The organism is uncultured Winogradskyella sp., assembly GCF_947495255.1.
GTDB lineage: Bacteria > Bacteroidota > Bacteroidia > Flavobacteriales > Flavobacteriaceae > Winogradskyella.
The window spans coordinates 1-57,671 of the sequence record NZ_CANLYI010000005.1; the positions used below are offsets into that span (position 1 = coordinate 1).

General features: G+C 32.6%; 47 protein-coding genes (1 of these 47 running past the window's edge). 18 read left to right on the forward strand and 29 right to left on the reverse strand.

Annotated features, from left to right (window positions below; genetic code table 11):
* Together Q0807_RS08625 and Q0807_RS08630 are read right to left on the reverse strand one after the other, a co-directional pair.
* Nucleotides 1–5,157, reverse strand: a 5,157-nt coding sequence (locus Q0807_RS08625) for a fibronectin type III domain-containing protein (RefSeq protein ID WP_299108667.1), incomplete at its 3' end; no start/stop codon positions are given.
* 224 nt (nt 5,158–5,381) lie between these two features.
* Nucleotides 5,382–6,332, reverse strand: a complete 951-nt coding sequence (locus Q0807_RS08630; protein WP_299108668.1) for an endonuclease/exonuclease/phosphatase family protein — start codon at nt 6,330–6,332, stop codon at nt 5,382–5,384.
* A gap of 73 nt (nt 6,333–6,405) precedes the next feature.
* Between Q0807_RS08630 and hflX the strand changes: the two genes are divergently transcribed.
* Nucleotides 6,406–7,617: a GTPase HflX gene (gene hflX / locus Q0807_RS08635; RefSeq protein WP_299108669.1), complete on the forward strand. Its 1,212-nt coding sequence runs from the start codon at nt 6,406–6,408 to the stop codon at nt 7,615–7,617.
* A 75-nt stretch (nt 7,618–7,692) separates the two neighbouring features.
* Here hflX and Q0807_RS08640 read toward each other — a convergent pair whose 3' ends face one another.
* The 7 genes from Q0807_RS08640 to Q0807_RS08670 all read right to left on the reverse strand — a co-directional run bounded on the left by Q0807_RS08640 (nt 7,693) and on the right by Q0807_RS08670 (nt 14,019).
* The gene (locus Q0807_RS08640; RefSeq protein WP_299108671.1) at nt 7,693–8,622 is read right to left on the reverse strand and encodes a DUF3078 domain-containing protein; all 930 of its coding nucleotides are present in this window, start codon (nt 8,620–8,622) and stop codon (nt 7,693–7,695) included.
* A gap of 131 nt (nt 8,623–8,753) precedes the next feature.
* Nucleotides 8,754–9,266: a DUF2480 family protein gene (locus Q0807_RS08645; RefSeq protein ID WP_299108673.1), complete on the reverse strand. Its 513-nt coding sequence runs from the start codon at nt 9,264–9,266 to the stop codon at nt 8,754–8,756.
* A gap of 18 nt (nt 9,267–9,284) precedes the next feature.
* Nucleotides 9,285–11,120 (reverse strand): ABC transporter ATP-binding protein, encoded by a 1,836-nt coding sequence (locus tag Q0807_RS08650; RefSeq protein WP_299108675.1) that lies wholly within the window; start codon nt 11,118–11,120, stop codon nt 9,285–9,287.
* Nucleotides 11,121–11,133: 13 nt separating this feature from the next.
* On the reverse strand, nt 11,134–11,460 hold the full coding sequence (locus Q0807_RS08655) for an iron-sulfur cluster assembly protein (RefSeq protein ID WP_115817213.1): 327 nt from the start codon (nt 11,458–11,460) through the stop codon (nt 11,134–11,136).
* A gap of 15 nt (nt 11,461–11,475) precedes the next feature.
* Nucleotides 11,476–11,898 carry a SufE family protein gene (locus Q0807_RS08660; RefSeq protein ID WP_115817212.1) on the reverse strand — a complete coding sequence of 141 codons (423 nt, stop codon included), beginning with the start codon at nt 11,896–11,898 and terminating at the stop codon, nt 11,476–11,478.
* Nucleotides 11,899–11,931: 33 nt separating this feature from the next.
* Entirely contained in the window at nt 11,932–12,759 is an 828-nt protein-coding gene (locus Q0807_RS08665; RefSeq protein WP_299108684.1) for an META domain-containing protein, read from the reverse strand.
* 45 nt (nt 12,760–12,804) lie between these two features.
* Nucleotides 12,805–14,019 (reverse strand): aminotransferase class V-fold PLP-dependent enzyme, encoded by a 1,215-nt coding sequence (locus tag Q0807_RS08670; RefSeq protein ID WP_299108686.1) that lies wholly within the window; start codon nt 14,017–14,019, stop codon nt 12,805–12,807.
* A gap of 123 nt (nt 14,020–14,142) precedes the next feature.
* Here Q0807_RS08670 and Q0807_RS08675 point away from each other — a divergent pair, with 123 nt between their 5' ends.
* Genes Q0807_RS08675 through Q0807_RS08690 form a run of 4 tightly spaced genes read left to right on the forward strand, consistent with a single transcriptional unit; the run spans nt 14,143 to nt 16,740 of the window.
* Nucleotides 14,143–14,475, forward strand: coding sequence for a PadR family transcriptional regulator (locus Q0807_RS08675; RefSeq protein WP_115817209.1), 333 nt, complete (start codon nt 14,143–14,145; stop codon nt 14,473–14,475).
* A 2-nt stretch (nt 14,476–14,477) separates the two neighbouring features.
* Nucleotides 14,478–14,906: a hypothetical protein gene (locus Q0807_RS08680; protein ID WP_299108690.1), complete on the forward strand. Its 429-nt coding sequence runs from the start codon at nt 14,478–14,480 to the stop codon at nt 14,904–14,906.
* 11 nt (nt 14,907–14,917) lie between these two features.
* Nucleotides 14,918–15,097, forward strand: a complete 180-nt coding sequence (locus tag Q0807_RS08685) for a hypothetical protein (protein ID WP_092466156.1) — start codon at nt 14,918–14,920, stop codon at nt 15,095–15,097.
* Entirely contained in the window at nt 15,085–16,740 is a 1,656-nt protein-coding gene (locus Q0807_RS08690; protein WP_299108697.1) for a serine hydrolase, read from the forward strand. Before Q0807_RS08685 ends, Q0807_RS08690 begins: the two co-directional genes overlap by 13 nt.
* 38 nt (nt 16,741–16,778) lie before the next feature.
* Here the strand turns inward: Q0807_RS08690 and sufD are convergent, their stop codons facing one another.
* The 6 genes from sufD to Q0807_RS08720 all read right to left on the reverse strand — a co-directional run bounded on the left by sufD (nt 16,779) and on the right by Q0807_RS08720 (nt 21,606).
* The gene (sufD, locus tag Q0807_RS08695; protein WP_115817205.1) at nt 16,779–18,092 is read right to left on the reverse strand and encodes a Fe-S cluster assembly protein SufD; all 1,314 of its coding nucleotides are present in this window, start codon (nt 18,090–18,092) and stop codon (nt 16,779–16,781) included.
* A 152-nt stretch (nt 18,093–18,244) separates the two neighbouring features.
* Nucleotides 18,245–18,997 (reverse strand): Fe-S cluster assembly ATPase SufC, encoded by a 753-nt coding sequence (sufC, locus tag Q0807_RS08700; RefSeq protein WP_115817204.1) that lies wholly within the window; start codon nt 18,995–18,997, stop codon nt 18,245–18,247.
* A gap of 4 nt (nt 18,998–19,001) precedes the next feature.
* Nucleotides 19,002–19,412, reverse strand: coding sequence for a hypothetical protein (locus Q0807_RS08705; protein WP_299108702.1), 411 nt, complete (start codon nt 19,410–19,412; stop codon nt 19,002–19,004).
* Between the two features lie 22 nt (nt 19,413–19,434).
* The gene (gene sufB / locus Q0807_RS08710; RefSeq protein WP_299108704.1) at nt 19,435–20,883 is read right to left on the reverse strand and encodes a Fe-S cluster assembly protein SufB; all 1,449 of its coding nucleotides are present in this window, start codon (nt 20,881–20,883) and stop codon (nt 19,435–19,437) included.
* Nucleotides 20,884–20,898: 15 nt separating this feature from the next.
* Nucleotides 20,899–21,228 (reverse strand): iron-sulfur cluster assembly accessory protein, encoded by a 330-nt coding sequence (locus tag Q0807_RS08715; RefSeq protein WP_299108705.1) that lies wholly within the window; start codon nt 21,226–21,228, stop codon nt 20,899–20,901.
* Nucleotides 21,229–21,366: 138 nt separating this feature from the next.
* On the reverse strand, nt 21,367–21,606 hold the full coding sequence (locus Q0807_RS08720; protein WP_299108707.1) for a hypothetical protein: 240 nt from the start codon (nt 21,604–21,606) through the stop codon (nt 21,367–21,369).
* 284 nt (nt 21,607–21,890) lie between these two features.
* On the opposite strand from Q0807_RS08720, the gene thiL reads away from it, so the two are divergent.
* The gene (gene thiL / locus Q0807_RS08725; RefSeq protein WP_299108709.1) at nt 21,891–22,943 is read left to right on the forward strand and encodes a thiamine-phosphate kinase; all 1,053 of its coding nucleotides are present in this window, start codon (nt 21,891–21,893) and stop codon (nt 22,941–22,943) included.
* A gap of 294 nt (nt 22,944–23,237) precedes the next feature.
* Here the strand turns inward: thiL and Q0807_RS08730 are convergent, their stop codons facing one another.
* Together Q0807_RS08730 and Q0807_RS08735 are read right to left on the reverse strand one after the other, a co-directional pair.
* On the reverse strand, nt 23,238–23,480 hold the full coding sequence (locus Q0807_RS08730; RefSeq protein ID WP_299108710.1) for a hypothetical protein: 243 nt from the start codon (nt 23,478–23,480) through the stop codon (nt 23,238–23,240).
* A gap of 77 nt (nt 23,481–23,557) precedes the next feature.
* Entirely contained in the window at nt 23,558–24,334 is a 777-nt protein-coding gene (locus tag Q0807_RS08735) for an alpha/beta hydrolase (RefSeq protein ID WP_299108711.1), read from the reverse strand.
* A 94-nt stretch (nt 24,335–24,428) separates the two neighbouring features.
* Between Q0807_RS08735 and Q0807_RS08740 the strand changes: the two genes are divergently transcribed.
* The 3 genes from Q0807_RS08740 to Q0807_RS08750 all read left to right on the forward strand — a co-directional run bounded on the left by Q0807_RS08740 (nt 24,429) and on the right by Q0807_RS08750 (nt 28,734).
* A complete protein-coding gene (locus tag Q0807_RS08740) occupies nt 24,429–25,982 on the forward strand; it encodes a serine hydrolase (RefSeq protein ID WP_299108712.1) in 1,554 nt (517 codons plus the stop codon).
* A complete protein-coding gene (locus Q0807_RS08745; protein WP_299108714.1) occupies nt 25,982–27,289 on the forward strand; it encodes a branched-chain amino acid transport system II carrier protein in 1,308 nt (435 codons plus the stop codon). The genes Q0807_RS08740 and Q0807_RS08745 overlap by 1 nt, the downstream gene beginning before the upstream one ends.
* Before the next feature lie 116 nt (nt 27,290–27,405).
* Nucleotides 27,406–28,734, forward strand: coding sequence for an aspartate kinase (locus Q0807_RS08750; RefSeq protein WP_299108715.1), 1,329 nt, complete (start codon nt 27,406–27,408; stop codon nt 28,732–28,734).
* 84 nt (nt 28,735–28,818) lie between these two features.
* On the opposite strand, the gene Q0807_RS08755 is transcribed toward Q0807_RS08750, so the two are convergent.
* On the reverse strand, nt 28,819–30,108 hold the full coding sequence (locus Q0807_RS08755; protein ID WP_299108716.1) for an aminopeptidase P family protein: 1,290 nt from the start codon (nt 30,106–30,108) through the stop codon (nt 28,819–28,821).
* Between the two features lie 212 nt (nt 30,109–30,320).
* Here Q0807_RS08755 and Q0807_RS08760 point away from each other — a divergent pair, with 212 nt between their 5' ends.
* The 5 genes from Q0807_RS08760 to Q0807_RS08780 all read left to right on the forward strand — a co-directional run bounded on the left by Q0807_RS08760 (nt 30,321) and on the right by Q0807_RS08780 (nt 38,611).
* Complete coding sequence (locus Q0807_RS08760) at nt 30,321–33,164, forward strand: glycosyl hydrolase (protein WP_299108718.1); 2,844 nt, start codon at nt 30,321–30,323, stop codon at nt 33,162–33,164.
* 112 nt (nt 33,165–33,276) lie between these two features.
* The gene (locus Q0807_RS08765) at nt 33,277–33,948 is read left to right on the forward strand and encodes a succinate dehydrogenase cytochrome b subunit (protein WP_299108719.1); all 672 of its coding nucleotides are present in this window, start codon (nt 33,277–33,279) and stop codon (nt 33,946–33,948) included.
* Nucleotides 33,949–33,960: 12 nt separating this feature from the next.
* Nucleotides 33,961–35,973, forward strand: a complete 2,013-nt coding sequence (locus Q0807_RS08770; protein ID WP_299108720.1) for a fumarate reductase/succinate dehydrogenase flavoprotein subunit — start codon at nt 33,961–33,963, stop codon at nt 35,971–35,973.
* 10 nt (nt 35,974–35,983) lie between these two features.
* Nucleotides 35,984–36,730: a succinate dehydrogenase/fumarate reductase iron-sulfur subunit gene (locus tag Q0807_RS08775; protein WP_299108721.1), complete on the forward strand. Its 747-nt coding sequence runs from the start codon at nt 35,984–35,986 to the stop codon at nt 36,728–36,730.
* Between the two features lie 108 nt (nt 36,731–36,838).
* Nucleotides 36,839–38,611 (forward strand): DNA mismatch repair protein MutS, encoded by a 1,773-nt coding sequence (locus tag Q0807_RS08780; protein ID WP_299108722.1) that lies wholly within the window; start codon nt 36,839–36,841, stop codon nt 38,609–38,611.
* A gap of 59 nt (nt 38,612–38,670) precedes the next feature.
* On the opposite strand, the gene Q0807_RS08785 is transcribed toward Q0807_RS08780, so the two are convergent.
* The 5 genes from Q0807_RS08785 to rplU form a co-directional block, all read right to left on the reverse strand.
* Nucleotides 38,671–39,681 (reverse strand): phytase, encoded by a 1,011-nt coding sequence (locus Q0807_RS08785; RefSeq protein WP_299108724.1) that lies wholly within the window; start codon nt 39,679–39,681, stop codon nt 38,671–38,673.
* Between the two features lie 7 nt (nt 39,682–39,688).
* Nucleotides 39,689–42,523: a TonB-dependent receptor gene (locus tag Q0807_RS08790; protein ID WP_299108726.1), complete on the reverse strand. Its 2,835-nt coding sequence runs from the start codon at nt 42,521–42,523 to the stop codon at nt 39,689–39,691.
* Nucleotides 42,524–42,679: 156 nt separating this feature from the next.
* Nucleotides 42,680–44,251: a tetratricopeptide repeat protein gene (locus Q0807_RS08795; RefSeq protein WP_299108728.1), complete on the reverse strand. Its 1,572-nt coding sequence runs from the start codon at nt 44,249–44,251 to the stop codon at nt 42,680–42,682.
* Nucleotides 44,252–44,393: 142 nt separating this feature from the next.
* Nucleotides 44,394–44,654 (reverse strand): 50S ribosomal protein L27, encoded by a 261-nt coding sequence (gene rpmA / locus Q0807_RS08800; RefSeq protein WP_179337340.1) that lies wholly within the window; start codon nt 44,652–44,654, stop codon nt 44,394–44,396.
* A gap of 41 nt (nt 44,655–44,695) precedes the next feature.
* The gene (gene rplU, locus Q0807_RS08805) at nt 44,696–45,349 is read right to left on the reverse strand and encodes a 50S ribosomal protein L21 (RefSeq protein ID WP_299108738.1); all 654 of its coding nucleotides are present in this window, start codon (nt 45,347–45,349) and stop codon (nt 44,696–44,698) included.
* Between the two features lie 298 nt (nt 45,350–45,647).
* On the opposite strand from rplU, the gene Q0807_RS08810 reads away from it, so the two are divergent.
* Together Q0807_RS08810 and Q0807_RS08815 are read left to right on the forward strand one after the other, a co-directional pair.
* Nucleotides 45,648–46,967 (forward strand): pitrilysin family protein, encoded by a 1,320-nt coding sequence (locus tag Q0807_RS08810; protein WP_299108740.1) that lies wholly within the window; start codon nt 45,648–45,650, stop codon nt 46,965–46,967.
* A 108-nt stretch (nt 46,968–47,075) separates the two neighbouring features.
* Nucleotides 47,076–49,133: a pitrilysin family protein gene (locus Q0807_RS08815; protein WP_299108742.1), complete on the forward strand. Its 2,058-nt coding sequence runs from the start codon at nt 47,076–47,078 to the stop codon at nt 49,131–49,133.
* 52 nt (nt 49,134–49,185) lie between these two features.
* Here the strand turns inward: Q0807_RS08815 and Q0807_RS08820 are convergent, their stop codons facing one another.
* Complete coding sequence (locus tag Q0807_RS08820) at nt 49,186–50,064, reverse strand: EamA family transporter (protein ID WP_299108744.1); 879 nt, start codon at nt 50,062–50,064, stop codon at nt 49,186–49,188.
* 97 nt (nt 50,065–50,161) lie between these two features.
* On the opposite strand from Q0807_RS08820, the gene Q0807_RS08825 reads away from it, so the two are divergent.
* The gene (locus Q0807_RS08825; protein ID WP_299108746.1) at nt 50,162–50,701 is read left to right on the forward strand and encodes a cation transporter; all 540 of its coding nucleotides are present in this window, start codon (nt 50,162–50,164) and stop codon (nt 50,699–50,701) included.
* 74 nt (nt 50,702–50,775) lie between these two features.
* Here Q0807_RS08825 and Q0807_RS08830 read toward each other — a convergent pair whose 3' ends face one another.
* The 3 genes from Q0807_RS08830 to Q0807_RS08840 all read right to left on the reverse strand — a co-directional run bounded on the left by Q0807_RS08830 (nt 50,776) and on the right by Q0807_RS08840 (nt 55,532).
* Nucleotides 50,776–51,144 carry a hypothetical protein gene (locus Q0807_RS08830; RefSeq protein WP_299108749.1) on the reverse strand — a complete coding sequence of 123 codons (369 nt, stop codon included), beginning with the start codon at nt 51,142–51,144 and terminating at the stop codon, nt 50,776–50,778.
* A gap of 72 nt (nt 51,145–51,216) precedes the next feature.
* Nucleotides 51,217–52,662 carry a DUF5689 domain-containing protein gene (locus Q0807_RS08835; RefSeq protein ID WP_299108751.1) on the reverse strand — a complete coding sequence of 482 codons (1,446 nt, stop codon included), beginning with the start codon at nt 52,660–52,662 and terminating at the stop codon, nt 51,217–51,219.
* An 80-nt stretch (nt 52,663–52,742) separates the two neighbouring features.
* On the reverse strand, nt 52,743–55,532 hold the full coding sequence (locus Q0807_RS08840) for a carboxypeptidase regulatory-like domain-containing protein (RefSeq protein ID WP_299108753.1): 2,790 nt from the start codon (nt 55,530–55,532) through the stop codon (nt 52,743–52,745).
* Nucleotides 55,533–55,669: 137 nt separating this feature from the next.
* On the opposite strand from Q0807_RS08840, the gene Q0807_RS08845 reads away from it, so the two are divergent.
* Complete coding sequence (locus Q0807_RS08845; RefSeq protein WP_299108755.1) at nt 55,670–56,770, forward strand: endonuclease/exonuclease/phosphatase family protein; 1,101 nt, start codon at nt 55,670–55,672, stop codon at nt 56,768–56,770.
* A 74-nt stretch (nt 56,771–56,844) separates the two neighbouring features.
* On the opposite strand, the gene Q0807_RS08850 is transcribed toward Q0807_RS08845, so the two are convergent.
* Together Q0807_RS08850 and pbpC are read right to left on the reverse strand one after the other, a co-directional pair.
* Entirely contained in the window at nt 56,845–57,282 is a 438-nt protein-coding gene (locus Q0807_RS08850) for a hypothetical protein (protein WP_299108757.1), read from the reverse strand.
* A gap of 52 nt (nt 57,283–57,334) precedes the next feature.
* Nucleotides 57,335–57,671, reverse strand: partial view of a penicillin-binding protein 1C gene (gene pbpC / locus Q0807_RS08855; RefSeq protein ID WP_299108759.1) — the 3' portion only. Its footprint extends 1,970 nt past the window's final position; only the last 337 of its 2,307 coding nucleotides appear in the window; its start codon lies beyond the right edge, outside the window; it ends in the stop codon at nt 57,335–57,337.

Below are 57,671 nucleotides of genomic sequence, written 5' to 3' on the forward strand. Positions count from 1 at the left end.
GCCGTTTCTGTTGAATATCTCAAGCTTAGTAACATTAAAGCTTGTTAAATCAAAAGTATCATTCTGTCCTGGTGATACACCTGGTGATATGCCTTCTGGGAATACACATGATTCTAATTCTTCAACAAATGTGGTTATTGTGTTAGTACAACCTGTATCGTTAAATTCTATAGTTGCTGAATAATCTCCTTCATCTAAAACTGTATTCAACGTTAAACCATTTCCACTTATAGGGTTACCATCTAATGACCAACTAACAGTAACATCAGCTGCTGTAAAGTTCGTAGCAGTAATACCTATTGTAATAGGTACTGTTGCATTAGGACATACGGCATAAATATAGTCGTCATTAAAAGTAGCTAAAGGAACTACATTTACTTCTAAGTTAAATGTAGTAGTACTGTAACAACCCGTAGTCATGTCTTCAGCTCTAACATAGATAGTTTCACCTTGACTAGTATATGGACTTGAAACTGCACCAGTATCGCCATCTGCATCTGCTTGGGTAGTATGGTATGTTATTTCAACGTTAGTGTCAGTTGTTACATCTGTATTAATTGATACTAAGTCAAATGTCGTTTCACCATCTACTGTTCCGTCTTCGTCATCACAAACGATGAAATTCTCTGGTTGATTAATTGTAGGTCTTGGATTAACAACTAATTCTACTTGAGATAATTGACGACATCCTAAGTAATCATTATTAGCTGCATCAGTATCTTCAATTCTCATTATTAATACTTCTCCAGAAGAACTATATGGTGTACTTACAGGGCTTATTGCTTGGTTAGCATCCGCAGTATTAGTATAGTAACTTACTGTAAATCCATCTCCTAAACCTAATTCTGATGTTAAAGTAGCTAAATCAAATTCTTCAGTACCATTCGCTTCAGGACCATCACAAAGTGTAATGTTTTGAGGAGCTACTGTTCCTGGATCTTCATATAAGTTTACAACTACGGTTTGAGAGAATGCGTCATCGCCACATTGGTTATCAAATGCTTGAACCAAATAACTATCAGACTCTGTTACAACAAGAGTAGAAGACGTTTCTCCTGGTATTACGAAATTATCTTTGTACCAAATGTATTCATCAGCAAAAGGAGAATCTGCCGTAATCGTAATAGAATCGAAACCACAAACAGATACTGTATCTGTTTCTGTTGGATCATTATCGTCAGGTATAACAACTTCATCACTCGTGATTTGAGCTTCTATATCTGCTTCAATGGTACCGTTACCTGCTGTACCTGCATTTGTTTGTTCTATTGTAATATCACCAGCACCACCATTAAAGTTGGTTACTAATAACATATAAATCTCTCCATTTACTGCATTATCAATTGATAGATTTTCTATTGAAGCTCCTGAATAACTACAGTCTACAATATTACCTAATGGATAGAAACCTGTGTCTGGGTTATTAGAGAACGGACAAGTAGGACAATCTTCTAAAAGAATATCTGTACATGCTTCAGTTACTGAAGTAAAAGGACCCCAAATAACGAAATCTACATCTAAACCATTACCACTAGCATCTGTTTGCTCAATTTGAATTTCAATTGGTCCTGACTCTCCTACTTGAATAATGTTCCAAGTTGGGTTAGGAATAGATCCTAAACAAGCAACTTGGCCTGTACTTGGAATTCCAATAACATTTGATGTAGTTAACGCACCACCTACCGAACAGAAGTTTTCTGCATTATCACAAATAATGTTTGAAGGAGCAGGTTTAATACATAAGTCGAAAGTTGATGTTTCAGCTTGACTTCCTCCACTAAATATACGTATGTAATAAGTGTTACCTACTACTAAGGCTGGTGTAACAAAAGCGTCTTCATTTGTACAATATAACTCTGTTAAAGAACCACATGAACCTTCGTACAAGGCATGATTAATATTGGTTGTACCACCTACTACGTTAATTATTGATATGATTTCAATTTCATCTAAAGCCTCAAAAGTAAACCAAACATCATCATTTGGTGTACCTGCACAACTTCCTTCTGGGACTCCAGATGGTGTAGCAGCTAAAATAGTACCAGGTGTTACTTCAGCACAAGTACTTGTTGCATTAACTACTGCTGGCATAGCTGTTTCACAGTCATCATTTGCTGGTGGACATGCTAAAACTATATAATTTTCACTACCAATTACACAATTGTTGTCTTGTTCATTAGTTACAAATACCTTAACAGTACTTCCAAAAGGAAATGGACCAACTTGGTATACACCAGTTGCTGTTGCTTGTGCTGTTGTAGCATCTAAAGTATTTGATAATTGTAAAGAAGTAGCGTCACCTAAACTGGTAACGTTAACATCTATAAAAAATTGATCATTTGCACAATCTGGAATTACTGTATAATCTGCTTCAGCTAGTGTACATAATAATTCTTGAATATTAACCGTAAAGTCTAAAGTTACACCCCAAGAACCATTGTAACAAGGGTCAGGAGTTGCTTGACCAAAATCAGCGGAACCAATACGCATTCTGTGCTCTCCTAATGGCGCAGTAATTGGCATAACAAATGAAGCGTCTAATAAGTGTGGAGAACTAGCTCCCGAAGATGTTCCTTGATAAACAAGTTCAGTATCATCAAAAACTAAATTATCATCAAAATCAATCCAAACATTTGTACCATAAGTAAAACCATGTCCAAACTCTATTTCTAAATTAGTATTAATCCCTTGGAAAACATTTACTGAAGGCGTTGTATGATTTTCATAAGTTAAATCACCTAAACTAGTAAAGGTTGTAACTCCTAAGTTTACAAAGTTTACACCATCGCCATCATTACTCGTTGGTATTGATTCACAATAACCTGTAAAGAATTGAAAAGGACCAAAGTAAGAACTTTCGTCTCCAGGACCACATATTGCAGATACGTAAAATTCGTAACTTGTATCTGGAGTTAATCCATTTAAAACATAAGGGTTAGTTGTTACACCAGCCTCAATAGTTCCAGTTCCTAAAGCAAATCCAGCTTCACCATATTGTATATTCCATGATGTTGCAGTACCAGATTCTGTCCAACCTACTTCAGTTGATGTTAAACTTAAATTATTTGCAGTTAAATCTGATGGTTCAGCACAAGTAGGAATACCTCTTACTCTAAAATTGTCTACAAACACATCATTATCTTCTGTATCATCAACTGTTCCTTCAGAAGCTAAGATTCCAAATTGAACAATTTGACCACTATATGCCGTTAAGTCAACAACTGGATGTTCACCTGTGACCGTAAAAGCAAAAGTACTATCATAAGTTAATAAACTAATCCATGTAGCTCCATTGTCAATTGTCATTAAAAGTTGAACGGTATCATCTGAGCCTAAAGTACCAGGTGTTGTGCTACTTCCAAAAGTCATAACACCAAAATCAAATTCTACTTGAAAAGGACCACCTGTTAAATCAAATTGAGGAGAGATTAGCCAATCGCTCTTTGTTGCAACCCATAAATTGATTTTATAAGCACCATCAAAGCCGTTATTTAAAAAGCCATCATTTGCCCAACTACTATTTCCTAAATCAGTAGGTCCAGTAATTGCATCACCATTATCTGCTACATCCCAACAGTCTGCAGGAATATTTGTAAAGTTCTGTATATAATCTGGAATGAATATATCACAAAGTGTTTCAAAAGCAAAAGGACCAGCCCAACCACTAAGTTCACTACCACAGTTGGCTTGAACATAATATTCGTAACTAGTAACGGCATTTAAACCAGAAGCAGTATAAGGATTTGCAATATCTGTATCTGTTGGTGTGCCAGTTGCAGGAGTTCCTGTTGTTACAATTTCAATGTTCCACATTGTTACTGTACCGTCTTGAGACCAACTTAATTCTGCACCATTAGAAGTAATAGAATTTGCTGTTAATGTTGTTGGGTTAAAACAAGAAGGTGCTTCATCAAAAGTAACATCGTCTATTGCAATATCATCGTAAAAATCACCACTTACAGTTTCTGAAAAGATAAATCTTGCTTGCACATCTCCTGTAATTGTTAATGTACTTAAGTCAATAACTTTAAGTTCCCAACCAGAAGTATTAGTGTTATAAGTCGCCATCATATTCCAAGCGGCACCATCCCAAACCTCTACATCTAACGTACTATTAGCATTACCTTCATTATCACTTAATTCATAAAAAGAAATTGAAGGTGCTGCTAAACCACTAACGTCAACCAATGGTGAAGTTAAAATACTCGGTCCGTCAGTTCCAGAAGAATCAACCCATGCAAAGTAACCATTTGTTGCAGTAGATCCTATTATCGTTCCATCATCACCAATGTGATCAAATCCACCGTTATCCGCATATTCCCATTCTTCTGCACCAGTATTAGACCAACATAGTGGAATATCGCCTGCGTTTTCAAAACCTTCAGTATAAGGAGCTACAAACGTAACACATTCTGTCGCTACTAAAAAAGGTCCAACCCACATACTAAGGTCTCCAGTACCACAGTTAGATTGGTAGTAAATATAATAAGTTGTTGCAGGTGTTAAACCTGATAATGTTGTATTCGGTGTACCTGTAACCGCAATAGCATTTTCTTCTTCACTATTTCCTGGTGTAAAATCTGCACCACTGTTATATTCAATGTTCCAATCTGTTTCAGAGTCTCCTGCTGTCCAGTCTAAAATTGCTGAATCTGAAGTTACACTTGAAGATGTCATTGCATATGGGTCAATACATGTAGGACTTTCAAATAAAGTAACTACAATATTGTTCCAATCTGCGTCTGATCCACCGTAACTTTGATTAAATATTATGTCAATAAAACCATCTGTTGTTGGGTCATAAATACCAGGAATATCACCTTCAAATATTAAGGTTGTACTGTCATTACTATTTAGACCACCAGATGTAGGTGGGTCGATTGTAATAGATCCTGCAGTTGTATTTAATGTTAAGTCTGCTTCTGAGGACCAAGGGTTACCTGCTCCAACAACCCAGTCTACAGAAATAGAAAATGAGTCGTATGATCCAGAAGTAGATGCTGGTACAGCTGCTACATTTGCTACATCATTTAAGTTGATAGTAACTGGTGCTCCTGAGGCCACGTTAGTTGGGCCAACAATTGGAGGAAAATTATACTGGGCACTTGCTGTTAAGAAAAACCCGAGCATGATTAAAAATAGAGTAATCTTTTTCATTATTAATCGGTTTGTTAAGAATTATTTAATGCCCTTATAACCAATTGATTACGAGGGATTTCATTAGTGTTTGGTAAAAATTTGATGTATTTTGCAATGTTTTCGTTGGTTAGACGTTTCAAACTATGCGAAGTCGAATATATAAAAAATGCCTATTAACAAGATGTTAACATTGTTATAATAGATTAACTACCGTAATAATCGACAAAACGTTTGGCTGTTTTTTAAGAAGTCTTCAATTGTATAAAAACAGGGAAATGATCACTAAATCCTCCCTTATATTTTTTGCCAGAATAGGTTCTAAATGGCTGACCTTTATATTTACCTGTGTATTGTGTAAGAAACTTACTGTTAAATACTTGTGCGTCGCTAAAAACTAATTTAGAATTAGAGGTATCGAAAAAATTTGTTGAGAATAAAATTTGGTCGAATAAATGCCATTGAAAATGATGGTTTAAACTTCCGTTATCACGAGACCAAACCGTTTTAAATGGATTATATAGAGAACTTTCTTGCTCTAACATTAATAAACTATTGCAATTAGGGTTATCATTAAAATCTCCCATAACGATAATTTTGGTGTCGCTATCGTTACTTTTTAGTTCCTTTATAATTGAGTTTACAACTTTTGCAGCTGCAATTCGTTTAAATTCAGTCTCTTTTGTCCCTTCTCTTCGAGATGACCAATGATTAACAATGATATTAATATCTTCGTTGTTCAGTTTGCCTTTTACTAAAAGAATATCTCTTGTGTAATCTTGTACACCAGGTTCTTTTTCAAAATAAACTGAAAACGTCTCAGAATGCGTTACTTCAAAAAGATCACTTTTATAAAGTAGAGCGACATCTATACCTCTTTCGTCTTTAGAGTCGTAGTGTATATAACTATATTGTTGTTCTATTAGGTTTTTACTAGTTACTAAATCTGATAAAACTTTTTTGTTTTCTACTTCAGCTAAGCCAATTATTACTGGAGAAACTTCAGAATTTTCTTCGCCTATCTGAGAAATTACAGTGCCTAATTTTAGTAATTTTTTTTGATAACGCTTTGGTGTCCATCGTTTTATGGAGGTTGGTGTAAAATCGTCGTCATAGGTTGAAGGGTCATTTTTTACATCGAATAAATTTTCGATATTATAAAATGCAATGGTGAAATTTTCAGAATTGTTAATCATGGCATTAAATATAGGATTTTAAAACATTATATTGGAATAATCCAATTGCTTAACTTTGTACTTTAATTAATTTATGATAGAGAAAAAAGATATTGCTTTAGAGAAAGTTGTTCTAATAGGTGTAATTACTCAAGATCAAGATGAGGAGACGTCTAAAGAATACCTAGATGAGTTAGAATTTTTAACTTATACAGCAGGTGGAGAAGTCGTAAAGCGCTATACCCAAAAGATGGCAATGCCAAATCCTAAAACCTTTATTGGTACTGGTAAAATGGAAGATGTTACCAATTTTGTAAAGGAGAATGATATTGGGACAGTTATTTTTGATGATGAATTGTCGCCAGCTCAAGAGCGTAATATTAGTAAAATCCTTAATTGTAAGATTTTAGATAGAACGAATCTTATCCTAGATATTTTTGCGCAACGTGCACAGACGAGCTATGCAAGGACGCAAGTAGAATTGGCGCAATGCGAATATTTACTACCAAGACTTAAGGGAATGTGGACACACCTTGAAAGGCAAAAGGGTGGAATTGGAATGCGTGGACCTGGTGAAACAGAGATTGAAACAGACAGACGTATTGTCCGAGATAAAATTGCCTTACTTAAGGCTAAGATTAAAACTATTGATAAGCAAATGGCTGTTCAGCGTGGTAATCGCGGTAAAATGGTGCGTGTTGCTTTAGTAGGTTATACCAATGTTGGTAAATCTACTTTAATGAATGTGATAAGTAAAAGTGATGTATTTGCAGAAAATAAATTATTTGCAACTTTAGATACAACGGTAAGAAAAGTAGTTATCGGAAATTTGCCATTTTTAGTTAGTGACACTGTTGGATTTATTAGAAAATTACCAACACAATTGGTAGAATCTTTTAAAAGTACGCTAGATGAAGTGCGTGAAGCAGATTTATTATTGCACGTTGTGGATATTTCGCATACTAATTTTGAAGATCATATAGAATCCGTAAATCAGATTTTAGATGATATTAATAGTAAGGATAAACCTACTATAATGGTTTTTAATAAGATTGATGCTTACAAAGCTGAACCTTTTGACGATGATGATTTAATTGCAGAAAGAACAGAAGCCAATTATTCTATTGAAGAATGGAAACGAACTTGGATGAGTAGAGTTGGAGATAATGCCTTATTTATTTCTGCAATTAATAAAGAAAATATGGATGAGTTTAGAAAACGTGTTTATAAAGAGGTAAGAGAAATACATGTTACACGCTTTCCTTATAATCATTTCTTATATCCAGATGTTGAAGATATAGAGTAAATATAATGTAATTATAGAAACAAAAAAAGAGGTCTTATTATAAGACCTCTTTTTTATATAAATATTTGGTTTAGCTTAAAACTTGTAGCTTAAACCAAATGTATAGTAAGATTGTAGTTTGTTGTCAACATCATCAAAATCTGTAGCTGTAGCAGGAGTTTGAGCTAAAGCATAATTAAGAGCTTCTTGTTTGTTGCTTCTTAAGCCAAAATCAAAACCAACACCAATCATTTTCCATAATGTGTAGCTGAATGAGTTTGTCCATGTAATGTTAGATAAATCTCCAGACTTATAACTTTGGAATGTAGATAAGTTTGTTTTAAAGTTTATAGCACCAATTTGTCTTGTATAATCAGCAACAATTTTTGCACCCATAGAAGATTCAAAAACAGAATCACTATCTGCAAATACAAAGTTGTAGTTTAATGGGTGAATTACCACTATTAAATTTTCAATAGGAGTCCACGTAGCACCAACACCAACATCTAAATATCCAGGATCGTTGAAGTTGTCTAAGAGTGTAGTTCTGTATTCCATTAATCCAGAAATAGCCCAAGTCTTGCTAATATTTCTACCATAAAGAGAAGATATGTTAAAAACGTCAGTACCGTTTTTAAAGCTATCGTCATCTGAATCGTCATTTTTGTCATCAAACTTTATCCAATTTAAGTTTGTTGTTAAAGAGTTTCTCCAAAAATATTTGTCTTCAATTTTGTTAGCAAATGCATTTAAAGTAATACCAAAGCTACCAGAAGATAAATCAGGAGTTCCTTGTCCGTACCAGTTGCTAAAATTAGATAAGCTACCACCAATAGTACCAAAAGCACCTGTTCTCCAGCCTGGTAAAGCATCTATTTGTGCTTGTAATGCATTAGCTTCTCCTTGAAACTTGTCTGCTTCAGCTTGTTTTTCAGCTTTTTGAGCCTGTAATTCTTCTTTAGTTTGTGCAAAACTTAAAGTAACTACCAATAAGAGGAATACTGATAGAAGTAATTTTTTGTTCATAATGGATTAATTTTTAATAAATTAAGTTGTTATTAATTTGCAAATTTAAGCGTTAATTGATTTTAAATCTGTTTTTTTTCGATAAAATCACTATTTATAAGACACCTGCACTTCTAGTAAGTCACATATTTTTAAAAATTATTTATTTTGAATAATGGTACTGAAGAGCATGCTTCTCCAAACATTATAGATCTAGCAATTGGCTTTAGTTTTTGGGAAAGTAAAATTAGTGCATTAGAGGGTACTGGTTTATTTGAGCAACCCTTTATTATTACTGGTAAACCTTGGTATTCAGAAAGATCTAAATTCGAAATAATATCAGCATATAATATAGATTCTAAGTCATCTAAAGAACCAATTACAGATAATTTTGAATACGCTTGAAGCTCTATCGCTATTAGCATATAAGCCCAATCTGGCACAATAGCATCTGTAGAGCAATGTAAAGCCACGTAGCAATCTTGGTATTGCGACCAATTATGTTCCGCAACAAAAGCTCTAAATTCTTTTTCTCGAAGTACTAAACCTTCAAGCAGCCAATCTGTAATATCAAAAAGAATACGCTTACCATTTGGGTAATAATCTTCTAAGTCAATAACTTTTAATTTGCTGTTTGTAACTCTATTAATTATCTCATCTGCCATAATGCAAAATTAAATGTTTTATTGATAGCCTTCGGCTTGAAGTGTAAACAATTCTGAATACAAGTCATTGTTTCTCATAAGTTCTTCATGTGTACCAATTTCTTTCACTTTACCTTGTTCTAAAACTAGGATTCTATTAGCTTGACGCACTGTGCTAAATCTATGCGAAATAATGATACTGGTTTTGTCTTCGGTTAAACCTATAAAACGACCAAAGACTTCGCTTTCTGCTCTAGCATCTAAAGCAGAAGTGGGTTCGTCTAAAACCATTACTTCAGCACTTTTCATATAAGCTCTTGCTAAAGCTACTTTTTGCCATTGACCACCAGATAATTCTTGACCACTAGAAAATCGCTTACCTAATTGCTGATTGTAACCTTGTTTTAATTCAGATACAACCTCACTAGCCAAACTTAGTTCTGCGGCTTTTTCAATCTTAGCCTGATTGTCTAACTCGTTTATGTTTCCTATTGCAATGTTTTCTTTTACGGTAAATTCATACCTAAAGAAGTCCTGAAAAATAACACCAAAATACTCTTGATATTCAGCAATATTAAAACGGTTAATATTTATGCCATCTAATAGAATTTCACCTGATGTAGGTTCGTAGAAACGTAATAGTAGTTTTATTAACGTTGTCTTTCCTGCGCCATTCTGACCAACAAAAGCTAATTTTTCACCTGCTCGAAGTGTAAAGCTAATGCCTTTTAAAATTTCAGTATCAGAATTTGGATACGCAAAACGCACGGCTTTAAACTCAAAACCTTTTTTAATTTTTCCAGGTAAAGGCATATCTTCTTTTGCTTTTGATACAATTGAAATATCAATAAAGTCGAAATAATCTTTTAAGTATAAAGCACTTTCCGAAATCCTCGTAAATTTTGAAAAGAAATCTTGAAGGTTTCGCATTAAACGATTAAATGAACCTGATAAAAATGTAAGCTCACCAAGCGTAATTGCGCCAGAAAGCACACGATAAATTATAAATACATAAGCACCATAATAACTTATAGAACCTAAGACATTAAACAAAAAACCTAATGACGAACGTCTAATAGCTAAGGTTTTATTGAGTTGGTAATATTCTTCAGATAGGTTTTTAAAACGGTCAACCACAAAATCTGTTAAGCCAAAAAGTTTTATTTCTTTTGCTGTTTTATCGTTTGCACCAATAAATCTTAGATAATCTAACTCACGTCGCTCAGATGTCCAGCTTCGTGCTAAAGAATACTGTTGTTGGCTAAAACGTATCTCGTTAATAAATGACGGAATAATACTCAGTACAAGAAGTATAATTAAATACGGTTCAAAATATATTAAACCGGCAACAAGTGTTGCAATAGAAATAGCACTTTGTGCTTGGCCAAGCACGTTAGACATTAGTCCAACACGACCAGTAGTTTGCGTTCTTGCACGTTCTAACTTATCATAAAACTCAGAGTCCTCTAATAGACTGATATTTATTTGATTGGTCTTCTTAATAATAGTGACTGAGGATGCAATATTATATTCGTCACCAAGTAAACCATCGGTTAAGGAAATCGCTCTACTTATTAAGTCTGATAGAATGATTAAGCCAAACTCGGCTGCGACATACGTCCAAAGTGTATTATAATCAGGACTGTCAAGCGAAATCTGTAAAATGATTTCGTCAATGATAAGTTTACCAACCCATAATATTATTACAGGTAATAAAGCGCCAATAAGTCTACAGAAAGCGGAAAGCAAAAAGAGACTTTTGTTGACTTTCCAGATTTCTTTAAAAAATCTAGGAATATAAATTAAGGCATTAAAGGACGATTTTAGATTTGTTTTCTTACCGTCCTTTAAAGAATTTGGCTTGTGTCGTGGCATTCAGTATTTATAATTAAAGCATTCCAAGTTCTAACTTGGCTTCTTCACTCATTAAATCTTGAGACCAAGGTGGATCGAAAGTGATTTCTACTTCAGCACCTTTTACCTCATTGATAGATTTTACTTTTTCTTCAACTTCTAAAGGAAGTGTTTCTGCCACAGGACAGTTTGGTGTTGTTAGCGTCATTAGAATTTTAACTTCTAAATCTTCGTTTACAAAAACGTCGTAGATTAATCCTAATTCGTAGATGTCTACTGGGATTTCTGGATCGTAAATTGTTTTTATTACTCTTAGGATTTTTTCACCTAAAACTGCTGTATCTATAGTTGAATCGCTCATTTTTTAATGTGTAAACTAGTTAAGTTGTGTTTGGTATGCAATGGCATACAATTTTAGTTGTTTTATCATACTTACTAAGCCATTAGCTCTAGTTGGTGATAAATGTTCTTTTAATCCTATTTTATCAATAAAATCAGTATTTGCTTCAAGGATATCTTTTGGATGCTGATTAGAAAATGCTCTAATGAGTATAGCAATAATACCTTTGGTAATAATAGCATCACTATCTGCTGTAAAGTTTATTTTATCGTCTTGCATGTTTGCATGTACCCAAACTTTACTTTGGCAACCTTTAATGATATTATCGTCAGTCTTATATTTTTCTTCAATTAAGGGTAAGTCTTTACCTAAGTCAATCATATATTGGTAGCGTTCTTCCCAATCTTCAAACATGGCAAACTCCTCAATAATTTCATTTTGTACTTCTTCAATAGTCATAGTCTCATTCTTTTGTGCAAAATTACAAAATCGTTAGTTTTTAACGGTGTTTTCTTTAATGGATAACACTTTATTAACTAAAGCTTCAATAGCCTCTGGAGGATTTCCATGGTCAAAGGTTGGTGTCATGTATTCTATGTCGCCTATTATTATGGCTAACGAAGCATGATGCGCTCCGTCTGATTGATGTTTCGTAGAAGGCGGAATTAAATCTTGAATTGTTTCGGCATCAATAACTTCAATCAATTTATTAACAGCTTCCCATTCTTTTGGTTCAATTGAATATTTCTGTATATCTTGAAGACCTTCGTCTTTTGATAGTAATATATTAGATTTCGAAATTGAAATAAAATCATATGAACCTCTTGAGCTCAATGTGTATTTTACTGAGGTTTTATAATCGATGTCAGTATTTACTATGGTACTTTTTTTAGAAGCAACAACTGTATTGGTTCCTTCGATTAATACCGTTTCATTATTTAAAAAAGAAATGAGGTTTTCACTTATTAAAAATGAATTAACCGAATTCAAAGCTTTTAAAAACTGACGTTCTGTATTAGATGCGTTTCCTGGGCATAACTTCTTTGATGCACCAATATTGACAAATGATAATGCGTTGTTTTCTAATTTGTAACTTCCAAAGAAATTATTACAACCAGCAAATCCTGTAATTTTATTAGTAATCTCATCAAAGTTTATTACAATTTTACTAGAAGTAACATCAGTATCTCCAAGTTGTGTGATGTAATATGTTCCAGATAGTGTTTCTTGCATTTTTTTGTTGTTTTCGATTGCTTTTTTTGATGAATCACAAGAAGTCATTGTTGTTAAAAGCATAAATAAACTAAGTAAAATTTTCATCTGTAAACTGTTTATTATTGAAAGTTACACATTTAATGCCAAAGTCTAAGACAGCATCATTATTGCCTTTTTAAGCGCCACAATAAATGCGTCAATTTCTTCTTTGGTGTTATAAAACATAAAAGAAGCTCTTATGGTACCTGGAATTTTATAAAAGTCCATAATAGGTTGTGCGCAATGATGACCTGTACGGACTGCGATGCCCATTTTGTCCAAAATGGTGCCAATATCATAAGGGTGAATAGTGCCAACATTAAAAGAAATTACAGATGTTTTCTCTTTTGCTGTACCGTAAATTTTTAAACCTTCAATTTTTTGCAATTGCTCAGTTCCATAAGCTAAGAGCTCATTTTCGTATGCGGCAATATTTTCAAAACCTATACCATTCATATAATCTAAAGCGGCTCCAAAAGCAATGCCACCACAAATATTTGGTGTACCAGCTTCAAATTTGTGTGGTAAACCTGCATAAGTTGTTTTTGCAAATGACACTTCTGCAATCATTTCGCCTCCTCCTTGGTAAGGTGGCAATTTAATAAGCCATTCTTCTTTTCCGTAAAGCATCCCAACACCTGTTGGTCCACAAATTTTGTGAGCAGAACACACATAGAAATCAACATCTAACGCTTGGACGTCTGGTTTTAAATGCGGACAAGATTGTGCGCCATCAACTAAAACAGCAGCTCCAACAGCATGTGCTTTTTCTATAATAGATTCAATAGGATTTATAGTTCCTAAAGCATTTGAAATATGGTTTACAAAAACCAATTTCGTGTGTTCGTTTAAAAGCGCATCATAGTCCGAAAGAATTAATTCACCATTTTCATTCATGGGAATGACTCTTAAAGTTGCTCCTGTACGTTCGCAAAGCATTTGCCATGGCACAATATTACTGTGGTGCTCTAAAGCAGAAACAATAATTTCATCTCCTTTTTTTAAGAGTGAAGAAAATCCGTTAGCAACTAAATTAATACTATGCGTTGTGCCAGCAGTATAAATGATTTCGTAACTGTGTTTAGCATTAAAATGTTTCTGAATCTTAATACGTGCTTGCTCGTAAGCATCCGTTGCTTCCTGGCTTAAACTATGCACGCCTCTATGAATATTTGCATTGTAATTGCTGTAATAATCTACAATAACATCAATGACTTGCTGAGGTGTTTGCGAAGTTGCAGCATTATCGAAATATATGAGTGGTTTCCCATTAACCGTTCTGTTGAGAATGGGGAAGTCTTTTCTTATTTTTTGTACGTCTAACATGGGCTTAATTCCTAGTTACAAAGATACAACGCATTGTTCTTAAAGAAAAACTTATAATTAGTCATTAAAATATTTAATACACATTTTATTAGGATACATTTATATAAAATGTATATTTGTGATATGTATAGTAAAGAATTAACAAAAGGAACATTGCAACCTATCATTTTAAAACTTATAAATGAAAAGGGTAGAATGTATGGTTACGAGATTACACAAGAAGTGAAAACGATGACTTCAGGAAAAATAGATATTTCGGAAGGTGCATTATATCCCATTTTACATAAGCTTGAGGCAAAAAAGGTTTTAGAAACTGAAAAGGTTTTTATTGGTAAGCGTGTTCGGAAATATTATAAAGTCACTAAAGAAGGGAAGAAAATGGTAGAGACTGTTACTGAAGAAATCAATGATTTTATTGAGACCTTAAATTTAATTTTTAATCCAAAACCGATATAATCATGGAATTATCAGAAAAGCATATCGCCTTTATTGAAAACAATTTAACCTTATATGGTGTTAAAAATAAAGATTTAAGAGAGGATTTACTGGACCATATCTGTACGTATATAGAGCATCAAAATTCTAATGATTTTAATGCATTGTATCAACAAGCGTTGCAGAAATTTGGTGGGTATTCTAGTTTTCAGAATTTACAATTAGAAACGAATTATCAAAAGTTTGCGAAGCAACTTATGACATTCAATAAGTTGAAATTCTCTGCAGGCTTTATGGTGATTTTATTGTTGGTGGTTAGTTTGGTTTTTCAGATGATGCAATGGCCTTATGCTAATGCTTGGTTGCTTGGTGCTATTGTCATTGCAGTATTAGTAATACTACCAGTTCATTTTTACGCGAGCTATAAAAAATCTATTCACAAATTTTCTTAAATCATTTTATCATGAAGAAATCATTTTACATCCTCGGATTTATTACTTTTTTTATTCTCGGAATTGGCGCGATGTTTGAATTTTTAACTTGGCCATACAGAGGTATCATCGTTTTTATTGGCTTTCTGTTTCTTAATTTCGGACTGATTCCAACTTATTTCTATCAAAAATATAAGCAATGTTCAATTTAAGAAGCACGTGCTTATTGATTGGTGTGTTTGTCTTTTTAAGTTCAAAAGCACAAACAAATACAAATCTAAAAATTGATGAATTGTTAGCAACATATGTTTCTAATGATGCGCCAGGATTGAGTGTAAAGGTGATTAATCAAGGGCAATCTATCTATTCTAAAGGTTTTGGACTTTCCAGTTTAGATTATAAAATTAAGAATTCTGATTCTACCGTTTTTAGTTTAGCATCCATTGCAAAACAATTTACAGCTTCGGCTATTTGGGCTTTGGCAAATGATGGTAAAATCAGTTTAGAGGATGATATTAGAATGTATTTGCCAGAATTTCCAGAGTATAAAGAAACCATTAGAATAAAACATTTACTGAACCACACGAGTGGTATTCGTAATTATATGACATTAATGTACTTGGCAGGTTTTGATTATGATACTCAATATTACGATAATAATACGGTTTTAGATTTAGCCATTAAACAGAAAAATTTAAACCATTTAGTTGGCGAAAAAGTGAGCTATTCTAATACCAATTATAATTTATTGGCTATTATTATTGAGCGTATTTCAGGGCAAAACCTGAATGAGTATTTGAAACAGAAAATTTTGAATCCTTTAAAAATGAACTCAACTTTTGTAAGAGTTGAACATGGAAAACCCATTTGTAATAAAGCGGTTGGTTATCAAAAACATCGAGATGGTTACAGGTTTTATACAAATGACCAATTGAGTTATGGTGCAGGAAGCATGGGTTCTTCAGTAAATGATATGGCTATTTGGATGCAAATGCTGAATGACCAGATTTTAGAATTTAAATCTTTAGCGGAATTTTTAAAAATGACTGAAACTCTAATTTCAGGAAAGAATGCTAAATATGCACGAGGATTAATGTTAGATAATTATAAAGGTTATGAAACTATAAATCACAGCGGATTTGGTTTTGGTGGACGTTCTCAATTAATTACAGTTCCAGAAAAGCAAATAGGCATCATAGTTCTAACAAATTCACAAGGGATAGATGCACCAAGAATAGCGTATCAAATTTTAGATATTTTGATGGAAAATGACGTAAGGATTAAAAATGAAGAGGAAGAGGAAATGGTATTCAAAGCACAAAATTTTAAAGAATTTATTGGCGAATACAAAGAAATCAATAGTGATATGACTATGAAAATATTTGTAGAAAATGACACACTGAAATCAGTTGGCTCTATGGGAAGAACTGCTGCAGTTCTTGTGCAATATGACGAAAATAAGTTTCATAGAACGCAAAGTCAAAATGTGAAATACGATTTTACACCTTCAGTATCTCACGATATGATTATTTCATTTGGTGGAACACCATTTTATTTTGAACAGGCTAACTTTATTGATACTGAATCCGTTGAAGTTTCAGATTTTGTAGGTAATTTTTATTCAGAAGAATTAAATGTTACGTATCGTTTTTTTGAAGAAGGCGCAATGCTTAAATTAACTTATGCAGAAAAGGAAAACGTAAACTTACATCCTGTTCAATTAAACGAATTTGGAAATAATGATAGAACACTTTATCATTTTATAAAAGGTAAAAATGACACCATTACAGGTATGCTTTTATCTTGTGATGGCACTGTAAAAGAGGTTGTATTTAAAAAAGAAAAGGATCGCTAAATAGCAATCCTTTTTCTATTTATATTTTTTGGCGAAACTTATAAGTCAAACCCAATATTTACACCTAATTTCTTAGCGATAATCTTAGTAATTCTGTTTTTAAGTTCTGGTATTTTAACTGAATCCATAACGTTGTTACTAAAAGCAAACATTAGCAACGCTCTTGCTTCTTTTTCTGGAATTCCTCTAGAACGTAAATAAAACATAGCACTTTCATCTAACTGACCAATTGTACAACCGTGAGAACATTTTACGTCATCTGCAAAAATCTCAAGTTGAGGTTTAGTGTTGATTGTAGCCTTGTCGCTCATTAAAATATTGTTGTTGGCTTGGAATGCATTTGTTTTCTGCGCTAATTTTTCAACAACAACTTTACCATTAAAAACACCAGTTGAGCTATCGTTAAAAATACCTTTGTAATCTTGGTGGCTTTCACAATTTGGCTCAATATGATGCACTAAAGTATTATGGTCTACATGTTGCTTATCTCCAATAATGGTAATTCCTTTCATGGTAGAATCAATACGTTCACCATTTTGGTAAAAGTTAAGATTGTTTCTTATTAATTTACCACCAAAAGAAAACGTGTGCACTTTAGCTAAGCTTTCTTGTTTTTGATTTATGTAAGTGTTGTCAATTAATGACGCACTTTGTTTATCATTCTGAATTTTATAATAATCTACGATGGCACGTTTGTTAGTAAATATTTCAGTCACCGAATTAGTTAAAACAGGATTGTCTGTTAAACTCTGATGACGTTCAATAATCTGAACATGTGCATTTTCATTAACTACAATTAAGTTGCGAGGTTGTAACATTACTGCAGCTTCGTTTCCTGTAGAAAAATGTATAATTTGAATAGGCTTTTCAACCACTTTATTCTTTGGAATATTAATGTATGCACCTTCATGAGAAAATGCAGTATTCAAAGAAGATAAACCATCTTTTGCAGCAATTTTATTGAAATAATTATCAATAATTACCTTGTATTTAGGTTTGGTTAAAGCGGCAGACATTAAGCATACATCTAAACCATCATGTGTGGTTTGCGATAAATGTGAAGCATACTTGCCGTCGATAAAAATAATTTTATACGCATCTATTTCATGTATAAAATATTTCTTTACATCTTTAAATTCAATGTCATTTTCAATCGTAGGAAAAACGCTGTAATCGTGTTTTAAAATTGAATTCAACGATGTGTATTTCCAATCTTCTAATCGCTTAGTAGGAAATCCTTCAGCTTCAAAAGTCTTTATGGCTTCAGTTCGAATATCATGTACTGAAGAATTCACATCTACTGTGTCTTCAAATGCCATAAACGACGATACTAATTTTTCTTTTAAACTCATGTTTTTAAGTCTTCAGTAATAAGTCTTTAGTCTTCAGCTTACTCAATGGTAAACTATATCTGTAGAATTAATACTTTATTTAATGTTTTTGCTATATGCGGTAACATCTTAGCAAGCAAATGCTTACTAAAAAACGGACCACTGCTTATTAATTAAGCGTCAACCTCTTCTTTAATCCAATCGTAGCCTTTAGCTTCTAGCTCGTGTGCTAATTCTTTTCCTCCTGATTTTACAATTTTTCCATTGTATAAAACATGAACAAAATCTGGTACAATGTGGTCTAATAAACGTTGGTAGTGTGTAATAACAATAACAGCGTTGTCTTTAGATTTTAACTTGTTTACACCATTAGCAACAATACGAAGTGCATCAATATCTAAACCAGAATCAGTTTCATCTAAGATGGCTAATTTTGGCTCTAACATTGCCATTTGAAAGATTTCGTTACGTTTCTTTTCTCCACCAGAAAATCCTTCGTTTAGAGAACGCGATAAGAACTTACGGTCAATTTCTAAAAGCTCAGATTTTTCACGAATCATCTTCAACATATCCTTAGCTGGCATGTCTTCTAAACCTTTTGCTTTACGTGTTTCGTTAATCGCTGTTTTCATAAAATTAGTAACACTAACTCCAGGAATTTCTACAGGATATTGAAACGATAAAAACACACCTTTGTGTGCACGTTCTTCAGCAGCTAATTCATCGATGTCTTCGCCTTCTAATAATATGTTTCCTTCTGTAACTTCGTATTCTTCTTTACCTGCAATTACTGAAGCTAACGTACTTTTTCCTGAGCCATTTGGGCCCATTATTGCGTGAACTTCTCCTGCTTTTACTTCGAGATTAATACCTTTTAATATGGCTTTGTCTTCTATACTTGCGTGCAAGTTGTTGATCTTTAACATAGTCTTATTTTGCTAATTTTATAACGTCTTTTGATTCTGGGTTTGGTGCTTCCACCTTTAATATTTCTTTTATTTCAACTCTAAAAGGCCAACCTTCTTCGCCTTCTGGTTTTTTAAATTTTCTAACTCTAATGGTTACAGGAACCATGTCTGTTGCTTCTTTTTTAAACGGTTTTACTTGTTGGTCTAAAAGCTGCAGATTATCGTCTATAACTACACCATAAATTTCTTTTGGTGTTTGTAAGACAGCGACATCTCCATAATAAACAAAATCGCCTCTTACAGTAATTAGTCCATCATTTTGATCATATGACTTCGCTCTGTTTTCTTTTAAATTAACATCATTAGTTTTTGTTTCGTTTTTACATGAAAACATAACTAATGCAATAATAACGATAAGGTTGATTTTTTTCATTTTGAAAAATTTTGCAATTATTTTATCCTACAGAACCTTCTAAACTAATTTCTAATAATTTTTGAGCTTCTACAGCAAATTCCATTGGTAACTTATTTAGTACATCTTTACTAAATCCGTTTACAATTAAAGCAATGGCTTTTTCAGTATCAATCCCTCTTTGGTTACAATAGAAAATTTGGTCTTCACCAATTTTACTAGTTGTAGCTTCGTGCTCTATCATGGCACTTTTATTTTTTGCTTCTATATAAGGAAAGGTGTGTGCACCACATTCATTTCCCATCAGTAAACTGTCACATTGCGAAAAGTTACGAGCGTTATCTGCACGAGAACCAATTTGTACTAAACCACGATAAGAGTTTTGTGATTTGCCAGCTGAAATTCCTTTAGATATGATTGTTGATTTTGTATTCTTACCTAAGTGAATCATTTTAGTACCAGTATCTGCTTGCTGATAATTATTAGTTACTGCAATAGAATAAAATTCACCGACAGAATTATCTCCTTTTAATATACAAGAAGGATATTTCCATGTTACCGCAGAACCTGTTTCAACTTGCGTCCAAGATATTTTTGCGTTTTTCTCACAAAGCCCTCTTTTAGTTACAAAATTGTAAACACCGCCTTTACCTTCTGCATTTCCTGGATACCAGTTTTGAACTGTTGAATATTTTATTTCAGCATCATCCATAGCAATTAATTCAACCACTGCTGCGTGCAATTGGTTTTCATCTCTACTTGGTGCTGTACAACCCTCTAAATAAGAGACATAACTACCTTCATCGGCAATCAATAATGTTCTTTCAAATTGCCCTGTTCCTCCTTGGTTAATTCTAAAGTAGGTTGATAATTCCATAGGGCATTTAACACCTTTTGGGATATAACAGAACGATCCATCACTAAATACTGCCGAATTTAAAGCTGCATAAAAGTTGTCTTTTGTTGGTACAATGGTGCCAATATATTTTCTCACAAGTTCTGGGTGCTCTTTAATAGCCTCAGAAATACTCATGAATATAATTCCTTTTTCGGACAATGTTTTCTTAAAAGTTGTAGCAACAGAAACAGAATCTACTACAATATCCATAGCGACGTTGTTCATTTTTTTCTGTTCATCAACTGAGATGCCTAATTTTTTATACATGGCTAAAAGATCAGGATCTACATCGTCTAATGTTTTATTAGGATCCACGGCTACTGGAGCAGAGTAATAGGCAATGGCTTGAAAATTTGGTTTTTTATAATGAACATTAGCCCATTCTGGCTCAGTCATTTCTTTCCAAACTTTAAAGGCATCTAATCGCCATTCTGTCATCCATTCTGGCTCTTCTTTCTTTTTTGAAATAGCACGAACGATATCTTCATTTAATCCAATAGGAAATGTTTCAGATTCAATATCAGTAAAAAAACCATATTCGTATTCTTTGGTTTTTAACTCTTCCCTTAAGTCGTCTTCTGTATATTTTGACATGTTTTTGTTTAATTTTTAAAGTGAAAATGATTCACCACAACCGCAAGTTCGGTTGGCATTAGGATTGTTAAAAACGAAACCAGTTCCGTTTAATCCACCAGAATATTCTAAAGTTGTACCAATGAGGTATAGAAAACTCTTTTTGTCTACGATAATTTTAATGTCATTATCTTCAAAGACCTTGTCGTCGTCTGCTTGGGCTTTATCAAACTTTAAATCGTAAGATAAACCAGAACAGCCACCACTTTTTACACCTACTCTAACGTAGTCTGTACTTGGGTTATAGCCATCATCAGTCATGAGTTCCATGACTTTCTTTTTTGCGTGATCTGACACTTTAATCATACCGTTTTTTAACTAGATTTGTTCTAAATAGAATGCAAATATACGATATAACAAAGGTTTAACCATGAGTACTAACATTATATTAGTATATGATTTAATAAGATTTAGCTATGGCTTAAAAGCCAATGAAATGCTTAATTATGAAGTTACTTTTGTTTTAGAAACGCGCTTTGTAAGCCGATACAATTCTTGAAGTGTATCTTTTAACTGACTATTTGTTACAGTATTGTTTTCAAAATTGCCATTAGAATCTGTAATAACAACAGCATCACAGTGAGAGCAGGTAAGTTCTGCAGTATGATCTATGTAAGTCTTTGATCTTATGTAGTTATGGCCAAATATGGCGCATGGCAGGACTGCGTTAGTTTTAGGTTTCATAGGTTGTAAACTTAGGGTAGAGCAATTTAAAAAATACAACTTAAAACAAGTCAAAATACTTGATTTTTCGATGAAATGCATAATATTTTTTGATTCTACAACTAAAGTAGCGCAAATCTTAGGGTTATATCTAAACTAATAAACGATAATTAGGTTCTTTTTATAATAGAATTATAAACCTTAATGGTTAGATGAATAAGCAGGAATTATGCTTACTGATAAATTAAATCATAAATATTTCTATAATTACTCACAATTAAAAAAAAGCATAATATTTTTGCATTATGATTGAAGATAAAAATCCACAGCGTACTCCTTTGAGTGAATTAGGAGAATTTAAACTTATTGAACATTTAACAGAGCATTTTAAAGTGACTCAAAAATCTACTATAAAAGGGATTGGAGATGATGCTGCTGTTTTAAATTTTGGTAAGAAACAAATTGTTGTATCCACTGATTTATTGGTGGAGGGTGTGCATTTTGATTTAAGTTACGCACCTTTAAAACATTTAGGTTATAAAGCGATTGTTGTGAACCTATCTGATATTTATGCCATGAATGCAATGGCGACACAAGTAACAGTTTCTATCGCTGTTTCAAATCGTTTTCCGTTAGAGGCTTTAGAAGAATTGTACGCAGGTATAACAACTGCTGCTAAAGTTTATAATGTTGATGTTGTAGGAGGAGACACAACGTCTTCAACATCTGGACTAATTATTTCCGTTACTGCAATTGGTGAGGTAGAAAAAGGAGATGAGGTATTAAGATCAGGAGCTAAACCAAATGATTTGGTTGTTGTAACTGGTGATGTTGGTAGTGCTTTTATGGGATTGCAAGTTTTAGAGCGTGAAAAAGAAGTTTTTAAAGTAAACCCAAATAATCAGCCAGATTTATCAATGTATACTTATATAATTGAGCGTCAATTAAAACCTGAAGCACGTAAGGATGTTGTTGAATTATTGAAAGAATTAAAGGTAAAACCAACAAGTATGATTGATGTAAGTGACGGCATCTCATCAGAGATTATTCACTTGTGTAAACAAAGTAAAGTTGGTGTTGATATTTATGAAAATAAAATTCCTTTAGATCCTCAGCTAATTTCTACTTGTGAGGAATTTAATGTAGATAGTACAACTATAGCATTAAATGGAGGTGAAGATTATGAATTGTTAATGACGGTTTCTCAAGAAGATTATCCTAAAATAAAAGGCAATCCAAATTTAACGGTTATTGGTTATATAACAGAAGAAGATAGAGGTATGCACTTAGTAACGCGATCTGAAGAAAAAATTCCGATTATTGCAAAAGGATGGAATGCTCTTAAAGATCAAATATAACGAACCGTTGACTTTTTTCTAAACGTTTGTTGTGTACGCGATGTAAAACAGTATTTATTTCTTTAAATTTTGGGGTTAAAGGAATGAAGTTTCCATCACCATCAATTGTCATTTCAGATTTACAATTTTTGCACTTGTATTCTTTTACGTGGTAAGTAACATTTTTGGAGACTTTATAGTCATGTCCAAATAATGAGCAATAAACATTTTTCATTAATTATATTTCTTGAGGGATTCGCTAAAAATTAGGGAATTGAAATATAATAAAATTTGTTTCTTAGGAGTTATTAACAATTAATAGATCGATGAACTGATCATTTTTTGCTGTAAACGCATCATTCTATTATTGTAAATACGTTCTAAGGCAGAGTTTATTTCTTGTCGCTTTTCTGTGAGTTCAATAAGTCTTCCTGTGCTACTTGTTGTTACTTGTTTTTTGCAACATTTACATGTATACTCTTTTACATGGTTTGTTACTTTTTTGGTCATTCTATAATTGTGACCAAATAAATCGCAGTATAGTTTTGTAGGTTTCATGTTGAGTTGTTTACAATTTCTTTTCTAATTTGGAATGTAAACTTAGAAAAAAATAAGAAACAAAACGTTTAATGGTATTATTTTTCGATGAAACGTAAAATATTGTAAGATAAATCTGATTTATTTTCAATTGAACTCATGTGTCCTTCTGAAAATTCTATATAATTAATGTCAGTTTGTTTAATTTGATTAATTAATTGCTCACTATTTATTAAGCCATCTTTCCTTCCTATAATGATTAATTTATGGGCTTTTAAGTTTTTATAGCTTTCAAATCGGTATGGTCTTAACTTCATACCTTCTTGCGCAGCAATGTAACCTTGTAAAGGTGTTTTTAATGCTAATTGTAATGCGCTATGGTATTCGGTTTCATGTTTTATTTTACTTTCTTCAGTAAATAAATTAGCAAAAGACATGTTAATTAAGACTTTGTAATTCATTTGAGCCATTTTACAGGCTCTTGTTCTAATGAGTTTACGTTCATTGTTATCAGCATCAAAAGAAGAATTCATTAAACATAAACCTATAAATAATTCTGGATGTGCTTCTGCTAAGGCTAAAGATACATATCCTCCCATTGAGTGTCCAATAAAATGCGCACTTTCAATATTTAAGGATTGAACAACTGCATAAACAGCATCTGCCATTTGTTCCATGGTGTGTACATAGCCTAAGCAATCTGTTTTTCCATGACCTAATAAATCAATACATATAACTTGATGTGTTCTTGATAATTCAGGAATAAAATCATTCCACATTTCCAAACTTTCAAGAAAACCATGAAGAAGAACAACCGCTTCACCTTCGCCTTCAGTAGTATAATGAATCTTGCTATTTTTGTAGTTTAATATCATAACCGCAAAGATAATTTAAGGAATTGTTTTCGGTCTTAAATCCATATAACAATTTACTATCTTTGAGGATAATCTTTTACAAATTCAGGAACCAATGTTTATAAAACGCCTTTTTACACTACTTTTCTTTGTTTTAGCTTTATCCTTAAATGCTCAAATTGAAGAACAGCAACTCGATAAACTTATAGAGGAAACCCTAACTACTTTTGATGTACCAGGCATTTCAGTTGGTATTTATAAAGATGGTGAAATTGTTTATTCTAAAGGACATGGTGTGCGTTCTTTGACAAGTAAAAAGAACATGAATGATGAAACCTTAGTAGGTGTGGCTTCAAATAGTAAAGGATTTACATGTTTTGCATTGGCAATGATGATTGATGAAGGTAAATTAGATTGGGATGATAAAGTACGCCAACACATTCCAGAATTTCAATTACATGATTCTTGGGTTACTGAAAATTTTACGATTAGAGATTTGGTAACACATCGCAGCGGAATGGGTTTAGGAGCAGGAGATTTAATGTTTTTTCCTGAAGGCAGTGATTTTGATGTGAACGATGTTATTAATAATGTAAAATATTTAGAACCAGAAACTTCATTTAGAAGCAAATTTGCCTACAATAATAATATGTTCATTATTGCAGGTGAAGTTTTAAAGCGTTTAAGCGGTTTATCTTGGGAAGAATTTATTGAAACTAAAATTATGAAACCTGTTGGGATGACCAGTAGTAAGGCATCTTACAATAGAGTTACAACCAAGTCTAATATCATTGATGCACATACAAGAACAGAAGGAAAAGTAATTCAGATTCCGCACGACTGGAGTGAAACTGCAAATCCTGCAGGAGGCATTGTAAGTAATGTGCCAGATATGCTTACTTGGGCATCATTTTTAATGAACGATGCTGTAACCAAAGATGGTGAGCGTTTATTGAGTGAAAAACAATTTCATCAGCTTTGGCAATTACAAACACCATTAAATGTATATCCTAATGATTCTTATAATTCTAACTTTAAAGGTTATGGTTTAGGTTGGTTTTTAACGGATGTAAAAGGAGGACATAAACAAGTCTACCATACAGGAGGTTTGTTGGGTACGGTAACTCAGTTTACCATGATTCCTGATTTAGATTTAGGTATTGTGGTATTAACGAATCAAATGAATGGTTCTGCTTTTAATACCATTACTAATACTATTAAAGATGCTTATTTGGGTTATGAGAATAGAAATTGGATAGGTAAGTATGGAAAACGTAATGCAGATTATATTAAATATAATGACAGTATAAAAGCTGCTGTTTATTCTAAAGTTGAAAATGCCCAAAAACTAAAATCGTTACCAAAACCAGAAAATGTTGTTGGTACATATACGGACGATTGGTTTGGAGATATTATTATCACTCACGACGCAAAGAAAGGTTATACTATAAAGAGTAAGCGCTCGTCTAGATTATTTGGTGAATTATTACCATTAAATGCTACTACCTTTGTTGCCAAATGGAATGACAGAAGTTATGATGCCGATGTTTTTGTAAATTTTGCATTTAACGAAAAGGAAGAAGCGGTTTCAGCTACCATGAAATATATTGCGCCAATAACTGATTTTAGTTTTGATTTTGAAGATTTAGAACTTAAGAAAACTAAATAGTGGATATAAAACGCAAAGAACTATTAGTAACTAGTTTTGGTTTGTTCTCCTTGTTTTTTGGTGCAGGAAACTTATTAATTCCACCATTATTAGGTTATAAAGCTGGCGAAGATTGGTTTTGGATTACCATAGGCTTTATGATTACGGCTGTAGTAATTCCAATATTTGGGATTTTGGCTCATGCCAGGCTTCAAGGTACGCTATTTGATTTTGGTAAAAAAGTATCACCTACATTTAGTTTAATTTATTGTATTCTAATTTATGTTATTGCAGTTGCAATTCCGTCACCAAGAACGGCTGCTGCAACTCACGAAATCGCAATTTTTCCGGCGTTTGGTACAAGTCCATTATTAACAAGTGCAGTTTATTTTTCGCTCGTATTAGTTTTTGTACTAAATCGTTCTAAAATACTGAATCTAATCGGGAAATTTTTAACACCATTCATTGTTGTAATGCTTTTGGCTGTAATTGGTATTGCATTATGCTCTTCAGAATTTAATACTGGAATTGCACAATTTGAAGCACCAGTTGTTACTGGAATCTTAGAAGGTTATCAGACCTTTGATGCTATTGGAGCGGTTGTGGTTGGAGCCGTTATTATAGTGTCTTTAAATTTTGAGAATATGGCTGTAGAAGCCTATACCTCTAAACGGACTTTAATTAGAAAGTCTGGTTTAATAGCTGGTTTAGGATTATTTGTAATCTATGCTGGTTTAATTGCTATTGGAGCTTACTATAGTTCTGAGATTAATATTAATGCAGAATTAAGCAATGATATGCAACGTGCCAATTTATTAAGAGCAATCAGTATTTCGTCTTTAGGGGAATTTGGAAATACGGTTTTAAGCATGCTAATTTCACTTGCTTGTTTTACAACTGCCATCGGAATTGTTGCTGGTACAGCAGATTATTTTAAAGGCTTACTTAAGGATTCTAAAATTGTATATATCACAACAGCAATAATTGCTTGCGTACTAGGTGTTGTTGTTGGTCAGTTAGATTTTAATTCTATTGTTGTAGTTGCAATTCCGGTACTATTATTTATATATCCTATTACAATTGTATTGATTTTATTGAATGTTTTACCAGAAAAAATAGCAACACCTTTGGTTTTTAGAGCTGTAGTTATTATCACGTTTTTATTTAGTATTCCAGATGTGATTGGTTTTATAAGTCCATCGGAAGGTTTAAAATCTATAACGGATGGTATTCCGTTTTCAAACCATAGTTTGGGTTGGGTTTTACCAGCTTTAATTATTTTTATTATTGTGTCTTTAATTCAGTATAAAAAGTCTTTATCTAAATAAGATTGATTCAGGAATGTTATATAATTAACAATTTGTATAAAAAGTAACTATTTTTTTAATTTTTATGTTTATAACAAATGCCACCTCTACATTTGTACTTTAAAATTTGAAAAGTTATGTTAGTATATAAGTTTGGAGGTACTTCTGTGGGTTCTGTGGTTAACATGAATCATGTAAAAGAAATCATTGGTACTAATGGCAAAAAAATTGTAGTGTTATCTGCAATGTCTGGTACAACTAATGCTTTGGTAGAAATTTCCGATTTAATAAAGGAAAATAAAACGGAATTAGCTCAAAAACAGATTAAGGCCTTAAACGAGGTATATAAAAAAACAGCGTACGATTTAGTTCAGGATAAAGTCTTATATCAAGAAGTCATTCAATATGTAAATTACATTTTTACAGCATTGTTAGAAACTGTTTCTCAACCGCATTCAGACTTAATTCATAATTCAATTTTAGCAAATGGAGAATTACTCTCTACATTTATGTTTAGTCGTTTACTACAGCAAGATGGTGTAAAAGTCGCTTTATTGCCTGCTTTAGAGTTTATGAGAATAGATAGAGGAAATGAACCTGATAATTTCTATATCAAACAAAACTTAGAGCGTTTAATGCAAGACACTAGTGATGCTGACGTATATATTACGCAAGGTTTTATTTGTTTAGATGCAGATGGTAATATTACAAATCTACAACGTGGAGGTAGTGATTATACAGCCACTATTATAGGTGCAGCTATTGAAGCTGATGAGGTGCAAATATGGACAGACATTGATGGGTTTCATAATAATGACCCTCGTTTTGTAAATGATACTAGAGCGCTATCTCATTTATCTTATGACGAAGCTGCTGAATTAGCTTATTTTGGAGCCAAGATTTTGCATCCACAAACGGTAATGCCAGTAATGACTTTAGATATTCCATTAAGATTAAAAAATACAATGGATTCTAATGCACATGGAACTTTAATTACAAATAAAGTTCATGGTGAAGGTATAAAGGCTATCGCAGCAAAGGATAATATTACAGCAATTAAAATTAAGTCGGTACGTATGCTATTGGCGCACGGCTTTTTAAAGAAAGTTTTTGAGATTTTTGAGCGCTACCAAACTTCTATAGATATGATAACTACTTCTGAAATAGCAGTGTCTTTAACTATAGATAATATATTGCACTTAACAACGATTAAAGAAGAACTAGAGCAATTTGCAACAGTTGAAATTGATGAGTATATGAGTATTGTTTGTTTGGTTGGAAATCATATTATTTATCATCCGGATACACCTCAATTATTTCAAGTACTGCAAGATGTTAATGTGCGTATGATTGCTTATGGAGGAAGTAATAATAATATTTCATTATTAGTAAATACGAGTGATAAGTTAGAAACGTTGCAGAAGCTACAACGCTACGTTTTTGAAGATGGTATTGTTGCTATTTAATATCCGTTATTTTAATATTTGTTCAAAAAAAACCAAAACATTAAGTTGTTTTGGTTTTCTTTATTTATTGTACAGTGATTTGTCTTAATTCATTAGGTCTTCAATCTCTTCCGCTTCAATAGGAATGTTACCCATTAAGTTAAAAGGTTCTCCTTTTTCTTGTACAACCACATCATCTTCTAAGCGTATACCAAAACCTTCATCCGGAATATAAATTCCTGGTTCTACTGTAAATACCATATTAGCTTTTATAGGTTCATGTAATAAGCCATAATCATGCGTATCTAAACCAATGTGGTGACTTGTGCCATGCATAAAATACTTTTTATATGCTGGCCATTTTGGGTCTTCATTTTGAACATCAGCCTTATCTAGTAAGCCAAGATTTAATAATTGGTCAGTCATTATATTACCAACTTCAACATGGTATTCTTTCCATAATGTGCCAGGAACTAATAATTTTGTAGCTTCTTTTTTAACATGGTTTACAGCATTGTAAACTGCTTTTTGTCTATCAGTAAATTTTCCTGAAACCGGAATCGTACGAGATAAATCACTTTTATAATTTGCATATTCAGCAGCAATATCAAATAATATTAAATCGCCTGCCTTACATTCTTGATTGTTTTCAATATAGTGTAAAACGTTAGCGTTGTTTCCGCTAGCAATAATTGGTGTGTATGCAAATCCTTTTGAGCGATTTCTAATAAACTCATGCAATAACTCAGCTTCAATTTCATATTCCCAAACACCAGGTTTTACAAAAGATAAAATTCTACGGAATCCTTTTTCAGTAATATTACAAGCATGTTGCATTAAATCTATTTCAATCTGGTCTTTTACAGAACGTAAACGTTGTAAAATAGGATTGCTTTTTGCCACACTATGCGCAGGATACTTTGCTAACAACCATTTTGTAAAACGGTCTTCTCTAGTTTCAGTTTGTACATTAGCTCTGTAATGTTCGTTAGTATTAATGTAGAATGTGTCGCAATATGTAGAAAGTTCAGCGATTGTTTTTTCTAAATCTTGAAGCCAAAACACAGTTTTTATGCCACTGGTTTTAAATGCCGCTTCTTTAGTAAGTTTTTCACCTTCCCAAATAGCAATATGGTCATTAGTTTCTCTTACAAACAGAATTTCTTTGTAATCTTCGTTTGGACAATCTGGAAATAAGACCAAAACACTTTCTTCTTGGTCCACACCACTTAAATAAAAAATATCTCTGTGTTGCTCAAAAGGCATAGTGCTATCTGCACTAATTGGGTAAATATCATTAGAATTAAAAACAGCTAAACTATTTGGCTTCATTTGCGAAGTAAAGTTTTTACGGTTTTTTATAAAGAGTTTAGAATCTATTAAATCGTATTTCATGAGAGTAGAATTTTATATTTTATCACACTGAGTGCAGTCGAAATGAATTCTATGTATGAGTGTGAAATGTTGTGATTTCAGTTCAATATCAAAAGTAGTGAAACTAATACTGCAAGCAAAAGTCCGAGACTAGAATCTGTTAAAATTTATGAGACTTTTATGACGGTTCGTTATGAAATGCGTAATTTCATAGCATTAAAAATCCAACCACTATGTATAAGTCAAAATTCCTCGCGTTTACATTTATTATAAGTTCAATTTTAGTCTTTTCTCAGCAGCCAGCAACTTCGGCAGAAACGATTAAAGAAGCATTGTCGAAAAAACAGAAAATTAAGGCATCTTCATTAGTAAAAAATGTTCCTTTTAACAATATTGGACCAACAGTAATGAGCGGTCGTGTGGTAGATGTAGATGTTAATCCTGAAATGCCATCAGAGTTTTATGTTGGTTATGCGTCTGGAGGTGTTTGGCACACTACAAATAATGGAACAACGTTTACACCTATTTTAGATAGTTCAGATACACAAAATGTTGGAGATATTGCAGTCGATTGGAAAAACAGAACCATTTGGGTTGGTACAGGTGAAAATAACAGTTCCCGATCAAGTTATGCTGGTATTGGTATTTTAAAATCTAGTGATAATGGTAAAACCTGGGAGCATGTCGGTTTGGAGGATTCTCATCATACTGGTCGCATTCTTATAAATCCTAAAAATCCGGATGAGGTTGTCATCGGAGTAACTGGTCATTTGTATTCGGCAAGCGAAGAGCGTGGAATTTACAAAACTACAGATGGAGGAAAAACATGGAATAAAACCTTATTTGTCGATAACATGAGCGGTATTATTGATGTGCAATATGTGCCAAATAATTTCAAAATTATGTTTGCTTCTTCTTGGACTAGAGATAGAAAAGCATGGAACTTTACTGGCAACGGAAATAATTCAGCTATTTATAAAAGTACAAATGGTGGTGATACTTGGGAAAAAGTATCGACTAAAAAAAGTGGATTTCCAACAGGAGAAGGTGTTGGTAGAATAGGTATTACTATTTATGATGAAAATACTATTTATGCTTTACATGATAGTCAGTTTCATAGAAAAGAAAAGTCTAAAAAGAGTGAACCTTCTGGCTTAACAAAAGCCGATTTTAAAACTATGAGTGTTGAAGCTTTTATGAAGCTTGAAGACAAAAAGCTTAACGCATATCTTAAAACTAATGGATTTCAAGAAAAATATAGAGCATCTAATGTGAAGCAACTCGTAAGTAGTGGAACCGTAAAACCAATTGATTTAGCTCATTATTTAGAAGATGCTAATGCGTTGTTGTCTGATACACCTGTAATTGGTGCTGAGGTGTATAAAAGTACTGATAGTGGTAAAACATGGAAGAAAACACACGACGATTATATTGATGGATTATATTACAGTTACGGATATTATTTTGGGGAAATAAGAGTAGACCCACAAGATAAAAACGGCATTTATATTATGGGAGTTCCTATTTTAAAATCTAAAGATGCTGGTACAACGTTTACTTCAATCAGTCGTGAAAATGTGCATGCAGATCATCAAGCGCTTTGGGTAAATCCGAGAAAACAAGGTCATTTAATCAATGGTAATGATGGTGGACTAAATATGAGTTATGATGATGGTGAAAGTTGGATAAAACTAAATTCGCCAAGTGTTGGTCAGTTTTATGCCATCAATGTAGATAATGAACAACCCTATAATGTTTATGGTGGATTACAGGATAATGGTGTTTGGTTTGGAGCAAATAATGCCGTAGAAGATAAAAGTTGGCATCAAAGTGGTCAATATCCATGGGAAAGTATAATGGGAGGCGATGGTATGCAAATTCAAATTGATAGTAGAGATGCTAATATTGTGTATACAGGTTATCAGTTTGGAAATTATTATAGAATTAACCGTAAGACGGAAGAATTTAAATACATTCAACCCAAACACACTTTAGGTGAAACACCTTATCGATTCAATTGGCAAACACCAATATTATTGTCGCCTCACAATCAAGATATTTTGTACTTAGGTGGAAATAAACTATTGCGTTCTATGAATAAAGGCGATGATTTTGAAGCTATAAGTGATGATTTAACCAATGGAGGAAAAAAAGGAAACGTAGCATACGGAACTTTAACTTCTATTAGCGAAAGTCCATTTCAATTTGGATTAATTTACACAGGTAGTGATGATGGTGTAATCAACGTAACAAAAAATGCAGGAGGAAGCTGGACGACGATTTCAAATACATTACCAAAAGATTTATGGGTAAGTAGAGTTATCGCTTCACAACATAAAAAAGAACGCGTTTACGTAACCTTAAATGGATATCGTTGGGACGATTTTAAAGTTTACGTATATGTCAGTGAAGATTATGGACAAACTTGGAAAGCAATAAACAGTAATATTCCGTCGTCGCCAGTTAACGTTATTAAAGAAGACCCATTAAAAGAAAATCTATTGTATTTAGGAACCGATAATGGTGCTTATGTAACTTTTAATATGGGAAAATCTTGGGAAGCATTTTCTAATGGATTACCAAATGTTGCGGTACATGATATGGTTATTCAGCCAGAAGCTAAAGATTTATTAATAGGAACTCATGGTCGAAGTATTTATAAAACAAATATTGAAGCACTTCAAACTATAGATGTTGATAAAACTACAAGTGATATCACATTTTTAGATGTAGAATCAATTAAACATTCTAGGAGTTGGGGAAGTGCTTGGAGTCCGTGGTTTGATGCTTTTGAGCCAGAAACTACGATTAATTTTTTCAGTAAATCTGCAGGAAATAAAACTTTAAAAATTTTATCTGAAAAAGGAGCAGAATTAAACAGTATCTCTATTAAGGTGGAAAAAGGCTTTAACTACGTAGATTACAAAATGGAGATTACTGAAATAGGTAAAAAGGCCTTAACGAAAGAAGATTCTTCAGTTCGTTTTAAAGAAACAGGCAATAAAAAGGATTATTTACCTAAAGGTGTTTATAAAATTCAGATTGATAATGAAAATACAACACTAGAAATTAAGTAGTTATTCTCTCTAGATTAAAACGATTCTAAATAATTTAATTATCACGCAGCGTTGTTGGGAAAAAGTTTATTGCGCTGTATCTTTGTTAGACAAATAACTAACCACTATAATAATGAGCGGAATTCTAAATTCGTCGATTGGAAGAAAGTTTGCCATGGCACTTTCGGCACTCTTCCTTATGATTTTTGTACTACAACATTTTGTTATTAACCTTTTTTCAGTTTTAAGTCCAGATACTTTTAATGAAATATCTCATTTTATGGGAACATTTTGGGTTGTTCAATATGTAATTCAACCTATTTTAATTATTGGTGTTATTTTTCACTTTGTAATGGGTTTTGTATTAGAAATCAAAAACAAAAAAGCAAACGGTGTAAAGTATGCTAAAAATAATGGTGCTGCAAATTCTACATGGATGAGCAGAAACATGATTTGGAGTGGAGGCTTTATCCTTGCATTTTTAATTATTCACTTTATTGATTTTTGGATTCCAGAGATTAATACAAAGTATATTGTTGGTGATATGTCTGGAATGCACAATGGTGAGTTCAGATATTTTCATGAGCTACAAGAGAAGTTTGTTCCTATTTGGAGAGTCGCACTTTACATTGTAGGTTTTGTGTTTTTAGCACTTCACTTATTACATGGTTTTGATTCTGCATTTCAATCTACAGGTGCAAATAACAAATACACAAAAGGATTACAGGGGTTCGGAAAAGCTTATGCGATTTTAGTTCCATTAGGATTTATTTTCATCGCGTTATTCCATCACTTTACTCACTAAAAAATATCTAATATGGCTTTAGATTCAAAAGTACCAAAGGGTCCAATTAAAGATAAATGGACTGATTATAAAAATAAAATTGATTTAGTAAATCCTGCCAACAAGCGTCATATTGATGTTATTGTTGTTGGTACAGGTCTTGCTGGAGGTTCTGCTGCTGCAACTTTAGCAGAACTAGGTTATAATGTAAAAGCATTTGCTTATCAAGATTCACCTCGTAGAGCGCACTCAATTGCAGCTCAAGGTGGTATTAACGCAGCAAAAAATTACCAAGGTGATGGTGATTCTACATACAGATTATTTTATGATACTGTAAAAGGTGGTGATTACCGTTCTCGTGAAGCAAACGTTTATCGTTTGGCTGAGGTGTCTTCTAATATTATTGACCAATGTGTTGCACAAGGTGTTCCTTTTGCACGTGATTATGGTGGATTATTAGATAACCGTTCATTTGGTGGTGTTTTAGTATCTAGAACATTCTACGCTAAAGGTCAAACAGGACAACAATTATTATTAGGAGCTTATTCTGCAATGAATAGACAAATTGCTCGTGGTAAGATTGAAATGTTTAACCGTCACGAAATGCTAGACGTCGTTATTGTAGACGGAAAAGCAAGAGGTATTATCGCTCGTAATTTAATTACTGGTGAAATAGAAAGACATTCAGCACATGCTGTTGTAGTTGGTTCTGGTGGATACGGAAATGTATATTTCTTATCAACAAACGCTATGGGTTCTAACGCAACTGCAGCATGGAAAATACATAAAAAAGGAGCGTATTTCGCAAATCCTTGTTACACACAAATTCACCCAACATGTATTCCACGTTCGGGAGATTACCAATCGAAATTGACTTTAATGTCAGAATCATTAAGAAATGATGGTCGTATTTGGGTTCCTAAAAACATGGAAGATGTAATGGCAATTAGAGAAGGTCGTAAAATGCCAACCGAATTGTCAGAAGATGAACGCGATTATTACTTAGAAAGACGTTATCCTGCATTTGGTAATTTAGTACCACGTGATGTTGCATCAAGAGCAGCAAAAGAACGTTGTGATGCTGGTTATGGAGTAAATGCTACAGGTGAAGCGGTTTATTTAGATTTTGCTTCTGCTTTTGAACGCTACGGTAAAGAGCAAGCTAAGATTCATAACATTGAAAATCCTAGTCCTGCAAAAATTAAAGAACTTGGACAGGCTATTGTAGAAGCTAAATACGGGAATTTGTTCCAAATGTATGAGAAGATTATAGATCAAAATCCATACGAGACACCAATGATGATTTATCCAGCGGTACACTATACAATGGGTGGTGTTTGGGTTGATTATAACCTTATGACTACAATTCCTGGTTGTTACTGTATTGGTGAAGCTAATTTCTCTGATCATGGTGCAAACAGACTTGGTGCTTCTGCATTAATGCAAGGTTTAGCAGATGGTTATTTTGTATTACCTTATACAATAGGTGATTATTTAGCTGATGATATTCGTACTGGGAAAATTCCAACGGATACTAAAGAGTTTGAGGATGCTGAAAAAGAAGTTACAGAGAGAATTAATTTCTTTGTAAATAATAAGGGTACAAAATCTGTTGATTATTTCCATAAGAAATTAGGGAAAGTAATGTGGGACAAGGCAGGTATGTCTAGAAATGCAGAAGGTTTAACAGAAGCTATGGCAGAAATTAAAGCTATCAGGGAAGAATTTTGGAAAGAGGTTTTTGTACCAGGAACAGCTGACGAAATGAATCCAGAACTTGAAAAAGCAGGTCGTGTAGCTGATTTCTTAGAATTAGGTGAATTATTCGCAAAAGATGCTTTAGTAAGAGCTGAATCTTGTGGTGGACACTTTAGAGAAGAATCTGCAGAATTAGACGGCCCTCAAAAAGGAGAAGCAAAACGTAACGATAAAGATTTTGCATTTGTATCTGCTTGGGAATATAAAGGAGAACCTGCTGATGCAGTTTTACATAAAGAAGAATTAGAATTTAAAGATATTGAACTAAAACAACGTTCATACAAATAAGAAAGACGATATGAATTTAACACTTAAAATTTGGAGACAAAAAGACTCAAAAGCTAAGGGTCAAATGGTCGATTACAAAGTAACTGAGATTTCAGAACATATGTCTTTCTTAGAAATGATGGATGTTTTGAATGAACAATTAGTAAATTCTGGCGAAGAACCTGTAGCATTTGATCACGATTGTCGTGAAGGAATATGTGGGATGTGTTCTATGTACATCAATGGTGAAGCACATGGACCAGATAGAGGTATTACTACATGTCAGTTACACATGCGTATGTTTAATGATGGTGATACAATTACTATTGAGCCATTTAGAGCAGCAGCATTTCCTGTAATTAAAGATTTAGTAGTAGATAGAATGGCTTTTGAGCGTATTCAGCAAGCAGGTGGTTATATTTCTGTAAACACTTCTGGTAATACGCAAGATGCTAATAATATTCCAATCTCTAAACATGCAGCTGATGAAGCTATGGATGCAGCAACTTGTATTGGTTGTGGTGCTTGTGTGGCAACTTGTAAAAACTCTTCAGCAATGTTATTTGTTGGTGCAAAAGTGTCTCAATATGCATTATTACCACAAGGACAAGTAGAAGCAGCGGATCGTGTAAAAAACATGGTAGCACAAATGGACTTAGAAGGTTTTGGTAACTGTACTAATACAGGAGCTTGTGAAGTAGAATGTCCAAAAGGCATTTCTTTGGAGAGTATTGCACGTATGAATCGTGAGTATTTATCTGCGACTTTAAAAGGTTAATAGAATACAACATTCCTTAACGTAATACGTTAAATGATATATAAATCCCAAGCATAATTATGACTTGGGATTTTTACTTTTCTTATATTTCGATTTTAATTCGGCATCATGCAAAACCCATACACATTTTATAAAGAGCAATTAGAAATCAACCAAGCGGAATCTAAACGTATTTTCAAACAACTCAGTTTGTATAGTGTACTTAGACTTTCAATTTTTGTTTTAACGGTATTAGGTATTTATTTTACATATCAAAACTGGCAGATAGCTTTAGGCATTGGTGTTGTAGGTATGGCAAGTTTTCTTTTTTTGTTATCGAGATATACAGATTTAAAGACGAAACGGAATCTTCACAAACGATTGATAACAATAAATGAAGAAGAATTAAAAATTGCAAAAGGTGACTTTTATGATAGATTAGATGGTGAAGAGTTTCAAAATCCTAAACATTTTTTTAGTCTAGACATTGATTTATTTGGAAAGGGTTCTTTCTTTCAATTTATAAACAGAACAGCGCTTAAAGAAGGCACACAAAAGCTAACCGAAATCCTGCTTTCTAATGATATAACAAATATTGAAACACGTCAACAAGCCATACGAGAATTAGCTAGATTACCAAAATGGAGGCAAAATTATTCTGCAATAGCCGAAGGTGTAGAAATAGAGCATTCTGCTAATTCTATCATTTCATGGTTAAAGGATTACAAACCCTTTTTAGGGAAAATTCAATATTGGTTATCAATAGGTTTTAGTATAGCTTCTTTGGTTGTTATTGGTCTAGGAATTATGGAAATTATCCCAATTTCAGTTATTGGTTATTGGTTGTTATTAGGACTTGGGATTACAGGTGTTTATTTGAAGAAAATTAATATCCTTGCCCATAATACAGAAAAAGCAAAGGACACCTTTAGGCAATACGCTTTATTGCTTAATGCTATTGAAACTGCTGATTTTAATTCCGAATTATTAAAATCGAAACAAAAATTGATTCAATCAGAAGATTTAAAAGCTTCAGAAATATTTTCAAAATTCTCTAAAACGCTAGATGCTTTAGACAATAGAAATAATTTTATCTCTGCAATTTTTGGAAATGGTTATTTCCTAATTGATATTAGAAGCAGTTATAATGTAGAACAATGGATTACGCAAAATGCAGATAAAGTTGAAGATTGGTTTGAAGTTGTAACTTTCTTTGATGCGTTTAATAGCTTTGGTAATTACGCGTTTAATCATCAAGATTTTTCATATCCAATTCTAACGGAAGAACCTGTTACTATTTTAGCGGAAGGATTAGGGCATCCATTACTAAATCCTGAAAAGCGAGTTGATAGTGATTTAAAATTGGAAGAAGAACAATTCTTCATCGTTACAGGTGCAAACATGGCAGGGAAAAGTACGTTTTTAAGAACTGTTGCGCTTCATATTGTTATGGCAAATGTTGGATTGCCTATTTGTGCAAAACAAAGCAAATACAACCCGATTAAGCTAATTACGAGTATGCGAACTACAGATTCGTTAACAGATGATAGTTCATACTTCTTTAGTGAGCTTACACGATTAAAGTTTGTAGTAGATACTATTGAAAATGATAAAAATTATTTCGTTATCCTAGATGAAATTTTAAAAGGAACAAACAGTACAGATAAAGCTATTGGGTCTAGAAAGTTTGTTGAGAAACTCGTAAAACAACATGCCACAGGAATTATAGCTACGCACGATTTAAGCCTTACTGAAATTGAAACCGAATTGGAAGCCATAAAAAACTACTACTTTGATGCAGAAATCATTAATGACGAACTTTTCTTTGATTATAAACTAAAGCAAGGAGTTTGTCAGAATATGAATGCCAGTTTCCTTTTGAAGAAGATGGAGATTGTTTAAATTAAAAAAACCTTTCTCAATATATAGGAAAGGCTTTTTTGTTTTTTAAATACTTTATCTTATTTCAACTTCAATGAATCTACGGCATGGTAAAAAAAGTCTTTTTCATCATTCATAGATACAAATAAGCCATTGGGGAATTTTTTACCTAAAGACGTGGTTACAATATCACAACCATCTGTTTCTAATGTCCCTAAGTTTAACGTTTTGACATAGCTGTTATCACTACGATTATAAAAGTTAAAACTATGGTCTTGTTGGTTAGAGACTATAATAAATCCTTTACCATTTGGATAAGTTGCTATAGCGATGCCTTCAATATCTTTTTTAAAGTCTTTACTACCAAATAATCCGATTTCTTCATTTCCCATTTTAGGGTCCGCATAAAATTTTCTTATACCTACGCCTTCATCTGAGTAATAGACAAAGCCTAATTCGTCATCTACAGCAATTGCTTCAATTTCTTTAGTGCCACTAAATTTACCTACTTTTCTTAAAAGGTTAGTGTGCACACCCAATGAATCTGAAGTAAATCCATATTGGTATAAATAACCTTCAACAGGTCCTACTTTTCTGCTTACAAATACAGAAATAGCATCGGTTTTTGGGTTTTTGTATAATGAAACACCCATTGGTCTTTTCATTTCAACGTTAGTTTCATCTGCAAACACTTTAAATCCGCCGTTATCTAAAGGTGTCATATCTGGAATAGAATACATGCGTATTTGATGTTTTTCTCTTTCAGAAAAGACCATAATATCTGTTTCTGTAGAATCGTTTATTTTAAAACCGTATTCTACATCTACATTATTAGGGTATGAAAGTCCTGTAATACTTTTATTTTTGAGGATTTTCCCGTCTAAATCAAAAGCGTAAACACCTCCATTAACTTCGTCTTTATTAGTCCCAAAAACAATACTTTTTTCTGGGTTTTCTTTGTTAATCCATATCGCAGGATCATCGCTATCGTGAGGTAATTTTTCTGTTACTAATGTTGGTGCAATTTCTGGTAAATTGTTGCCACAAGATGCCATAATTATAGATGCTAATCCTAATATTATTAATTTCATCATCATCTTACTTTTTGAACAAATCATATTTTAAACCAATAGTTAAACGTTTTTCATAGTATTCCATTTGCATCGTTCTTCCTTTTACACCTTGGTAATATCGTAAAGGTTGATTGGTGATGTTGTTTAAGTTGATATACATACTTAAGCTGTTACTAAGTGCAATATTAGCATTGAAGTCTAAGAAAAACTGCTCATCGTAATATCTATCTTCAAAAGCATTTCCAGCAATTTCATCAATGTAAGAGTCAGAGTAATTAGATGATAATCTTAAACTAAATTTCTTACTTGCATACCCTAAAGAAGCATTGTACATATTTGGTGATGTTTGTGGTAAATCTAAATCCACACGCTCTTCGCCATCTTCGTTTCTAATGCCATCTGTACTAGAGGTAAGATGGGTATAGTTTAAGTAAATACTAAAGTTTTTAGCAAAACCTGGCAAGAAATCTAAACGACGTTGAAAAGAAAATTCAGCACCTAAAACAGAAGCATCATCACCATTTAAGGGCTGGTAAACTTCGTAACCGTTTTCATCTTCAGATTGAAATATATAGACAAAATCTTTAATGTCTTTGTAAAATACTCCACCAGAAATAATACCAACAGATTTAAAGTAATGTTCTGCCATGATATCAAAATTCATGGATGTAGTAGGGTTAAGCTCAGAGTTGCCTAAATAAATTTCTTCATCTTCATTGCTAATTTCACGGTAAGGCACTAAATCTACATAGTTAGGTCGTGCTAAAGTATTTGTCCATGCAAATCTTAAAATAGTGTTATTTGTAATATTGTATTTTAAGTGAAGACCAGGTAAAACATTAGTATATGAGTTTTTATCTTTTACGTTGTTTATTCCAAAAATATCACCTTCAGTATCAAATACTAACTCACTACCTTCACTTTCAATAGAGGTGTGCTCTAATCTTAGACCGGCTAATATGCTAAATTTATCTGTTATATTTTGGTTTAACATTGCGTAACCAGCATAAACATTTTCATTAACATCAAAATTACCTGTAACATATTCTTCAGGTAAGTCTTCCCCTTCAAATAAATCTGTATTATAAAGATCTAAATTTCCTAAGAATTCTGCGCTAGCAAAATTTCCTATTTGGTATTGGTTGCCAGCTAAAAAATCAGAATCAGAGTAGTCTCTTGTAGTTACCATTCCTAAGAATTCTAATGCATCAGTTTCGTCACTATATTCTGTGAAATCATTGTCGCGATTTTTGTTCTTAATTCTTGTTTTTGCTCCAATTTTTAAAAACCCTTCGTTACCTTCAATAATAGATAATGGTATACGCGCGTTTACAAATAGGTTAAAATCCTTTTCTTCAGTGTATTGATTTTCTTCAGTTAGTTCCCCGAGTTCAAAGTCTTCAAAATTGCCTTCGCCAGATAAAGGTGTGTATAAGGGCTTATCTTCATTGTTGTTGAATGTAATTCCATATTCGCTTTCATATTCTAAATAACGCTCGTTTAAACGCTCTTCTGATGCCTTTGATAATGATGTCATCCAATCTAATTGGACATCACCAAATAAGTGCTCACCACTTAAACTGTAGTTTTGCATTCTTTGGTCTTCTAGACGTGTGTTTTGGTTACGGTCACTATCAATACCACCTTTAGATTGGCGTTTAGCTTCTATAAGAAAACTTGTAAGATTGCCGTTTGCATCTACTGAGAAATCGCCTATTCCGATATCTTCTCCGTCTAAAATTTCGTGTTCTAATCTGTATCTATTTTCTCTGTCGTCTCTCCAGTTGTAGATTGATTTGAAGAAAATAGTATTGTTATCGTCTAATTTGTAATCGAAATTAGCAGAAAAACTTCTTCTAATACGTTGTACTTTGTATTCTCTAATTTCAAAAACATTAGCATAAGGATTTACATCTACTTCAACCAAATTATCTTCGTCACCAGCATTATATTCAAATTCATCGGTCCATTCTGCTTCTACATTGTGGCTACCAAAGTCATTGTCGTTAATTGACGCAGCTACTACCCAACCAAATTTATCGTTTTTTGAGCGGTCACCAACCAAGAAAGAACCATTTAAAATTCTTTTATCGGAAATGAAGTTAATACCAGAACCTGCAGTTGCAGATAAACGGAATCCTTGAGGTGATGTTTTCGTAATTAAATTAATAGAGCCACCTAATGCGTCTGCATCCATATCTGGAGTTACTGCTTTATTTACTTCGATGGTTTGAATCATATCTGAAGGGATTAAATCCATTTGAACATTACGGTTGTCACTTTCAGCAGATGGAATTCTACTTCCGTTTAGGGTTACAGAATTTAATTGTGGAGATAAACCACGTACAATTACGTTTCTTGCTTCACCTTGATCCATTTGCATTGTTATACCAGGAATACGTTTAATAGCATCACCAATGTTTGCATCAGGAAATTTACCAACCTGATCTGTAGATACAATGTTGGTAATATTTTGTTTGTTTTTTTGTGTATTAAGAGCTCTAGATTGTCCACTAAGTCCAAATCCAGTTATTAATACTTCGTCTAGGTTAGTGTCTTCAGTATTTAATGTAAAATTTAGAGTTACAGTTTCATTTGCTTTAACAGTTATATCTTTAGTAAGATCTGAGTATCCTAAATATTCTACAGTTATGGTATAGTTACCTTCTGGAATATTTACTAAAGTATATTTACCATTAAAATCTGTTACTGTACCTTTTTTTAAAGATTGAATTACTACAGTTGAACCTGGCACAGTTAATCCATTTTCATCAGAAATAACACCTTTTATGTTTCCGGATTGGGCATAACCCAAAATTGGTAGAGCTAAGAGAAGCAGGAGATAAAATTTTTTTTTCATTTTATGTTGATTTTGTTTCCTACAAAACTAGATCTAAGCTATTTTTTTTTGTGAAAGTGTGTATTATCAAAAAGTAACAAAACGTAGTAAACAGAGCATATGACAAAGCAACATTTACAATGAGATAACATTAAAATTAGATTTAAGATATCTATACTATAAATTAAGGAGAAATGTCAATAGATCATCCTTAGAGTTGATAGGTAATTTTTTTCTTAATCTGTAGCGTGCAATTCTAACACTGTCTGTAGTGATGTGAATTATGTTTGCAATTTCTTTAGATGATAAATTAAGTCGAAGCAGCATGGATAGTCGAATTTCTGAACTAGATAGTGGAGTTGAAGTAATTTGGTTTAAGTTTTTAAAAAAATCAGGATGGATTATACTAAAATATCCCATAAGTTCTGTCCATTCATTATGATTGGCTAAATCGGTATCTATATCTTTAATAATGTCATTTAGTTTCGACTTTATTAAATGGATATTTCTATCTTTTAATTTTGATAGTGTTTTAGATATATCATATAGGATTTTATTTTTGTGAGCGATATTTAAGCTATAATTGGTAAGTGATGACACTTTAATTTCTATTTCACGTTGCAATGCTGCTTTTTGCTCTGTTTTTTTATCTAAATCAACTTTAAGTAATTGTTGTTGATACTCTAAAATATGTTGTTCGTGTTTTTTTCTTTTTTTCCAATACATAAAAGCTAAGATTAAAGCTAGTATGATACTTGTAGTACAAATTAAAATAATATACTGTCTTACTTCTGTAATCTGTTTTTGCTTATTAAGTAGTTGTAATTCTGCTTCTTTTTCTTTAACAGCATATAGTATTTCCATGGTACTAACTACTTCTATATTCTTTTGTTTAAGGTCTTGCTCTTTAACAATACTTTGGTGGTTGAGGTATTTGTAGGCTTGTTCGTAATTTCCTATTTCAGAATAAGTTCTTGCTAAATCTTTATAAGCACTTTCAATTTGGGAATTGTTGCCTATTCTTTTTGCGAGCTTTAAAGCCTGGTTAGTATAATTTATAGCTTTTTCAAAATTTCCTGTTTTACTATTTATATCGCCTAAATTATTAATGATATTGATTTGAATATTGGTATTACAATTTTTGCTGTATAGCCGCGCTTTTTTGAAGTAGTTGTAAGCTGAGTCGAAGTCCTCTAAGTCTTCGTAAATACTTCCAATGTTGTCATTGGTAATGGCAACACCTGTACTGTCTTTTAATATTTGAAAGCTCGATAAGCTAGTTTTTTGATGTTTAAGAGCGTTTTTGTAAAACCCTTGTTTTTCGCATATACTGCCTAATAGCGCATGTGCATTAGCTATGCCTTTATAATAATTTATTTCTGTAGAAATGTTAAGGCTTTTGTAGGCGTGTTTTTTTGCATCCTTAAATTTTTTTAAATCTAAGTTTATCTGAGTTAATGCATTTTCTACATATACTATAGATGTATCTTTGGTTTTATGAAAATCTTGAAAGATTTGATAATTTTTAATAGCTTCACTATATAAGTCTAGTTCGTTAAAAAAATCTCCCAATTTGAGATAAGTTTGAGCTATTTCATTTGTGTTTTTCGAATCTGTAGCATGTTGTAAGTTTTGTTTTAATTCATGTAGCTTATTATAAGATTCTTTGGAGTTTTGTTGATCGGTTTGTGAATGCCCTAAGAATCCCGAAGCATAGATTAGAAAAATAAAATGTTTTAATTTAAACAAAACAACAGCGATTTTATGTAATTGGTAAAATAACGCGATGTATATTAATTTAACAGTCTTATTTTGTAATGTTAATGTTATTAAATAAAAAAAAGCGTCTAATATAGTATTAGACGCTTTTAAATTTTAAGAAATGAATTTCTTAAGCCTCAAAAGGCTCTATAGAAACGTAAGATTTATTGTCTTTTTTCTTAGTAAATTTTACTAGACCGTCAACTTTAGCGTGTAAAGTGTGATCTTTTCCTTGGTATACGTTCTCAGCTGGGTGATGTGTATTACCACGTTGTCTTAAAATGATATTTCCTGCAATAGCAGCTTGTCCACCAAATATCTTAACACCTAAGCGTTTTGATTCTGATTCTCTACCATTCTTCGAACTACCAACTCCTTTTTTATGAGCCATGATCTAAGGTTTTATATTGTTATACTTAAGTGATTTAGCAATTATGCTTTACCACCATCTAATTCGTCTTGCCATTTTTTAAGCTCGTCCCACTTATCATCAGCAGCTAATTGAGCTTGTGCTGGCCAAGTATCAGTAACATGGTTACCACGAACTCCTGCAATGATTTCAGAAATTGCTTCTGGTGTAGCCTTTGCTAAATCAGAAAAAGTAGCGATGCCTGCTTCTACTAAAGTAGATGCAATTTTTGGTCCAATACCTTCAACTTTCTTTAAATCATCAGCTTTACCTGTAGCTTTTTGAGCTTTTGGAGCAGCAGCTTTCGCTTCTACTTTAGGTTCTGCCTTTTTCGTTTCTTTTTTCGGAGCAGCTTTTTTAGCTCCAGAAGTAGTAATACCTTCAATTACGATTTCAGTTAAAGATTGTCTGTGTCCGTTTTTTACACGGTAACCTTTACGTCTTTTCTTTTTAAAGACTATTACTTTATCACCTTTAAGGTGACTTAAGACTTTTGCACTTACTTGTGCTCCGTCTATAGCTGGGGCGCCTACAGTTACATTGTTACCATCGCCAATTAAAAGAACGTTATCGAAATCTACTTTCTTACCTTCTTCTACTGCTAAACGGTGAACAAAAACTCTTTGGTCTTTTGCAACTTTAAATTGCTGCCCTGCTATCTCTACAATTGCGTACATAGCGTAACGTTTTTATTAATTTGTTTATATAAAAAATTACTTTCTTCTCAGAAAGCGGATGCAAATATACTCCTATATTCTTAAAATACAAACGTTTTAAGGGTTTTAGGAGGCTTTTTACTTTAAAAAATGAAAAGTAAAATAACATGGGTTGTGTTACAAACTTAATTTAGAGTGTTTTCCCACTTAATTCTGCTAAAAAGCGACAATCATTGTTTATTTTTGTGAGGCTAGGTGTAACAAATAACATTTAGTTATGACTAATACTTAAAACATTTTAATTTTAAACAAAACTACAATGAAAAACTATTTTATGGCTTTGGCTTCTTTGTTGTTTATTAGCCATCAGGCTATAGCACAAAAAGTTGAATTTGAAGAATTTGATTTAGACAATGGGCTTCACGTTATTATGCACAAAGACAACACAGCACCAGTTGTTATTACATCTGTGATGTATGATGTAGGAGGAAAAGATGGCGATAGAGAACGTACTGGTTTTGCACACTTTTTTGAACACCTTTTATTTGAAGGTTCTGAGAATATTGGGCGAGGAGAATTTATGAAAATAATTCCTGCAAATGGAGGGACATTTAACGCTAATACGTCTCAAGACAGAACTTATTATTATGAAATATTTCCATCTAACAAATTAGAATTAGGCTTATGGTTAGAGTCAGAACGTATGTTACATCCTGTTATTGATCAAATTGGTGTAGATACACAGAACGAAGTTGTTAAAGAAGAAAAACGTCAGAGTATGGATAATAGACCTTACGGTGGTCTAATAAAAGCTATTGGCGAAAATCTTTTTAGCGCACATCCTTACAAAGACCAAAATATTGGTTTAATGGAGCATTTAGATGCCGCTACTTTGGAGGAGTTTAATGCCTTTTTTGATACGTATTATGTACCTAATAACGCGGTTTTAGTTGTAGCAGGTGATATTGATTATGCTAAGACTAAGGCCATGGTAACGGATTATTTTAGTGCCGTAAAAAAAGGGCCAGAAGTTGTTCGTGATTTTCCAATGGAAACTCCAATCACAGAAACTAAAAAAGCTGTTGCTTACGATAAGAATATTCAGATTCCTGCAATCATTGCAGCATATAGATTACCTGGTCAATCAACAAGGGAAGCTTATGTGTTAGATATGATTTCTAGTTATTTAAGTGGAGGGAAAAGTTCGGTACTTTATAAAAAATTAATTGATGAGAAAAAAGAAGCTTTAACAGTACAAGCAGTAAATATAGGACAAGTAGATTATAATATTTTCGCATTATTTGCCTTACCAATTGGTGATGTTAGTTTAGATACTTTGTTAGCAGATATGGATGAAGAAATTGTTAAAATGCAAAACGAATTAATAAGTGAGCGTGATTACGAAAAATTATTAAATCAATTTGAAAATGATTTTGTAAGTTCTAACTCTAGTGTAGCTGGTATTGCAGGTTCTTTAGCAACTTATTATTTACTATATGGTGATGTAAATATCATTAATAATCAATTAGATACTTATAGGTCAATCACAAGAGAAGAAATTCAGTCAGTGGCTAAAAAGTATTTAAATCCTAATCAAAGAGTAGAGGTTCAGTATCTACCAAAAAAAGATGATCAATAATATGAAACGAGCATGTTCAAAGCATTATCACCTAACTGTAGGTATAATAGCGAACAGCATGTGTCCATAAAACATAATAGATACAAACACATGAAAACAGCATTTAACATGAAAAATAAAATAGTAGCGTTTTTCGCATTATTTATAATGACTATTGGTGCAAGTGCACAAATAGATAGGTCTCAACCACCTGTAGCTGGTCCTGAGCCAGAAATTTCAATTGAAAAACCTCAGGAATTCGAATTGAAAAATGGTTTAAAAGTTTTAGTTGTAGAAAACCATAAATTACCAAGAGTATCTTATTCACTTAGAATAGACAATCAACCTATTGCAACTGGTAAAAAAGCAGGTGTAGAAAGTTTATTAGGAAGTATGTTAGGTAACGGAACAACTTCTATTTCTAAAGATGAATTTAACGAAGAAGTAGATTTTTTAGGTGCAAACCTAAACTTTGGATTTAGTGGAGGATTTGCTAGCTCATTAACTAAGTATTCTGAAAGAATTTTAGAATTGTTATCTGACGCAGCAATTAATCCATTATTAACAGAAGAAGAATTTGAAAAAGAAAAAACAAAATTAATAGAAGGCTTAAAAGCAGATGCGAAAAGTGCTGATGCTATAGCTGGTAGAGTTGGTTCTGCTTTATCTTATGGAACAAAGCATCCTTATGGAGAATTTGTAACAGAAGAAACTATTAACAATGTATCTTTTGGAGATGCCGTTGCATTTTACCAAACGTATTTCAATCCTAATAATGCTTATTTAGTTGTTATTGGTGATGTGAATTACAAAGATGTTAAGAAGCAGGTTAAAAAATATTTTAGTGATTGGACAAAATCTGTAGATGTAAATTCAGCAGTACCAAATCCAAATCCTAATGTGCAGTACACTCAAATTAACTTTATAGATGTACCAGATGCAACTCAATCTAACCTTTCTATTACTAACAATGTTAAATTAAAGATGAGTGATGAAGATTATCACGCAGCTTTAATTACAAACAATATCTTAGGTGGTGGTGGTGAAGGTTATTTATTTAAAAACTTAAGAGAAGATAAGGGTTATACTTATGGTGCTTATTCTAGATTAGGTAATGATAGATATGGTGCTTCTCGTTTCAATGCGACTGCTAAAGTTAGAAATGAAGTTACTGATAGTGCTGTTGTTGAGGCTTTAAAAGAAATTAAAAGAATTAGAACAGAGCCTGTAGATGCACAACTTTTAAAAGACGCAAAGGAAAAGTATATTGGTAATTTTGTAATGGCTTTAGAGCGTCCGCAAACTATTGCTAATTATGCTTTAAACATTAAATTAAACAACTTACCAGAAGATTTTTACTCTACGTATTTACAGAAAATTAAGGATGTTACAGTTGAGGATGTTAAGCGTGTAGCTAATAAATATTTTCAAGCAGATAACTTAAGAATTATTGTAGTTGGTAATGGCTCAGAAGTACTAGAAAATTTAGAGAAAACAGGGATTCCTATTATGTATTTTGATACCTATGCTAATAAAGCAGCGAAGCCTAAGTTTGAAGTGAAATTACCAGAAGGTGTGAATGCTAATTCTGTACTTTCTAAATATTTTGAAGCTATTGGTGGAAAAGATAAGGTAGAAGCTTTAAATTCAATTTTATTAAAGTATGAAGCTAGTGTACAGGGATCTGCAGTTATTAGTGAAGAAAAGAGAATGGATGGCAAATTAGTACAGACAATCTCTATGAACGGAAATGCAATGATGACCGTTTTAACTACTCAAGATGTTGTAACTATGAATAAAAATCCACTTCCAGAAAATATGGCTAATGACATGAAGCCATTAGGAGGTTTATTCACAGAATTGAATCTTTTAAACTCTGAATCAGCTAAAATTACTGGCATAGAGAAAGTGGACGATAAAGAAGCTTACAAGGTTCAGTTTCCTGGTGAAGCTATTTCATTAACTTTCTTCTATGATGTAGAAACAGGTTTAAAAGTTAAAGAAGTTCAAACAACTTCTATGCAAGGACAAACTCAAACTCAAGAAACATTTTTAAAGGATTACCAAGAGTTTGATGGAATTAAATTTCCAGGTACTAGAGAAGGTTCTCAAATGGGACAACTTGTTGTATTTAAGTTGTTAGAAGCAAAATTAAATGAAGGTGTAACTGAAGCTGATTTTAAATAAAGTCAACTTATCACTATAAAACTAAGACCGAAGTGAAAGCTTCGGTCTTTTTTTATACATTTCTTTTATGCGCTAAGAAAACACCTAGGAGAATGAGCAGTGATGCAAAAAATTGTAATACACTAAACGATTCACCATCTAAAACACCCCAAATTAATGCAACTATAGGCATTATATAAGTTACTGAAGAGGCAAAGACAGGAGTTGACATTTGTACCAATCTAAAGAATAAAATTTTAGCTAAGGCTGTACCAAAAACAGCTAAAACAGTAATATACATAAGTGCTTTTGGCAAAGCCGGATTACTAAATGTTTCGGTAGTAAAGAAATCGCTAAAGAAAAGAACAATAAGTGCTGGAATAACTATAAATACATAATTACCAGTCGCAATAGCTAAGGGTTTTACATCTTGTAAATACCGTTTTATAATATTTACATTAGCAGCATACATTAATGTTGACGCAATAACAAAACCTGCATATAAATAATTCTGATTTGGGTTTAATTCAGAACCCTTTAGTATTAAAATTGCAGTTCCAATAAAGCCAATGATTACGCCTAAAACTTGTCGTTTGTTAGACGCAATTTTAAATACAGTAAAACCTAGTAATATTGTATTTAAGGGAACAAGAGAGTTTAAGACCGAAGTAACAGCGCTATCAATTTCGGTTTCTGCTATAGCAAAGAAAAATGCAGGAATAAAGGAGCCTAAAAGTGCAGAAATCAGCAACCATTTCCATTTAGATTTAGGTATGGTTTTTAATTTATTAAAACCAAAAGCTAAAAGCAGTATACCTGTAATGAGGGTTCTAAGTGCACCGAGTTGATAAGGTGTTAGTCCTAGAAGTGATTTCTTAATTAAGATAAATGAGCTTCCCCAAATAATGGATAGCACAATTAAATAAATCCACTTAATGTTTGGGTTTTTCATAAGAAACAGGGCTCAATTAATCACAAAATTCGTTAATTATCTCACAAGATTCGTCAATATTTACTAGATTTATCAAAAATATTAATAGTTTAAATCTATGAACACATTAAAAACATTAAGTATAGTTGCCATAATGGCTTTGGTTTTTACATCTTGTAAGAATGAATCGCAGCCAGAAGTTAAAACTGTAGACGTAGAAGTTGCAGCTAAGGATGTGGCTTCAACTTTAGATCCAAATGCAACCTATGCTAAAGTAGAGTTTGGTATTGAAGGTATGACTTGTGCAATGGGTTGTGCAAAAACCATTGAGAAAAAAATGGCTAAAATGGATGGTGTAAAATCTGCAAAAGTAGATTTTGACAAACGTTTAGCGATGGTAGAGTATGATGAAGCTAAGGTTACTCCAAAGTCTTTAGAAGAAACAGTTGGTAAAGTAGCTGATACTTACAAAGTAAAAGATATGCACAAGGTTGATGCCTTTGGTGCACATGGAGATAAAAAAGCATGTTGTGCTAATAAGACTGAGGCTGAAAAGAAAGCTTGTAAAGAAAGTTGTGCAAATAAAACGGATGCTGAAAAGAAAGCTTGCAAAGAAGATTGCAAAGAGAAATGCTGTAGTGGTGAAAAGAAAGCTTAAATAAATAGAATACATAAAAAAAAGCTATCCGAAAGGGTAGCTTTTTTTTGTTTATATGCTTAAATGTATGGTTCTTAAACTTGAAATAGAATAACTGAAATTGCTATACATCCTAAAGGTATAATCCATAATAAGTACATTGATAGGCTGCTTCGTTTAGACTTCGCGTTAAGAATTGTTCTTTTCTTTCCGTTGTAGCGCAGCCAATTCATAAATACAATAAGAAAGGATAATAATGTCATTAATACCCAAAATTTTGTGTCAGACATTATTTGCATTTTCATTTGTTTGGCAAATGCTAAGAAGAATGCTGCTAGAGCGAATGCTATGGAGAGTTTAAGCAGGTTAATATAAAGTAATGCAACTTTGATACTTCGTTTGCCTAAAGCCTTCTTGTAGTGATTAAAGATGGTTATATAAAATTCGTCAAAAAGTGAACCCATTTAAATCTGATATTAAAAAACAAAACCTGCTGATTTACAAATCAGCAGGTTTTGTGTAAAAGTTATTAATAATTAGTTTTCTGCTAATATTTTATAATTATCTATTTCAAATGTTCCGTCAATATCTCCACTTGAAGGAAAACCACCAATATATTTAAAAGCAATATAAGCTGAACCAGAATAAGAACTTAAGTTAACTAAGCCAGAATCAAACCATTCTTGATAGTTTTCATCATCACCTACTACTGCTGCAGGAAGTGCAGTCCAAGTAGCTGTAGCAATATTTGCAGTAGTTCCATCCCAATCCGTAGATATTAAAACTTCTAATTCACTATTATCAGAAAAACTGTTTGAAGATTGGAAGTTTAAAAACTCTAAACCTTGTGCATCTAAATCAAGAACAGGACTAATTAACCAAGCAATATTAACATCTGTACTAGAGTTGTAAGCTCCCATTGAAGCAATTGTGTTTCCTGGTCCAGGATTTCCTGAATCTGTAGTTGATAAAGCTCTCCAGTTGTATGTTCCCACTTCAGCAAAAGAAGTCCAACCATTACTAGAAATTGCAGAACCAGTTGGCATACCTTCAAAATCTTCTTCAAAAATAGTGTTAAAATCACCTATGTCTAATAAAGAACATCTTTCACCATCCATGTTTACATCATCAGTAGAGTTTAATGCTAATATTAAACTTGCTCCATCAAAAGTTTTACTTACTACAGCAGTTATAGAGCCATTTCCAGTAGGTAATAATTCATACTTAAAACTTGAAAACGCACTAGTCTCTAATTGAAACTCTGTATAATTAAATCCACCACAACTCTGCAGAGTTCTTTGAGTATCGTATTGTTGTATTGGGTCAAAATAACGTAACCCGTTTAGGTTATCTGTAAATTCAACATTGTCAACAGTTACCAAAACACCAACATGTGAATTTGATATTTCAGAAAAAGTAACAGTTAAAGGTGTCATTTCTGATGTTTCAGTGGATCTTAAAACACCTGAAGCTACTTGAATATCATTTAAGCTAGTCACAGTTGTACCATATTGGTCAGTCTCTGTTCCGCCACCTATTGTGATAACGCCATTTCCAACTCTTTCTTCTCCGATATATAAGTTTTTTAAATTTACATAAACTTCTCTTCCAATATTAAATTGGTTGTAAGTATCTACTTGGTTTAGAATAATTTTTAATCCTGATGTTGGGTTAGAAGGACTATCTTGAATATAAAATTCTTTAAAGAAGTTTCCTGTAAAATCAGAAGATGACACATAACCTTTTACATAGATATTGGTATCTACAGGGTCAATAAATTCTCCTTCTGTATACATTCCTTTAACATCAGCAAAACTAACTTCATTAGCAGTTGGGTCAGCTAATAGAGCTTGTAAGGCTAGATTCTCTTCTTGACCTAAGCTACTAGGCACTGTATAGTCATCATCTTGCACACAAGATGTAATGGCCAATGAAGCCACTAAGACTAAAGTTAATTTTAAAAATTTAATCGATTTATTCATAGCTTTTTTGTTTATAATTATTGAATTCATGAATGTTGAACATTCCATAATTGTAATATTATTTATTAATTTCTCTTTTTTTAGAATCTAAGATACACATTTAGAAAATAGTTTGCGCCACGACCGTACCAATATTTAGGTCCGAATCTACGTTTAGATAAGCTTGCATCTTCTTGTAGCTCTCTGTAGTTAGCATTTCTACCTTGTTCAAAACCACCTGTTTTATACTCTTTGTCTAATAAGTTTCCAACACTTGCAAAAAAGCCAATGTATTTGTTATCTATTTTCCAAGATTTACCACCAACTAAGTTTACTACCATATAGCTACCAAACTCTTCTTGCTTTAACAATGACCTTGCTACGTCTTGATCGTAATCATTAAACGGTAAGCCATCGGTAGGTTCTAAATAAAAGTTTTCAGTTCTAAGAATAGGACTAACATCAAGATATGTGTTAGAGAAGAAGTTAGCTGTAGCTCCAAACCACCAATAATTAGGGTCTCTATATTCAAAACCAACAGAGTAAGCTGTTTGTGGTCCACCTGCTATTTTGTAATTTTTTAGATTAGCTTCTCCATAGTTAGAAACATCACTATTAGATGAAACATATAGGTTTGGATTATTGTCATAAGTATATTGACCAACAGAAGCTGCACCTTTTAATTTAATAGTTGGTGTTACTTGTGCTTCAATACCAAATTCTCCTCCAATGTGCCTTTTGTCAACACCTTGTAAAACTTCAGATACTAATGCATTTGTTTCAATTACACCATCATCAGTAGTAAAACCACCGATACCATCAGCATAATAAAAAGATGTTTCGTTAGCATCTTCTATTTTTGTGTAAAACCCAGTTAATTTAGCTTTTACAATAGGAGATCTAAAAATATAACTAGCATCAAAAGACGTTATTTTCTCTTCTGTAATTTCTTCACCAGTAACAGATACACCGTTTACAATCCCGACATAATCATTATTTGCCCTAGAGTTTGTGTAAGTGTTTCTTAATGAAGGCGCTTTAGTAAGATAACCAGCATTAATATCTAATAAATGCTTTCCAGTAATTTTATAAGTAAAGCCGGCTTTTACTCCAACACCAGTAAATTCTAATTTATCCCCTTTTCCTAGAGAGTTACCTGCATTTGCTTCATTGTCATAAAGACCCTCTCTTTGGTAATCTGTTTTGGCAACGTTAGCAGCTAAGAAAAAGTCAACTTTGTTATATTTAAACTGAGCTTGAGCAAAACCAGAGATTTCGTTGGCATATAAATTATAGTTATATCTAAACTTATCTCCTTCATATGCTGTACGGTTTGGATTAGATAAATCAAATTGAAACCCATCAAAAGAATCCACATTTAAAATACCAGTTGTGCTTCCTAATAAATCAATGATTTGAGCGAAATTTTCAGAATCTAATTTCTTATAATTAATACTACCATTAAGAATTATATTTTCATTTAATTCAGTAGTGAAAATAGTATTTACAGTAAGTTGTTTGTCATCATTTCTGTCTTCATACAATGCATAAGCTGCATTAAGGCCACCTGTATTATTGTTAAGGTTGGCAGTAATAATGTTCTCCCAATCAATCTGACCATCGTTAATGAATTCTTGTTCAGCTAAATATGCACCAGCATAATCAGGGCCATCAGTATCTGCTAAGAAATAACTTGGCAAGTCTTGATAATATGAAGGACTAGGGTTTGCGCCACCAGGATAATCTAAACGACTGTTTCCTATTTTACCAAATTGATAACCAACATTTGTGTTTAAACTTGTTTTAGAAGAAATATCCCAATAATGGTTTAACATTAAAATAGGCTCTTCAACTTCTTTGATACGAGAATTACGTTTTTCACCATCTAACCAACCCCAATATTCGTTGTATTTAATACCTTTAAGGTCATATACTTCTTGAGTGTTTGGTGAAGATTTACCTCTTCTGTTAGGCGTGTATATTGAAGTAAAATTAACACTATGTTTATCATTAATTTTCTTTTCTATCGAAGCAAAAAATGAGTTTGAATCATATAAACTAGCATCTTGGTAACCTTCTTCTCCCCAGCGTCTTCCTATCATAAATACATAAGACCATCCACCTTCTGTTAAGCCAGAGGCATAACTGGCCATTGCTCTATTAGTATAACTTCTGTTAGATGAAGAGTAAGTAATACGACCACCTTTTCTATAGCTAGATGCTCTAGTATTAATATTAGAAGTTCCTAAGATACCACCAAAGTTATATTCTGAAGGCGTTAAACCAGTAGTTAAAACTTGATTACGCATTACATCATTTAATCCTCCCCAATTACTCCATTGTGGTCTACCATTATAGAGTTTGTTCATTTGGATTCCATTAATTAAAACAGTTCCATTGTCAGAATCTAATCCTCTTACTTTAAAGAATGAAGAACTAAATTCAAAAGCAGCTGTTCTTTGAAAAACGTCTAATGAAGAAGACAATAAGCCAGAAATATTATCTGCGCCACTTGTGTCATCATTAAGTTCATCATCAGAAAGTGAAATAGTAAACAAATCTGCATCATCTGTAATATCAATATCTAAGGTCATGTCTGCAATGTTTACAGTCTTACCTTCGTTGACAACAATAGGGTAACGTTTTGTTACGTAGCCTGTTTTAGAAATTTTTAAAACTTGCTCTCCTAAAGGTACATTACTAGAAAAAATAAACTCACCCAAACCATCTGTTAAGGTTGCTTGTTGCGTTTCTTCAATAGTTATTGTAACATCCGGAATTGGTTCTAAAGTAACCGCGTCTCTTACGCTACCTTTAATAATGGTGTTTTGAGCCATCATTGTAAAGGAAGAAAGAACTCCAAATAATAAAATAAATAAACTTTTTTTCATACTCGATTTTAAAGTTAATAGTCTTTGTAGATTAAATAATAGTTATTTAGGGCTTGCAAATTTACATTATTTATAATAAATATATACTTTTGGCTCAAGATTTGTAATGCAATTAATGTTAACATAACATACGCTAAATGAAAAATTTAAAACTCGGATTATTAGTAATATTCGTTTTGGCATTCATAAATGTAAATGCTCAAGAAAAAAAGAAATTTAAAATCCATACAGTAGCTTTCTACAATTTGGAGAATTTGTTTGATACTATTAATGATCCAACTAAGTACGATGAGGCAAGTCCTATTATGGAAATGAACGAATCTCTTAGAGGTGAAGTTTATAAAAACAAAGTAAAAAACATGGCAAGGGTTGTTGCTGATATTGGTGCTGATGATACAAAAAACACACCTGCAATTATTGGTGTTTCTGAAGTAGAAAACAGACAGGTTTTAATGGATTTAGTTAATGACCCACAGTTATTATATAAAGATTATGGGATTATCCATTTTGAGTCTCCGGACAAAAGGGGAATTGATGTTGCATTACTTTATCAAAAAGCACTTTTTAGACCTACAGAAACGAGTTCTCACGAGTTATTAATTTACGATGATTTAACTAGAAAGCGTGTTTATACAAGAGATCAGTTATTGGTTTCTGGTGAATTAGAAGGTGATTTAATCCATATTATTGTTAATCACTGGCCATCGAGAAGTGGTGGTGAAGCAAGGAGTAGGTCAAAACGTGTTGGTGCTGCAAAATTAAATAAACGTATTATAGACTCTTTACAATCTATCGATCCTTATGCTAAGGTTATAACAATGGGTGATTATAATGATGACCCAACTAACGCAAGTTTTAAAAAAGCTTTAAAAACTGTAGCTGACAAAAATAAAGTACCACTTAAAGGTATTTATAATCCATTCGAAAATCAGTTTAAGAAACAAGGTTTAGGAACAACAGGTTATAGGGATGCTTGGAGTTTATTTGATCAAATTTTAGTGACACAACCTTTTTTAGAGAAAGATTATTCTTCATTTCGTTATTATAAATCTGGAATTTTTAATAAACATTATTTAAGTAATAAACATGGTAGATACAGAGGTTATCCTTTAAGAAGCTTTGCTGATGGCGGATTTACAGATGGTTTTAGTGATCATTTTCCTGTGTATGTTTATTTAGTAAAAGAAATATCAGAGGACGACACAAAAACGGAAGAAAAAACAGAAACGAAAGATTAATGCTTCGTTTTTAAACTAAAAAAAGCGTCCAAAAATATTTCTAGACGCTTTTTTTATGTTAAAAATATAAAATTTTAGAACCAAATACTCCAAGGTATTTTAGCCAACACCAAAACTAAAGCTAGCGTATAAAAAATAGCTAATAATTTAAATTTAGGTTTAGATGTTAATTTCTTTTTATGTTTAGAATAACCAATAGTAACCAGAGCTACAGCAATTATCATTGTAAGCGGATGCTCTATAACCAGGTTTCTTAATTCTTTATTTTTCATTAATTCAGACATTCCTCCAATTTCTTTTATTGTTCCAAAATAATCCTTCATAAAAAATAAAACAATACCAATTAGTAATTGAATATGCATAGTGATTAAAGCAAATAATGAAATTCTAAAATCTTTAGCATCAAATTCCTTGTCGCCAAAAAAATTGATAAGAGCATTAAATGTTGCAAGTACCAAAACTATAAGAACTAAATAAGCCCATTTTGAATGTATAAACTGAAGTGTTTCCATATTAATAAGTTGATTAATTTATGCAAACATAGCAATTTGCACTTACATGGTATTACTCAGAAATCGTAATTTTATGTTTCAGACTATTACCAAGTTCATCCATAACCGTAATTATGTGATCACCAGAGCTCGGCAAAACGGCCATGTCATGGATATCTTTAGTGCTGCCAATGTACTCACTATCAATATACCAATGCAATTCTAATTCGGGTTTAGAATGTGCTACTTTTAAGATTAATTCATTGATTTTACCATCAAAATCTTTAGGTAAATAAATAGTGCTTTGTTGATTTGGGTAAATAAATTCCATAGAAACTCCTGAAGGTTCTATGCAATCACTTCTAAAAGGAGGTAAGGGTTTATAAAACGGGTTTTTATTTTTAAAATAG

What these genes read in the sequence shown, in the direction of transcription:
- Q0807_RS08630 (WP_299108668.1), bottom strand. Translation starts at nt 6,332, where the DNA reads ATGATTAACAATTCTGAAAATTTCACCATTGCATTTTATAATATCGAA.
- hflX (WP_299108669.1), top strand. Translation starts at nt 6,406, where the DNA reads ATGATAGAGAAAAAAGATATTGCTTTAGAGAAAGTTGTTCTAATAGGT.
- Q0807_RS08640 (WP_299108671.1), bottom strand. Translation starts at nt 8,622, where the DNA reads ATGAACAAAAAATTACTTCTATCAGTATTCCTCTTATTGGTAGTTACT.
- Q0807_RS08645 (WP_299108673.1), bottom strand. Translation starts at nt 9,266, where the DNA reads ATGGCAGATGAGATAATTAATAGAGTTACAAACAGCAAATTAAAAGTT.
- Q0807_RS08650 (WP_299108675.1), bottom strand. Translation starts at nt 11,120, where the DNA reads ATGCCACGACACAAGCCAAATTCTTTAAAGGACGGTAAGAAAACAAAT.
- Q0807_RS08655 (WP_115817213.1), bottom strand. Translation starts at nt 11,460, where the DNA reads ATGAGCGATTCAACTATAGATACAGCAGTTTTAGGTGAAAAAATCCTA.
- Q0807_RS08660 (WP_115817212.1), bottom strand. Translation starts at nt 11,898, where the DNA reads ATGACTATTGAAGAAGTACAAAATGAAATTATTGAGGAGTTTGCCATG.
- Q0807_RS08665 (WP_299108684.1), bottom strand. Translation starts at nt 12,759, where the DNA reads ATGAAAATTTTACTTAGTTTATTTATGCTTTTAACAACAATGACTTCT.
- Q0807_RS08670 (WP_299108686.1), bottom strand. Translation starts at nt 14,019, where the DNA reads ATGTTAGACGTACAAAAAATAAGAAAAGACTTCCCCATTCTCAACAGA.
- Q0807_RS08675 (WP_115817209.1), top strand. Translation starts at nt 14,143, where the DNA reads ATGTATAGTAAAGAATTAACAAAAGGAACATTGCAACCTATCATTTTA.
- Q0807_RS08680 (WP_299108690.1), top strand. Translation starts at nt 14,478, where the DNA reads ATGGAATTATCAGAAAAGCATATCGCCTTTATTGAAAACAATTTAACC.
- Q0807_RS08685 (WP_092466156.1), top strand. Translation starts at nt 14,918, where the DNA reads ATGAAGAAATCATTTTACATCCTCGGATTTATTACTTTTTTTATTCTC.
- Q0807_RS08690 (WP_299108697.1), top strand. Translation starts at nt 15,085, where the DNA reads ATGTTCAATTTAAGAAGCACGTGCTTATTGATTGGTGTGTTTGTCTTT.
- sufD (WP_115817205.1), bottom strand. Translation starts at nt 18,092, where the DNA reads ATGAGTTTAAAAGAAAAATTAGTATCGTCGTTTATGGCATTTGAAGAC.
- sufC (WP_115817204.1), bottom strand. Translation starts at nt 18,997, where the DNA reads ATGTTAAAGATCAACAACTTGCACGCAAGTATAGAAGACAAAGCCATA.
- Q0807_RS08705 (WP_299108702.1), bottom strand. Translation starts at nt 19,412, where the DNA reads ATGAAAAAAATCAACCTTATCGTTATTATTGCATTAGTTATGTTTTCA.
- sufB (WP_299108704.1), bottom strand. Translation starts at nt 20,883, where the DNA reads ATGTCAAAATATACAGAAGACGACTTAAGGGAAGAGTTAAAAACCAAA.
- Q0807_RS08715 (WP_299108705.1), bottom strand. Translation starts at nt 21,228, where the DNA reads ATGATTAAAGTGTCAGATCACGCAAAAAAGAAAGTCATGGAACTCATG.
- Q0807_RS08720 (WP_299108707.1), bottom strand. Translation starts at nt 21,606, where the DNA reads ATGAAACCTAAAACTAACGCAGTCCTGCCATGCGCCATATTTGGCCAT.
- thiL (WP_299108709.1), top strand. Translation starts at nt 21,891, where the DNA reads ATGATTGAAGATAAAAATCCACAGCGTACTCCTTTGAGTGAATTAGGA.
- Q0807_RS08730 (WP_299108710.1), bottom strand. Translation starts at nt 23,480, where the DNA reads ATGAAACCTACAAAACTATACTGCGATTTATTTGGTCACAATTATAGA.
- Q0807_RS08735 (WP_299108711.1), bottom strand. Translation starts at nt 24,334, where the DNA reads ATGATATTAAACTACAAAAATAGCAAGATTCATTATACTACTGAAGGC.
- Q0807_RS08740 (WP_299108712.1), top strand. Translation starts at nt 24,429, where the DNA reads ATGTTTATAAAACGCCTTTTTACACTACTTTTCTTTGTTTTAGCTTTA.
- Q0807_RS08750 (WP_299108715.1), top strand. Translation starts at nt 27,406, where the DNA reads ATGTTAGTATATAAGTTTGGAGGTACTTCTGTGGGTTCTGTGGTTAAC.
- Q0807_RS08755 (WP_299108716.1), bottom strand. Translation starts at nt 30,108, where the DNA reads ATGAAATACGATTTAATAGATTCTAAACTCTTTATAAAAAACCGTAAA.
- Q0807_RS08760 (WP_299108718.1), top strand. Translation starts at nt 30,321, where the DNA reads ATGTATAAGTCAAAATTCCTCGCGTTTACATTTATTATAAGTTCAATT.
- Q0807_RS08765 (WP_299108719.1), top strand. Translation starts at nt 33,277, where the DNA reads ATGAGCGGAATTCTAAATTCGTCGATTGGAAGAAAGTTTGCCATGGCA.
- Q0807_RS08770 (WP_299108720.1), top strand. Translation starts at nt 33,961, where the DNA reads ATGGCTTTAGATTCAAAAGTACCAAAGGGTCCAATTAAAGATAAATGG.
- Q0807_RS08775 (WP_299108721.1), top strand. Translation starts at nt 35,984, where the DNA reads ATGAATTTAACACTTAAAATTTGGAGACAAAAAGACTCAAAAGCTAAG.
- Q0807_RS08780 (WP_299108722.1), top strand. Translation starts at nt 36,839, where the DNA reads ATGCAAAACCCATACACATTTTATAAAGAGCAATTAGAAATCAACCAA.
- Q0807_RS08785 (WP_299108724.1), bottom strand. Translation starts at nt 39,681, where the DNA reads ATGAAATTAATAATATTAGGATTAGCATCTATAATTATGGCATCTTGT.
- Q0807_RS08790 (WP_299108726.1), bottom strand. Translation starts at nt 42,523, where the DNA reads ATGAAAAAAAAATTTTATCTCCTGCTTCTCTTAGCTCTACCAATTTTG.
- rpmA (WP_179337340.1), bottom strand. Translation starts at nt 44,654, where the DNA reads ATGGCTCATAAAAAAGGAGTTGGTAGTTCGAAGAATGGTAGAGAATCA.
- rplU (WP_299108738.1), bottom strand. Translation starts at nt 45,349, where the DNA reads ATGTACGCAATTGTAGAGATAGCAGGGCAGCAATTTAAAGTTGCAAAA.
- Q0807_RS08810 (WP_299108740.1), top strand. Translation starts at nt 45,648, where the DNA reads ATGAAAAACTATTTTATGGCTTTGGCTTCTTTGTTGTTTATTAGCCAT.
- Q0807_RS08815 (WP_299108742.1), top strand. Translation starts at nt 47,076, where the DNA reads ATGAAAAATAAAATAGTAGCGTTTTTCGCATTATTTATAATGACTATT.
- Q0807_RS08820 (WP_299108744.1), bottom strand. Translation starts at nt 50,064, where the DNA reads ATGAAAAACCCAAACATTAAGTGGATTTATTTAATTGTGCTATCCATT.
- Q0807_RS08825 (WP_299108746.1), top strand. Translation starts at nt 50,162, where the DNA reads ATGAACACATTAAAAACATTAAGTATAGTTGCCATAATGGCTTTGGTT.
- Q0807_RS08830 (WP_299108749.1), bottom strand. Translation starts at nt 51,144, where the DNA reads ATGGGTTCACTTTTTGACGAATTTTATATAACCATCTTTAATCACTAC.
- Q0807_RS08835 (WP_299108751.1), bottom strand. Translation starts at nt 52,662, where the DNA reads ATGAATAAATCGATTAAATTTTTAAAATTAACTTTAGTCTTAGTGGCT.
- Q0807_RS08840 (WP_299108753.1), bottom strand. Translation starts at nt 55,532, where the DNA reads ATGAAAAAAAGTTTATTTATTTTATTATTTGGAGTTCTTTCTTCCTTT.
- Q0807_RS08845 (WP_299108755.1), top strand. Translation starts at nt 55,670, where the DNA reads ATGAAAAATTTAAAACTCGGATTATTAGTAATATTCGTTTTGGCATTC.
- Q0807_RS08850 (WP_299108757.1), bottom strand. Translation starts at nt 57,282, where the DNA reads ATGGAAACACTTCAGTTTATACATTCAAAATGGGCTTATTTAGTTCTT.